Raw genomic sequence first — 56,898 nt, 5'->3', positions numbered from 1 at the left:
GGTCGTGGTGGACGAGGCGTACGGCGAGTTCAGCCACGCGCCCTCGCTGCTCCCGCTGATCGAGGACCGGCCCCACCTGGTCCTCTCCCGGACCATGTCCAAGGCGTTCGGCGCGGCCGGGCTGCGCCTCGGCTACCTCGCGGCCGACCCGGCTGTGGTCGACGCCGTCCAGCTCGTACGGCTGCCGTACCACCTGTCCTCCGTCACCCAGGCCACCGCGCTCGCCGCCCTGGAGCACACGGATACCCTGTTGCGGTACGTCGAGCAGCTGAAGGCCGAGCGCGACAGGCTCGTCGGCGAGCTGCGCTCCATCGGATACGACGTGACGGAGTCCGACGCCAACTTCATCCAGTTCGGCCGCTTCCAGGACGCCCCGGCCGCCTGGCGGGCGATCCTCGGCCACGGGGTCCTGGTCAGGGACAACGGGGTCCCCGGATGGCTGCGGGTCTCCGTGGGCACTCCGGCCGAGAACGACGCGTTCCTCGAAGCGGCACGCGCACTGCACAAGGAGATCACCGCATGACTCGCGTGGGCCGCATCGGACGGGTGGAACGCACCACCAAGGAGACCTCGGTCGTGGTCGAGATCGATCTCGACGGCACGGGCAAGGTCGATGTGTCGACAGGCGTCGGCTTCTACGACCACATGCTCGACCAGCTGGGCCGTCACGGCCTCTTCGACCTCACCGTCAAGACCGACGGCGACCTGCACATCGACTCGCACCACACCATCGAGGACACCGCCCTCGCGATCGGCGCCGCCTTCAAGCAGGCGCTCGGCGACAAGGTGGGCATCTACCGGTTCGGCAACTGCACGGTGCCGCTGGACGAATCGCTCGCCCAGGTCACCGTCGACCTCTCGGGCCGCCCCTACCTGGTGCACACCGAGCCGGAGAACATGGCGCCGATGATCGGCAGCTACGACACGACGATGACCCGGCACATCCTGGAGTCCTTCGTCGCGCAGGCGCAGATCGCGCTGCACGTCCACGTACCGTACGGGCGCAACGCCCACCACATCGTGGAGTGCCAGTTCAAGGCCCTGGCCCGCGCGCTGCGTTACGCGTCCGAGCACGACCCGCGCGCAGCGGGCATTCTTCCTTCGACCAAGGGCGCCCTGTAAGCATGACTGGCCTCAACACCATCCTCATCGTCGTCGGCCTCTTCCTGGCCGGCGGTGTCTACTCCTTCGTCAAGCAGAAGATGCCCGCGGGCCTCATCGTGCTGCTCTCCATCGGGGCCGTGATGTGCCTGGCGGCGGGTGTGATGCGCATCCAGGGGATCTGGACATGACCGCCCGGAAGAAGGCCGTGGTCTTCGACTACGGCTTCGGCAACGTCCGTTCCGCCGAGCGCGCCCTCGCGCACGCCGGCGCGGAGGTCGAGATCACCCGTGACTTCGACCGCGCCATGAACGCCGAAGGGCTGCTCGTCCCGGGCGTCGGCGCCTTCTCCGCCTGTATGAAGGGGCTGAAGGAGGCGCGCGGCGACTGGATCGTCGGCCGCCGCCTGGCCGGTGGCCGGCCCGTCATGGGGATCTGCGTCGGGATGCAGATCCTCTTCGAGCGCGGCATCGAGCACGGCGTGGAGACCGAGGGCCTCGACGAGTGGCCCGGCACGGTCGGCCCGCTCAAGGCCGACGTCGTCCCGCACATGGGGTGGAACACCGTGGAGGCCCCGGCGGACACCGAGCTCTTCGCCGGGCTCGACGCCGGAGCGCGCTTCTACTTCGTGCACTCCTACGCGGCGCACGACTGGTCGCTCGAAGTCACCAACGCCAACATCCGCGCCCCGCGCGTCACTTGGGCCACCCACGGCGAACGCTTCGTGGCGGCCGTCGAGAACGGCGCCCTGACGGCCACCCAGTTCCACCCCGAGAAGTCCGGCGACGCCGGCGCCCAGCTGCTGACCAACTGGATCGGAACCCTCTGATGTCCGCCTTGCAGAAGAAGCTCGAACTCCTCCCCGCCGTCGACGTCCGGGACGGCCAGGCGGTCCGCCTCGTCCACGGTGAGTCCGGCTCCGAGACCTCCTACGGCTCCCCGCTGGAAGCCGCACTCGCCTGGCAGCGGGCGGGTGCGGAATGGCTGCATCTGGTCGATCTCGACGCGGCCTTCGGCACCGGCGACAACCGGAAGCTGATCTCCGAGGTCACCTCGGCGATGGACATCAAGGTCGAACTCTCCGGCGGCATCCGCGACGACGCCTCACTGGCCGCCGCGCTCGCCACCGGCTGCACCCGGGTCAACCTCGGCACCGCGGCCCTGGAGACCCCCGAGTGGGTCGCGAAGATCATCGCCGAGCACGGCGACCAGATCGCGGTCGGCCTCGACGTACGCGGCACGACCCTGCGCGGCCGCGGCTGGACCCGGGACGGCGGCGACCTCTACGAGACGCTCGCCCGCCTCGACTCCGAGGGCTGCGCCCGCTACGTCGTCACCGACATCGCCAAGGACGGCACCCTCCAGGGCCCCAACCTGGAGCTCCTGAAGAACGTCTGCGCGGCCACCGACAAGCCGGTCGTCGCATCCGGCGGTGTCTCCTCGCTCGACGACCTGCGGGCCATCTCCTCGCTCGTCCCCTCGGGCGTGGAGGGCGCGATCGTCGGCAAGGCGCTCTACGCCAGGGCGTTCACCCTGGAAGAGGCGCTCGAAACGGTGGCGGCGGCATGAGCGACGGCGCCACGGGCGACGGCGTACGCCGTATCTCGTCCGGCGGGCCGTGGGAGGAGTCCATCGGCTACTCCCGCGCGGTGGAGCTGCCCAACGGCCTCGTCCTGGTCTCCGGCTGCACCTCGGTGACCGGCGGCCGGATCGCGGAGGGCGGCCCGTACGAACAGGCCGTCACCGCCTTCGGTGTCGCCGTCGACGCGCTCAAGGAGCTCGGGCTCGGCGCCGGGGACGTGGTCCGCACCCGGATGTACGTCACACACGCCCGCGACGTGGACGAGGTCGGCCGGGCCCACAAGGAACTGTTCGGCGCGGTGCGCCCCGCCGCGTCCATGATCATCGTCTCCGGTTTCATCGACCCCAGCCTGGTCGTCGAGGTCGAGGTGGAGGCATACCGGGGAGCGCGCGCATGACACTGGCCGTACGGGTCATTCCCTGCCTGGACGTGGACAACGGCCGCGTCGTCAAGGGCGTCAACTTCCAGAACCTCCGGGACGCGGGCGACCCCGTCGAGATGGCCAGGCTCTATGACGCCGAGGGCGCCGACGAGCTGACCTTCCTCGACATCACCGCGTCGTCCGGCAACCGCGAGACGACCTACGACGTGGTGCGCCGCACCGCCGAGCAGGTCTTCATCCCGCTCACGGTCGGCGGCGGCGTCCGCACCACCGAGGATGTCGACAAGCTGCTGCGCGCGGGCGCCGACAAGGTCGGGGTGAACACCGCGGCCATCGCCCGCCCCGAGCTGATCAGCGAGATCGCCGAGCGCTTCGGCCGTCAGGTGCTCGTCCTCTCGGTCGACGCGCGCCGGACCGCCGCCGGCACCTTCGAGGTCACCACGCACGGCGGGCGCCGGGGCACGGGTATCGACGCCGTCGAGTGGGCGCACCGGGCGGCCGGTCTCGGGGCGGGCGAGATCCTGCTCAACTCCATGGACGCCGACGGCACCAAGGACGGCTACGACACCGAGATGATCGCCGCGGTACGCGCCCGGGTCACCGTGCCGGTCATCGCGAGCGGCGGCGCGGGCGCCCTGGGACACTTCCCCCCGGCCGTCGGGGCGGGCGCCGACGCGGTGCTCGCCGCATCGGTCTTCCACTTCGGCGACCTGCGGATCTCCCAGGTCAAGGACGAGCTGCGACAGGCCGGACACCCGGTCAGGTAGAGCCGTACGGCCGCCCCTCCTCAAACGGGGGCGGCCGTCTCTCACATGCCGAGTCTGGCCTCGATCGCCCTGGCCGCCGCCTCCGCGTCCCCGTCGACCTCCACCCTCGCCGCGTCCTGGCGGCCGAAGGCGAACATCGTCAGCTCGTCCGGCTCCCCGGTGACGGTCACCACCGGCGTGCCCCGGTGCGCGACCACGGTCTGGCCGTCCGGGCGCCGCAGCACGAGCCCCACCGGCGCCCGGCGCCCCATCAGCCTGGCGCCCTTCTCCAGCCGCCGCCACAGCGCCTCGGCGAAGACCGGGTCCACCTCACGGGGCGACCAGTCGGGCTGGGCCCGCCGGACGTCCTCGGCGTGCACGAAGAACTCGACCGCGTTGGCACCCTCGTCCACCTGCTTGAGCGAGTACGGCGAGAACTTGGGCGGCCCCGTACGGATCAGCTGGATCAGCTCCTCGTACGGCTTCGCGGTGAATTCGCCCTGCACCCGGTCGAGGCGCCCCTTGAGCGCGCCGATCATGATGCCGCCCGCCGCGTCGAGCCGCCGTTCGCGTACCACCACATGGGCGGCGAGATCCTTTGTCCTCCAGCCCTCGCAGAGCGTCGGGGCGCCGGGACCCGCCGCCTCCAACAGGTCGGCGAGGAGAAGTCGTTCGCGCTTGGCATGGGTCGACATGACCGCCAGCGTACGACCGCACGCGCCGTTCCGCCCAGTGGACGGCGGCCCGCCCGGGGCCGCGGGGGCGGCACAATGGAGCCATGACCCGCACGCCCGGCACGCCGCAGTCCAGCAGTCTCGATCCCGCGATCGCCGCCCGCCTCAAGCGCTCGGCGGACGGGCTGGTGCCCGCCATCGCCCAGCAGTACGACACGGGCGAGGTACTGATGCTCGGCTGGATGGACGACGAGGCCCTGCACCGCACCCTCACCACAGGACGCTGCACCTACTGGTCGCGCAGCCGCCGGGAGTACTGGGTCAAGGGCGACACCTCCGGGCACGTACAGCACGTCAAGTCGGTCGCACTCGACTGCGACGCCGACACGCTGCTGGTGAAGGTGGACCAGGTCGGCGCCGCCTGCCACACAGGCGAGCGGACCTGCTTCGACGCCGACGTCCTGCTGGGCTGATCCGGCGGCCATCCGCCGCGTTCCCCGGCCGGTCTAAGCTTCCGCCATGGACCTGGAGACCTTCCGCAAGCTCGCCGCCGACCGCCGTGTCATCCCCGTGAGCCGCACCCTGCTCGCCGACGGAGACACCCCGGTGGGTCTCTACCGGAAGCTCGCCGCCGAGCGCACCGGCACCTTCCTCCTGGAGTCCGCCGAGAACGGGCGCACCTGGTCCCGCTACTCCTTCATCGGAGTACGGTCCGCCGCCACTCTCACCGAGCGCGACGGCGCCACCCACTGGGAGGGCGCCCCGCCGGTCGGCGTCCCGGTCGACGGCGACCCGCTGCAGGCATTGCGCGCCACGGTCGAGGCGCTGCACACCCCGCGCGACCTGGCGGGCGGCCTGCCGCCCTTCACCGGCGGCATGGTCGGCTACCTCGGCTACGACATCGTGCGCAGGCTGGAGAAGGTCGGACCCGGCGAGCGCGACGACCTGAAACTGCCCGAGCTGACCATGCTGCTCACCTCGGACCTCGCCGTGCTCGACCACTGGGCTGGCACCGTCATGCTGATCGCCAACGCGATCAACCACAACGACCTCGACACCGGCGTCGACGAGGCGTACGCGGACGCCATCGCCCGGCTCGACGCCATGGAGGCCGACCTCGCGCGCCCCGCCGGGACCGCCCCCGCCGTACTCCCCGCGTCCGAGCTGCCCGAGTACACCGCGCTCTGGGGCGGCACCGACTACCAGAACGTCGTCGAGGACATCAAGGAGCGCATCCGGGCCGGTGAGGCCTTCCAGGTGGTCCCCTCCCAGCGCTTCGAGACGGCCTGCACGGCGAGCGCCCTGGACGTCTACCGGGTGCTGCGCGCCACCAACCCCTCGCCGTACATGTACCTCTTCCGCTTCGACGGCTTCGACGTCGTCGGCTCCAGTCCCGAGGCCCTGGTCAAGGTCGAGGACGGCCGCGCCCTGGTGCACCCGATCGCCGGGACCCGGCACCGCGGCGCCACCCCGCGCGAGGACCAGGACCTCGCCGACGAGCTGCTCGCCGACCCGAAGGAGCGCGCGGAGCACCTGATGCTGGTCGACCTCGGCCGCAACGACCTCGGGCGGGTCTGCGAGCCGGGCTCCGTCGAGGTCGTCGACTTCATGTCGGTCGAGAAGTACTCGCACGTGATGCACATCGTCTCCACCGTGACCGGCCGGGTCGCCGAGGGACGCACCGCCTTCGACGTCCTCACCTCCTGCTTCCCCGCCGGCACCCTCTCCGGCGCCCCCAAGCCCCGTGCGCTGCAGATCATCGACGAGCTGGAGCCGACCCGCCGCGGGCTCTACGGCGGCTGCGTCGGCTATCTGGACTTCGCGGGCGACTCGGACACCGCCATCGCCATCCGTACGGCGCTGCTGCGCGACGGCACCGCCTATGTGCAGGCCGGGGCGGGCGTGGTCGCCGACTCCGACCCGGTCTCCGAGGACAACGAGTGCCGCAACAAGGCGGCGGCCGTGCTCCGCGCCGTCGGTTCGGCCAACCGCCTCACCGGCCCTTCGGGGCATAGGGGATAGTGGAGGCGTGAGTGCCGTACCCCCGCCCCGATCCGAAGCAGGACCGGCCGCACCCTCCCCGGGCAGCCGCCGCAGTCTTGCCACCGCCCTGATACTCGGCGCAGTCGGCGCTGCCGTCGTCCTCCTCGCCTCCGGGCAGACCTGGGCCCGGGGCAACGCACCGGTCGGCGGCGGCGCACTGCCGCTCACGGCCGACGGCGGCGATGTCACCGGGGTGCCCACGGCCCTCGCGATCGTCGGTCTGGCCGCCCTCGTCGCCGTGTTCGCGGTACGCAGCGCGGGCCGTCTCCTCGTCTCCGCGCTGCTCGCGCTCTGCGGGGCCGGCGCCGCCGTGGCGGCCTTCGCCGGGGCGAGCGACAGCTCAGCACTGGACGAGAAGGCCGCCACCACCGCAGGGAACACCGCCACCACCATCGAGGCGCTCTCCCACACCGCCTGGCCGTACGTGGCCGCCTTCGGCAGCCTGCTGATCCTCTGCGCGGGGCTGCTCGCACTCCGCTACGGCAGACAGTGGCCCGCGATGTCCAGCCGGTACGAGCGCGACGGCACCCCCCGTCCGCGCCGCCCGCGCCGGGCGCCGGACCCGGAGCGGCCCGAGGAGATCTGGAAGGCGCTCGACCGAGGCGAGGACCCCACCCGGGAAGCGTGACGGACAGCTCACCCCCCAGCTCAACCCCCGGAGCCGCGGTGCGCGACAATGGGTCTGAGCTTCCGGCGCCCGGCCCACCACGACTGGGCCGGGCGGCCGCGGAACACACGCCGGGTACAGGGCCTGGACACACAGCAACGAGGAGCAACTCATGGCGGGCAGCAGCCACGGACACACCCCGGCCGCCTGGACCGGCGTCATCATCGCCTTCATCGGGTTCTGCGTATCGGGCGCCTTCATGGTGATGGCCAGCCCGGTCGGGTTCGTCGCCGGACTCGTCGTCGTGGTCATCGGTGGCATCGTCGGGCTCGGTATGAAGGCCGCGGGGCTCGGCATGCCGAAGGAGTCCGAGGCCAGCATCCAGGCCCGCGCCCGCGCCGCCCAGGCGCAGGTGCACTGAGGCTCCGCTCCACGAGCACCGTCCTGTGGGGGCGCGGTCCGGTCGTCCGGGCCGCGCCCTTTCCCGTATGAGCTGCGCCTTCCCGCAGGAACAGGGAGAATCACCGCGTGGACCCCAACGCAGCCCCTGCCGCACTCCGCGCCCCGGCCCCGCCGCAGGCGTGGGGCCCGGCCGCCGGTCACCCCTCGCCCCTCGCCCCGGAGCCGCTGGTGCCACCGGCCCCCGAGCCGCTGCTGCGCCGGCTCCTCGTGCCGCTCGGCACACTGGCCGCGGTCGCCGCCGCCTTCACCTATGTCGGCGCCGTCGACCCCAACCACCCCGGCCACTACCCGGTCTGCCCGCTCTACGCGATCACCGGCGTCTACTGCCCCGGCTGCGGCGGTCTGCGCAGCGCCCACGCCGTCGCGCACGGCGACTTCGCGGCGGCCCTCGGTGACAACGCGCTCGCGGTCGCCGGGTACGGAGTCTTCGCCGTGGTGATGGCCGTATGGCTGGTTCGCGCCGTACAGGGACGGCCCGCGCGGGTCACACTCCGCCCGGCACTCTGGTGGGGAATCGGCGCGGTCGTGCTGGTCTTCAGCGTGCTGCGGAACCTTCCCTTCGGGGCGTTCCTGGCCCCGTGAGCGTCCGCGGAAGCGTCCACGGGGACGTCCACGCACTGGACTCCCGCGGGCCGGATGCGGGGCCCGGGGTCTTCTACGGATAACATCGGCATGGCTGATCCTGAACCATCCACACGTCCCGGAAGGGGGCCGCTCGCGTGAGTGTGCTCGACGAGATCATCGAAGGCGTACGCGCCGACCTCGCGGAGCGGCAGGCGAGCGTCAGCCTCGACGAGCTCAAGGACCGCGCCGCGAAGGCACCCCAGGCCAAGGACGGTGTCGCGGCCCTGCGCGGAGACAGCGTCAAGGTCATCTGCGAGGTCAAGCGCTCCAGCCCGTCGAAGGGCGCGCTGGCCGCCATCGCCGACCCCGCCGCGCTCGCCGCCGACTACGAGGCGGGCGGCGCCTCCGTCATCTCCGTCCTGACCGAGCAGCGCCGTTTCGGCGGCTCGCTGGCCGACCTGGAGGCTGTCCGCGCCAAGGTCGACATCCCGGTCCTGCGCAAGGACTTCATCGTCACCGCGTACCAGCTCTGGGAGGCACGGGCGTACGGAGCCGACCTGGTGCTCCTGATCGTCGCCGCGCTCGAACAGGAGGCGCTGGTCTCGCTGATCGAGCGCGCCGAGTCCATCGGGCTCACCCCGCTGGTCGAGGTGCACGACGAGGACGAGGCCGAGCGGGCGGCCGCCGCCGGCGCCCGGATCATCGGAGTCAACGCCCGTAACCTCAAGGACCTCAAGGTCGACCGCGGTACGTTCGAGCGCGTCGCACCCGAGATCCCCTCGCACATCGTCCGGGTCGCCGAGTCCGGTGTCCGCGGCCCGCACGACCTGATCGCCTACGCCAACGAGGGCGCCGACGCCGTGCTGGTCGGGGAGTCCCTGGTCACCGGCCGCGACCCGAAGGGTGCCGTCGCCGACCTGGTCGCCGCCGGAGCCCACCCGGCCCTGCGGCACGGACGGGACTGAGGCTCCCGTGGTCATAGCCGTTCTCGCGCGCGGGTGCCGCCCCCGCGGCTGCCGTGCGCCCGCACGGCGCGCGCGGGGACGGCGGGTGCGGTACCACATCGGTTCCGAACCCGGTCAGATCAACGGCATGCGATGGCGTCGCTGAGCAGCAGCTCAGCCATACGCTTCACTCCTGCGTACCACTACTCACGTGCTGTACTTACGTACCTGCGGAGATCACGCATGTCTTCAGAGTTCTTCATCCCGGATCCGGACGGCCGGATCCCCAGCGCCGAGGGTTACTTCGGTGACTTCGGCGGCAAGTTCATCCCCGAGGCGCTCGTCGCCGCGGTGGACGAGGTCGCCGTCGAGTACGACAAGGCGAAGGCCGATCCGGCCTTCGCGGCCGAGCTGAACGACCTCATGGTCGACTACACCGGCCGGCCGAGCGCCCTCACCGAGGTGCCGCGGTTCGCCCAGCACGCCGGTGGCGCACGGGTGTTCCTCAAGCGCGAGGACCTCAACCACACCGGATCGCACAAGATCAACAACGTGCTCGGCCAGGCGCTGCTCACCAAGCGCATGGGCAAGACCCGCGTCATCGCGGAGACCGGCGCCGGTCAGCACGGCGTCGCCACGGCGACCGCCTGCGCCCTGTTCGGCCTCGAATGCACCGTCTACATGGGCGAGATCGACACCGAGCGCCAGGCGCTCAACGTCGCCAGGATGCGGATGCTCGGCGCCGAGGTCGTCGCCGTGAAGTCCGGCAGCCGCACCCTCAAGGACGCCATCAATGAGGCGTTCCGCGACTGGGTCGCCAATGTGGACCGCACCCACTACCTCTTCGGCACGGTCGCCGGGCCGCACCCCTTCCCGGCGATGGTCCGCGACTTCCACCGGGTGATCGGCGTCGAGGCGCGGCGGCAGATCCTGGAGCGCGCCGGCCGGCTCCCGGACGCCGTCGCCGCGTGTGTCGGCGGCGGCTCGAACGCCATCGGGCTCTTCCACGCGTTCATCCCGGACACCTCGGTGCGTCTGGTCGGCTTCGAGCCCGCCGGGCACGGCATCGCGACCGGCGAGCACGCGGCCACGCTCTCCGCCGGTGAGCCGGGGATCCTGCACGGCTCCCGCTCGTACGTACTCCAGGACGAGGAGGGCCAGATCACCGAGCCCTACTCGATCTCCGCCGGGCTCGACTACCCCGGCATCGGCCCCGAGCACGCCTATCTGAAGGACGCCGGGCGGGGCGAGTACCGCGCGGTGACCGACGACGAGGCCATGCAGGCGCTGCGGCTGCTGTCGCGCACCGAGGGCATCATCCCGGCCATCGAGTCCGCGCACGCGCTGGCCGGTGCGCTGGATCTCGGCAAGGAGCTGGGCGAGGACGGGCTGATCGTGGTCAACCTGTCCGGCCGCGGCGACAAGGACATGGACACGGCTGCCCGTTACTTCGGGCTGTACAGCGCGGACGCGGAGGTGGCGGCCAAGTGAGCGGAACCAGCGGAACCAGCGCAAACGGCGGGCACGGCGGCAACACGGCCCTGCTGAGTTCGGTCCTGGCCGGGGCGAAGACGGAGGACCGGGCGGCGCTCATCGCCTACCTCCCGGCCGGATTCCCCACGGTGGACGGCGGGATCGCGGCGGTGAAGGCCGTGGTCGAAGGCGGCGCCGACATCGTCGAGGTGGGGCTGCCGCACAGCGACCCGGTCCTCGACGGACCGGTCATCCAGACCGCCGACGACATCGCGCTCAAGGGCGGCGTGAAGATCGCCGACGTACTGCGCACGGTGCGTGAGGGATACGAGGCCACGGGCGCGCCCATCCTCGTCATGACGTACTGGAACCCGATCGACCGGTACGGCGTCGAGCGGTTCACCGCCGAGCTGGCCGAGGCGGGCGGCGCCGGGTGCATCCTGCCCGACCTGCCGGTCCAGGAGTCCGCGCTCTGGCGTGAGCACGCGGAGAAGCACGGTCTGGCGACCGTCTTCGTCGTCGCGCCGAGCAGCAGGGACGAACGTCTTGCGACGATCACCGCCGCCGGATCGGGCTTTGTGTACGCGGCCTCGCTGATGGGGGTCACCGGCACCAGGAACTCCGTGGGCGAGCAGGCCCAGGAGCTGGTACGGCGCACCCGCGCCACCACCGAACTGCCGGTGTGCGTGGGGCTCGGGGTCTCCAACGCCGAACAGGCCGCCGAGGTCGCCGGGTTCGCCGATGGAGTGATCGTCGGATCCGCGTTCGTCAAGCGGATGCTCGACGCGGAGGACGCCGCCGCGGGCCTGGAAGGCGTCCGTGAACTGGCGGGCGATCTGGCCAAGGGCGTACGCCGAAGCTGACGCCGTCGCTCGTACGGGTGGAAGTGGGACCGGGGAGGCACGCTGGTGCCTCCCCGGTTCGTTGCTGCGGGTGTGAGCGAGAAGAACCGAGACGCGAAGAGGGCCGCCCGAGAGCGGCTCGTCGAAGAGCGCGAGAAGCAGAAGGCCCGTGACCGGCGCAAGCGGGGAATGATCGTCGGCGGCTCCGTGGTGGGGGTGCTGGCACTGGCCGCGGTGATCGGAGTCGTCGCGGCCAACGCGGGCAAGGACGGCGGTGGTTCCACGGCGAACAGCCCCCTCACCGTGCCGAGCGGAGCGATGGGGAAGGACAGCCTGGCGATCCCGGTGGGCGCGAGCGACGCACCGTCCACGCTCACTGTCTGGGAGGACTTCCGCTGCCCGGCCTGCGGCCAGTTCGAGAACGGCTTCCGCAGCACGGTCCATGAGCTGGAGAAGTCCGGGCAGCTCAAGGTCGAGTACCACCTCGCGACGCTCATCGACGCCAACATGGGCGGCACGGGCTCGCTGCGCGCGGCCAACGCGGCCGCCTGCGCACAGGACGAGCGGAAGTTCCCCGCCTACCACGACGTGCTCTACGAGAACCAGCCCGAGGAGACCCAGGACCCCTATGCGCAGAACAGCAAGCTGATCGAGCTGGCCGGGAAGGTCAAGGGGCTGAAGACGGCCGCCTTCACCTCCTGTGTGAACGGCGGGAAGCACGACAGCTGGGTGAAGCGGTCGAACGCGGCCTTCCAGAAGGGCGGCTTCAGCGGCACGCCGACCGTCGAGCTGAACGGCTCGTCGGTCTTCCCCAAGAAGGGGAACGAGCAGATCTCGCCCGCCAATCTGAAGAAGTGGGTGACCGAGGCCAACCAGGGCAAGAAGGCGGGCACGGTTTCCCCGGCGCCCGCGTCCTGATCCCGATCCTGATCCCGGTCCCGCCGGGAAGGGTCCTTGTTACGCATACGTTGCCGGGCGGGTGGTCCGAGGGCCCGCCCGGCGATGTAGCGTCGGCGGTGCCATGAACCTTGCCTTCATCCCCAGTCCGTCGACCGGCGTGATCCATCTCGGACCGATCCCGCTGCGCGGCTACGCGTTCTGCATCATCATCGGTGTCTTCGTCGCCGTCTGGTACGGCAACAAGCGCTGGGTCGCCAGGGGCGGCAGCGCGGGCACCGTGGCCGACATCGCGGTGTGGGCCGTGCCCTTCGGCCTGGTCGGCGGGCGGCTCTACCACGTCATCACCGACTACGAGCTGTACTTCAGCAGTGGCCGCGACTGGGTCGACGCCTTCAAGATCTGGCAGGGCGGCCTCGGTATCTGGGGCGCGGTCGCCCTCGGCGCGGTCGGCGCCTGGATCGGCTGCCGCCGCCGGGGGATCCCGCTCCCGGCGTGGGCCGACACGCTGGCGCCGGGCCTCGCCTTCGCCCAGGCCATCGGCCGGTGGGGCAACTGGTTCAACCAGGAGCTGTACGGCAGGCCGACTGATCTGCCCTGGGCGCTGAAGATCAGCGAGGGCCCCGACAGGATCGCCGGTACGTACCACCCGACCTTCCTCTACGAGTCGCTCTGGTGCGTCGGTGTCGGCCTCCTCGTCATCTGGGCCGACCGCCGCTTCAGGCTGGGCCACGGGCGTGCGTTCGCGCTGTACGTCGCCGCGTACTGCGTGGGCCGCGGCTGGATCGAGCACATGCGGGTCGACTACGCCCACCACATCCTGGGGCTGCGGCTCAACGACTGGACCGCGCTCATCATGTTCCTGCTGGCGGTGACGTACTTCGTCGTCTCGTCCAAGCTGCGGCCGGGCCGCGAGGAGCTCGTCGAGCCCGCGGCGGAGACGGCTGCCGCGCAGGAGGGCGAGGCCGCCGGAGACCAGTCCGAGGCGGGCACGGCCGGGGCAGGAGACGACCGGGCCGAGGCGGACAAGGTCCAGGATGCCGACGAAGCCGAGGTCGACAAGGCCGGAACCACCAAGGCCGAAACCACCAAGACCGAGCCCGTCAAGACCGAGCCCGTCAAGACCGAGCTTGCCAAGGCCAAGAGCCCCGGGACCAACAGCACCGGGACCAAGAGCACCGGGATCAAGAGCACCAACGAGCAGGACACCGACGCTTCTGCCGGTCCGGGTGCCGGTGCCGACGACAGCCCGGTCGCGGCCGAAACGACCGCCGGGGCAGGCGCGGAGCGGGACGGGGTCAAGGCGGAAGCGCAGGCCGACAAGGGCTGACCGCCCCGGCCGGTACCGGATCCGCTGACCGGCCTGCCCCCGTACCCGGGTCCGCCGACCGGCCCGGTCCCGGCCTCCGCCGCCGGCCCGCGCGGGGGTCGGCGGCTCCGGTGTCCGTACCCCCGAGCGGGCCCGTACGCTCAGAGCCGGCCGTAGGACCGGCCCGTCGCTCAGACCCGCTGCCGCCCCGCGAGATCCAGCGTGCGCCGGGCTCCCGCCACCACGGCCGCATCCACGAAGCGGCCGTCCGGCAGGGCCAGCGCCCCTTCGTCCGTGGACGCGGCCTGCACGATCTCCCGGGCCGCCAGGATCTCCGCCGCCGTGGGCAGATAGGCCGCCTCGATCACCGGCAGCTGCCTCGGATGGATCGCCGCGCGCCCCAGGAAACCGAGCGCCCTGCCCCGTGCGCAGGAGGCGGCGAGCCCGTCCAGATCGCGAACGTCCGCGTACACCGACTGGGCGGGCGGGGCCAGCCCCGCCGCTCGCGCCGCGACCACCGCACGGCTGCGCGGCCAGGCGAGACCCGCCTCGTCGGACACGCCCAGATCGGCACGGAGATCCGCCTCACCGAGAGCCAGCCCGCGCACCGAGGGGACGGCCGTGGCGATCTCGTAGGCACGTTCCACGCCGAGCGCCGACTCCAGGATCGGATAGAGCGCGATGTCCGCCCCGCCCGGGGTGTCGGCCGCCCAGCCGGCCACTCTGCGTACCTCCGCGGCGCCCCCGGCCTTGGGCAGCCGCAGCCCCGCCAGACCCGGCAGTCCCGCGACGGCCCGTACGTCCGCCTCGGCGAGCGGACCGTCCAGGGCGTTGATCCGGACATGGACCGGCGAGGGGCCGGGCGCCGGATCCGCCAGGAGTTCGGCGGTGGCGTCCCGTGCGTACGCCTTGCGGTCGGGTGCGACCGCGTCCTCCAGGTCGACCAGCACCACATCGGCGCCGGCCGCCAGCGCCCTCGCCACCACGGCGGGCCGGTCGCCCGGTACGTACAGCCAGGTCAGCACGGTCCGCACCGGGCTGCGCGCGGACAGTTCCCCGGACACGCTCACCGGACCGCGCCCGACTCCCGCAGGGCCGCGATATCGGCGGGCTCCAGTCCGATCGCGGACAGCACGTCGTCGGTGTCGGCGCCGTGCGGGCGCCCCGCCCAGCGGATGGCGCCCGGTGTCCCGGAGAGCCGGAAGAGGACGTTCTGCATCCTGATGGTGCCCAGCTCCTCGTCGGGGACCTCCGCGAACGTGCCCAGGGCCCGGTACTGCGGATCCTCCATCACATCGCCGATCTCGTAGACGGGCGCGATGGCCGCCTGCGCCTCCTCGAACGCGGCCACCACATCCGCCCGGTCGTGCCGGGCTATCCAGCCGCCGACCGCCGCGTCCAGCTCGTCCGCGTGGAGCGCGCGCTGCGCACCGGAGGCGAACCACGGCTGGTCGATGAACTCGGGCCGGCCCACCAGCCGCATCACCCGCTCCGCGATGGACTGCGCGGACGTCGAAACGGCCACCCAGTTGCCGTCGCGGGTGCGGTAGGTGTTGCGCGGCGCGTTGTTGCTCGACCGGTTGCCGGTGCGCGGCTGTACGTAGCCGAGCTGGTCGTACCAGATGGCCTGCGGGCCGAGCACCGCCAGCATCGGCTCGATGATCGCCATGTCCACCACCTGGCCGCACCCGGTGCGGTCGCGCCCGGCGAGGGCCGCCATCACGGCGTACGCGGTGGAGAGCGCGGCGACCGAGTCGGCCAGGCCGAAGGGGGGCAGCGTCGGCGGGCCCTCCGGCTCGCCGGTCGTGGCGGCGAAACCGCTCATGGCCTCGGCGAGCGTGCCGAACCCGGGGCGCCGCGCGTACGGACCGAACTGGCCGAACCCGGTCACCCGCGCCAGCACCAGGCGGGGGTTGGCAGCGGACAGCTCGTCCCAGCCCAGGCCCCACCTCTCCAGGGTGCCCGGCCGGAAGTTCTCGATGATCACGTCCGCGCCCGCGGCCAGCCGCAGCAGCACGGCGCGGCCGTCCGGCGACGCGAGGTCGAGCGTGATGTTCCGCTTGTTCCTGCCCAGCAGCTTCCACCACAGCCCCACGCCGTCCTTGCTGGGACCGTGCCCGCGCGACGGGTCGGGCTTACGGGGGTGCTCGACCTTGATGACCTCGGCGCCGAAGTCGCCGAGCAGGGTCGCGGCCAGCGGTCCGGCGAAGAGCGTCGCCAGATCGAGGACCCGCAGCCCTTCGAGGGAGGACGGCCGGTGGCCGTCCGGGGCGGCCCCGGTCCCCGTCGTGTGCGGGCTGTCGCTGCCCCTGCGCGTGTGCGGGGTGTCCCTGTCCATACGTCGTTCCTCCTCCGCCCCGGTCATACCGCCCGGTCCCTTCGCCGCACCTGGCGCAGCGTGCGTTCCGCGAGTGTGTCGAAGCCGATGCCGTCCAGACCGCCGACCGAGGTGGCCAGCCGGTTGTGCAGCGGCGCTGTCCAGCGGGACGGCAGCGCTTGCCGGGAGCCCGCGAGGAGCCCCGCGACGCTGCCGGCCGTCGCCCCGTTCGAGTCGGTGTCCCAGCCCCCGGAGACCGCACGGCAGACGGAACCGGTGAAGTCGCCGTCCGCGTGGGTCAGCGCCGCCGCGAGCAGCGCCGCGTTCGGCAGGACATGGACCCAGTGGTGGTCGCCGTACGCCGTGTGCAGCTCGTCCACGACCGACTCGAACGCGGCGGCGGTGCCCAGGGGTTCGGCGGCGGCCCGCGCGATACCGAAGCGCACGGCCGCCGCGTAACGGGAGCCGGGCGGCACGACCGAGAGGCCGGCCCGCAGACAACCGTGGACGTCATCGCCGCCGCCCGCGGCTGCCGCGATCACGGCGGCGGCGAACATCTCGCCGTACACCCCGTTCGCGGTATGGGTGAGCACCGCGTCCCGCCAGGCCGCTCCGGCCGCCGCGCCCGGGTCGCCCGGGTGGGTCCAGCCGAAGACATCGGCCCTGATCTGCGCACCGATCCACTCACGGAACGGATTGCGGTACACGGCGGTGTCCGGTGGCTCGATCCCGGCGAGGAGATTGCCGTACGCGACCCGCTCGGCGGTGAAGGTCCGGCCGGCCGGCAGCTCGTCCAGCCAGAGCCGCGCCACATCGGCGGTGCTGAAATCCGGCCCGTACCGTTCGAGCAACAGCAGGGCCAGCAGCGGGTAGTTGAGGTCGTCGTCCTCGGGGGCACCGTCGATGTTCTCGGCCAGCGACGTCGGGCGCGAGCGGCGGTTCCACGGGTGGGCGGCGGCCACTCCGGGGTCGAGTCCCACCTCGGTGAACCAGCCGTCCAGCGGCCAGTTGCCGGTCGAGCGGGCGAGGGCCCTGATGCCGTCGAGCGTCAGCTTCTCGACCGGCTTGCCGAGCACACACCCCGCGGCCCGGCCCAGCCAGGACGCCTCAAGCCGGGCGCGCAGCGCGTCCCGGTCGACGGGACCGGCTGGAGGGGCGGGCCAGTCGGGGCACAGCGCCCTGATCCCGGACAGCCCGGTCGGCTCGTCGGGGGCCAACGGCGAAGGGACAGCGGCCAGTTCATCGAGCAGCTCCACGGCGAGCGCACGCAGTTCCGGGGCGGCCGGTGCGGCGGAGGCGCCCGCGCGCGCCGGTGCCGGATGGCCGCCCGCCGCGGTCCACCGCTGCCGGGCCGCCGCCGGATCGCGGCCGTCCTCCTGCGCCTGGCGCAGCTCATGCCCCACCAGGTCCTCGGGCTGCACCCAGGTCAGCCGCAGCGCGGGGCCGGTCGCCGCCGGGGACACGGGGGCTGTCACCGGGCACCCGCGATCGCACCGAACAGCGCCTCGTGCTCACGGCGCCGCTCCAGATCGCGGGCGAACACCTCACGGGTGACGGCCGCGAGCCCGGCGGCCGGGGCGTGCAGATCGAGACGGCTCGCCGTGGCGACCTCCCCGGCCCACTCGGCGGGGACCGCGCCCTCGCCGTACAGTGCGCCGACGATCGCGCCGCTCATGGTGGCGATGGAGTCGCAGTCCCGGCCGTAGTTGACCGAGCCGAGCACCGTCTCGCGGAAGTCGCCGCGCCCCGCGAGCAGCATCCCCAGCGCCACCGGCAGCTCCTCGATGGAGTGCAGCCGCGAGGGGCGGCGGGCGCCGAGGGACGGCTTGCGGTACTCGGGGCCCACGGTGTCGAAGGGGGCGACCGCCTCGCGCAGCGGCTTCAGCGCCGACTCGTATCCGTCGTGCGCCGCTGCCGCCTCGCAGACCGCCTCGATCGCCGCGCGGGTGCCGTCCTTCGCCAGCGCGAGCACATCGCCGACCACCGATTCGGGGGTCGCGCCCGGTTTGCAGGCCGCGGCGACGGCCGCCGCGAAGACCGCGGCGGCCTCCCGGCCGTAACTGGACTGGTGGGCGCCCGCGATGTCGAGGGCCTCGGTGTACGCGTGCGCCGGGCTGCCCGCGTTGACCAGGCCGACCGGCGCCATGTACATCGCGGCGCCGCAGTTGACGATATTGCCGACCCCGGCCTCCCGCGGGTCGACGTGCCCGTAGTGCAGCCGGGCGACGATCCACTTCTCGGCGAGGAAGATCCGCTGCAACGGCAGTGCCTCCGCCTCCAGTTCGGGGATCCAGCGCGGGGTGCCCATCAGGTCGGGCACCAGATGGTCGGCGACCGCGTACGCGTCGAGGTGGTCGCGCACCGTCTCGTAGACGCGGATCAGCGCATGGGTCATCAGGGTGTCGTCGGTGACGTGCCCATCACCCTTGTGGTACGGGGCGATCGGCCGGGCCGTACGCCACTCCTCCTTGTAGAAGGGCTCGACGATGCCCTGGACACGGCCGCCGTGCCGCTCGCTGATGGCCTCCGGGGTCCAGCCCTCGACCGGGCCGCCGAGCGCGTCCCCGACGGCCGCGCCTATCAGGGCTCCGGTGGTGCGGTCCTCCAGGGATGGGGTGGGCACGGTCATGAGCGGGTTCCTTCCGGGAGGGCGTGCAGAGCGGAGGTGAGCCGTGCGGCGACCTCGACGAGATCGGTGCCGGCCAGCTGGGGCAGGGCGCAGCCGACGAGGGTGCGGCAGCTGTCCCGCCAGGTGTCGGGCAGGGCGGCGGCGCCGCCGATGGCGCCGGTGAGAGCACCCGCGAGGGCGGGCGCCGAGTCGGCGACCCGGGAGAGACAGGCGGCTGTGGGCACCGCCTCGGCGAGCGCGCCGCCTGCCGCGAGCGTCATCGCCAGGGCCACGGGTACGGTCTCGGCCGCGGCGATCCCGTAGCTGTAGACGTGGTCGACGATCTCGTGCTCCAGGACCGGGACCAGTGCGAAGGCGCTGCCGGGGCGGCCCGTTCCGGCGGCCGTCGCGGTCCTGGCGAGCGCCACCGCGTGCAGCGCGTTGCGGCGGATCTCGCTGCCTTCGGGGAGCTGCGCGAGCGCCTCGTCCACACAGGCCGCGGCGTCCGCGCCGCCCAGCGCGGCGGCGACAGCGGCGGCGATCGCGCGGGCGCCGTGCACCCCGTCGCCGTCCTGGGTGTAGCGCGCGTCGAACTCCGCGAGGCCGGCCGCGGCTGCCGGATCGCCCGGGTGCACCACGGCGAGCACGGCGGCGCGCACACAGGCGGCGTCGTCGAAGTGGTGCGGATTGTCGTGGCCGGTGGCGGGGGGCCGCAGCCCGGCCGCCAGATTGCCGAGCCCGGCCCGTACGGAGATTCGGGCGCGCAGCGGGATCAGCGCCGACTCGATCTCGTCGGCCTGCGCGGAGGCGGCGGCCACCTCGTCGGCGAGCGCGTTCCAGGCCAGCGCGAGCGCGGAGCGCACCCGCTGCTGCGGGGCGAGGTCGCTCTGCCCGGACGAGGCGGCCGAGAGGATGGCCCGCGCGGTGAACGCCGCCCACTCGGCGTCGTCGGAAGGCCCCAGCTGGAGCGGGGCCGGCGGCTGGTTCAGGGCGATGGGAACCGGGAGCGTGGTGGTGGCGTTCTGCTCGGCGAAGGTGTCCAGTTCGCGGGTGAGCCTGCGGGTCCAGTTGGGCAGCAGCGCGGCACGGTGCCGGCCGGCCGGCCAGCCCGCGGCGTCGCCCGCGGCGAGGCCCAGGAGCAGGCCCTCGACCCGGCGGTGCGGGTCGCGGCCGGAGAGCCCGGTGGTGGGATGGGTCAGCTGTGTGGTCACGAGGCGGCCTGCCTGTTGTGGGTCACTGCCGCGGGGTCGGTCGCGGGCGGCGGGTCGGTCGGGGTGGGCGGACCGGTCGTACGGCCGCTCCTGGTTGCCGTCGGCGGGCGGGTCGGGAGCCCCGCGCTGTCCGCCGTCGCCGGGCCGGCCGCGGTCGCCGCCGCTGTCGGAGACACGGCCGCCGTGTGCGGCGGGAGGAGGCCGTCGGCGACATCGAGGATGTGACGTCCTGCCATGGCGGGCAGACAGCTGCCGCGCACCGGTCCGATGGCGTCCGCCCAGTGGGCCGGGATGCCGCTCTCGCCTCCGAGCGCCCCGGCGAGCGAACCCGCCACGGCCGCCGTGGTGTCGGCGTCGCGGCCCATGTTCACGGCGGTCAGCACCGAGCCCCGGAAGTCACCGCGTGCGGCGATGAACGCCCCGAAGGCCAGACCCACCGCCTCGGGTGCCAGATCCGTCCAGGGATAGCCGCCGATCACCACGGCCGAGCGCACCGCGCGTTCGACCGGCAGCGGCGAGCCGTCCGGGCCCGGTACCGCCCGGCGGGCCGCGCTGACCGCACGGTGCAGCGAGCGCGCGGTCCAGGAGTCCTCGGGGATCACCGAGAGGGCGGCCTGCACCACCGCGTCGGGGCTGTCGCTCACCATCGCGGCGGCCACCCCCGCGGCGACGGCCTGTCCGCCGTAGATCCCCTCGCCGTCATGGCTGACCGTGCCGTCCACCGCGACCAGCCGGGCCGCCTCGGCGGGCCGCCCCGTCGCGTACACCCCGAACGGCGCGGCCCGCATGGCGAGTCCGTCGCTCCAGGCGTGCCGGTGCTGGGCGGAGATCGGGGCGGCGAGACCGCGCCGCAGGTTCTCCAGGGTGCCGCGCTCGCTGAACCCGGCGCCGCGGAACGGGCCTTCGTCGCGGTCGGCGATCCACAGGTGCCACGCCGCCTCGACATGCGCGACGGTCAGCGCCGAACCGTGCTCGGCGAGCAGCAGCCCCGAGAAGATCGCGTACTCGGTGTCGTCCGTACCGGCGGGCTCGTCCCGTACGAAGCCCTCGATACGGCCCCACCGCTCCCTGATCCGGGACGGTTTCATGTTCTCCGCCGGGGCCCCCAGGGCGTCGCCCACGGCGAGGCCGAGGAGGGCGCCCCGGGCGCGGTCGCGCAGCGTACGGGGGAGGGCCGGCCGCTCGGGCCGGAGCCGGGGCGGAGGGGGGCCGGTGGCCGTGCCGGTGGCCGGTTCTGGGCTGCCGCTCATGGGCTGATCGTGCTCATTTCTGGGGTTGTGCGGGCGCGGACGCGGGAGGCGTCAGCGCTGGTAGCGGTCGAGGACCCGCTGGCCGTCGCCGGCCAGTTTGGAGCGCAGCGAACTCAGACCGATCGAGCCGTTGTAGTACTCCTGGAAGGCCGGGGTGGCGATCTTGTCCTTCCACTCGGCGTAACCGCGCACGCCGAGTACGGGGGAGGGGACCAGATCGCCGGCCATCCCACTGCCCGTGCGCCAGCCGTTCTCCTGGGTGCGCAGCGCCGGGTCCTTGAGCGCCGAGCGGCTGTCGGGCAGCAGCCAGTCGCCGAGGGCGAGCCGGGCGGCGTTCCTGCCCTGGGTGAGGAAGGAGATGAAGTCGACGGCCGCCTGCTTGTGGTGCGAGTCCTGCGAGACCGAGAGGGTCTGCGGGACGACTCCCTGCGCGCTGCCGTGCGGTCCGCTTCCCGCGGGCATCGGCAGGACGGTCCAGCCGAAGCCCTTCGGCGCCTGCTGCTGGACCTGCTGCCGGAACGAGAAGTTGAGCGGCACCATGGCGTACTTCCCCGCGAAGAAGCCGGGCAGGGTGTCCGAACCGCCCATGCCCAGACTGCTCTTGGGAGCGGTGTGATCCTCGTTGATCTGCCGGTTGATGACCTGGGAGACCGCCGATTCGGCGGGCCCGAAGACCGCCTTGTTCTTGCCGCCGGACTTCCTGAAGATCTGCCCGCCGGTCGAGGCGGAGCTGTTCACGGACTGGCTGACCGGCTCCTTCATCGACCAGGCGACGCCGTACCGCCGGGTCGTGCCGCCCGGCCCCCGCGCCGTGAGCGCCTTGCTGACCTGCTCGAACTCCTGCCAGCTCCAGGGGTGGGCGACGGTCGGCACCCGTACCCCGGACGCCTTGAGCAGCTTGGTGCTGGCGACCATCACACGCGGCTCCTGGAGGAACGGCACACCGTAGATCCCCTTGCCGAAGGTGGCCGCCGACCACGCCCGCCCGGGGATGTCCTTCTTCAGCGAGGCGGGCAGCATCCCGCGGATGTCGGCGAGATAGCCGCCGTACGCGAAGTCCGTGAGGTCCGACGCGTCGTCATGGATGATGTCCGGCGCCTGGCCGCCCTCGAAGGAGGTCAGCAGCTGGTCGTGGATACCGTCCCAGCTGCCCTGCACATATTTCACCTGGACGTCGGGATGCTGTCTGTTCCACTGCGCGACCAGCGCCTTGTTGGCCGCCACCGACTCCTTCTGCCAGGCCAGGCTGAGGAATTGGAGCGTGACACGGCCGGACGGGTCAGGGGTGTCCCCCTGGCCGCAGCCCGCGAGGATGACGAGCCCGGCAGCGGCGGCCAGCGCCGTCGCCGCGGTACGGATCCTGGAAGGGGCGTGCGAACGGGACGGGGCGGGGAAACGGGTACGGACAGGGATACGCGTACGGATACGGGTGCGGATACGCATCAGCCCTTCACCGCCCCCGCGAGCATCCCGCCGACCAGCCTGCGCTGGAGCAGGGCGAAGAAGAGCAGGCTGGGGATGGTGGCGATGACGGAGGCCGCGGCGAGCGGCCCCAGGTCGGCGACGCCCTCGGCGCCGAGGAATCGGGTCAGGATCACGGACATCGTCTGGTTCTCCGGGGACTTGAGCAGGACGAGGGCGAAGAAGAACTCGTTCCAGGCGGTGACGAAGGTGAACATCGCCGTCGCGACAAGTCCCGGGGTGAGCAGCGGGAAGACCACACTGACCAGGGTCCGCAGCCGCCCGGCGCCGTCGACCGCTGCGGCCTCCTCAAGGGTGACCGGGACGGCCTTGACGTACCCCTGGAGCATCCAGAGCGAGAACGGCAGGTTCCACACCACGTACACCGCGATCAGCCCGGCCAGTGAGTTGATCAGGTGCAGGTTCTTCAGCACCAGGAACAGCGGGATGATGATCAGTACGAACGGGAACATCTGGCTGACCAGCACCCAGCCGTTGGCCACCGTCGACATGCGGCTGCGGAAGCGGACCAGCGCGTAGGCGGCCGGCACCGCGAGCGCCACCGAGAGCACCGTCGCGCTGCCCGCCACGATCAGGCTGTTGAGCGCGGAGTGCAGCAGCGGCTGCGCGTCGAAGGCGGCCCTGAAGTTGTCCAGGGTCGGATGCCTGGGGAGCCAGGTCGGGCTGATGGACCCCAGCTCCCGGGGGGACTTGAAAGCGGTGGACACCAGCCACACCAGCGGGAAGGCCAGGAAGACCAGGTAGCACAGGAGAGCCAGATACTGGCCGGTGCGGCCGGCCGTCCGCCTGGCGCGGAGCCGTGCGGGGACACTCATGCCGCCTCCTCCTTGAGCTTCTTGCGCAGGAACACGGTGAGAAGGACCGCGATGAGGGCGACCATCACCAGGCCCATCGCCGCCGCGTAGCCGAACTGGCCGTACTTGAAGGCCTCTTCGTACGAGAAGAGCATCGGCAGCCGGGTCTTGCCGCCCGGCCCGCCCTGCGTCAGCACATAGACCAGGCCGAACGAGTTGAAGTTCCAGATGAAGTTCAGCGCGGTCACGGCGACCACCACCGGCTTCAGGGCCGGCCAGGTGACGGAGGTGAAGCGCCGCCACAGACCGGCTCCGTCGAGCTGCGCCGCCTCCTTCAGCTCCACCGGCACGTTCTGCAGCCCGGCCAGCAGCACCACGGTGGTCTGCGGCATCCCGGCCCAGACCCCGACCACGATCACGGCCGGGAGCGCCACCGAGAGGCCGGTCAGCCAGTCGACATTGCCGCTGATCAGATGGGACTGCGTCAGGGTCTTGTTGAGGATGCCCGCGTCCGGGTGGTAGACGAGCCGCCACATGATTCCGACGACCACCTCGGGCATCGCCCACGGGACCAGCGCGAGGGTGCGGGCCAGCCAGCGGAAGCGCAGGTTCTCGTTGAGCAGCAGGGCGAGGCCCAGCGCCAGCACGAACTGCAGCACGGTGACGCTGACGGCCCAGACGATGCCGATCCGGAACGACTCCCAGAACAGCGAGTCGTGCAGCAGATCGGCGAAGTTGGCGAACCCGGTGAACCGCGTCGGCGTGGTGCGGCCGGCCTGCGAGTCGGTGAAGGCCAGCGAGAAGCCGTACAGCAGCGGCCCCACACTCAGCACCAGGATCGGGATCAGAGCGGGTGCCAGCAGGAACCAGGCCCCCCGGTCCAGGCCCAGCGCCTGTCGGCGCCGGCCGGGGGAGCGGGGCGGTGGGGTGCCGCGGTGGCCCGTGGCGTCCTTGCCCCGGGCTGCGGTGAGACTCATACGGACCTCGGGTTCTCCAGGTCGGTCGCCGGCGCGGTGGAGGCGCGTACGACGAGGCGGGGTACGGCGGTGCTGTGCTGCGGGGCTTCCGGGACCGTGCCCCGGCCGAGCCGGGCGAGCAGCAGCTCGGCCGCCCGGCTGCCGCGCTCGGCCGATCCCAGGTCGACGCTGGTCAGCGGCGGCCAGGCGGCCTGGGCCAGGCTGCTGTCGTCCATCCCCGCCACGGCGATGTCATCGGGGATGCGCACCCCGCGGGAGTGCAGGGTGCGGAGCGCGCCGACCGCCAGCTGGTCGTTGGCGCAGAACAGCGCGTCGGGTGATGCGGCCAGCAGCCGTTCGGCCGCCGCCGCGCCGGACTCGGTGGCGAAGCCGGTGCTCACCACGAGCGACTCGTCGTAGGGGAGGCCGAGAGCGTCGAGCGCCCTGCGGTAGCCGGTCGCGCGGTTGCGGCCGGGCACCGTGTCGAGCGGGCCGTTGATGAAGGCGATCCTGCGCCGCCCGGTCTCGTACAGATGGCGTACCGCGAGCCCGGCCCCGCGCACCGAGTCGGCGCGCACACTGTCGACCGGGACGTCCTCCGGCGGCGAACCGATGATCACGACCGGGGCCGCCGCGGCGCCGAGCACCTGCGCATAGGCGTCGGTGACCCGGATCGGGCAGAGGATCAGCCCGTCACTGGTGCGGTCGCCCAGACTGCGGACCGCGTCCAGCTCGTCCTCCACGACCGCCCCGGTGGAGTGCAGCAGCAGCCGGTATCCGGCGGCGCGGGTGACGGCCTGGATCCCGCGGACCATCGCCACGTACGCCGGGTTGCCGATGTCCGCCATCGCGAAGGTCAGCTGGCGGGTCCTGCCGCCCTTGAGGGAACGGGCCACCGCGTTCGGTACGTAACCGAGCTCCGCGACCGCGCGCTCGACCCGGGAGACGGTGTCGGGGCGCGCACCCACTCCGTTCAGCACCCGGGAGACGGACGCGATGGACACCCCCGCGCGCTCGGCGATCGACACGATGGTCGGTGTCCCGTTCTGCGGCATGCGTGCCTGCCCCCTGAGTTCAGCGGTCGTGGACGTGGTGGTGCTGTAAACGTTTCCAGCTACTGGAAACGTTTACAGATACTGCGGACCCGCCTCCTGGGCGTCAATGCGCCCGTCATGTGATCCATGTCTCCCCGGCGGTTCGGGGGGAATCGCATACGGGCTGGTCCCGGCCCTCCGCACCCCTGGTAAGTACGGCCTTCCTTGCTGGCGGGGGCCATTTTTCGTGCGTACTTTCGACGCTGTTCCCGGGTTCGCTGCGCGGAGCGGGGGCGCTGACGAGAAGAGAGGGCGGGGACCGATGTCCATCATGGAGAACGAGGCGACGCTGCATGAGGCGCACCGCGACAACCACACCCACCGGGACGTCAACGGCGGCTGGCTGCGCCCCGCCGTCTTCGGTGCGATGGACGGACTGGTCTCCAACCTCGCGCTGATGACCGGGGTCGCCGGCGGTGACGTCTCGCACCGCACTCTGGTGATCACCGGTCTTGCGGGCCTGGCGGCCGGAGCCTTCTCGATGGCCGCGGGCGAGTACACGTCGGTCGCCTCGCAGCGCGAGCTGGTCCAGGCCGAACTCGAAGTGGAGCGGCGGGAGTTGCGCAAGCACCCGCTGGACGAGATGAAGGAGCTCGCGGCGCTCTACGTATCACGCGGGGTGGAGCCCCGGCTGGCGGCCGCCGTCGCGGAGCAGCTCTCCAGGGACCCGGAGCAGGCGCTGGAGATCCATGCCAGGGAGGAGCTGGGCATCGACCCGGACGACCTCCCCTCGCCGCTGGTCGCCGCCGCGTCGTCCTTCGGGGCCTTCGCGCTGGGCGCGCTGCTCCCGCTGCTGCCGTATCTGCTCGGCGCCACCGTGCTCTGGCCGGCCCTGCTCCTCGCGCTGGTGGGGCTCTTCGGCTGCGGCGCCGTGGTGGCGCGGGTCACGGCCCGCTCCTGGTGGTACAGCGGGCTCCGGCAGCTGACACTGGGAGGGGCGGCGGCCGGAATCACCTACGCGCTGGGCGCGCTGTTCGGTACGGCGGTGGGCTGAGGCGTACGCGGGTGGCCCCCGGCGGGACCGGGCGAGGTGTTATGCGGCAGTCATCATAAGTATCGGTTACCCGGCGGTTTCGTGCCCCGGACCACCGGGCATAAGCCGGAAACACCGCAGACAGCCGCAGGCAACGTCGCCTGCTCCGTCAGTGGCTCACGGACGCCGACCCGGCCGTGTCGCTTCCCGCCTCCACCGCCTGCCGGTGTCCGCATGCTGGGATGAAACATCCGCTTTTCGAGAAGCATTCCATCATGTAACCTGCTCGAAATTTCGCAGAGGGCCAACGTCGTCCCTATGCACTTGCATATGCCACGACGACGACGGGAGAGCCGATGCGCATCCACGCCTGGTCGCCCATGGAGGGTCGCCCCGCCCCGCAGGGGATGTACGACCCCAGCAACGAACACGACGCCTGCGGTGTCGGGTTCGTGGCCACTCTTACCGGCGTGGCCAGCCACGAGCTGGTCGAGCAGGCGCTGACCGTACTGCGCAATCTCGAACACCGCGGCGCCACCGGATCAGAGCCGGACTCCGGCGACGGCGCCGGCATCCTGCTCCAGGTGCCGGACGCCTTCCTCCGTGAGGTCACCGGTTTCGAGCTCCCCGAAGCGGGCGCGTACGCCGTCGGGATCGGCTTCCTGCCGCTCGACGACAGCCCCGCCGCCGTCTCGCGGATCGAGACACTGGCCGCCGAGGAAGGGCTCACCGTCCTCGGCTGGCGCGAGGTCCCGGTCACCCCCGACCTCCTCGGCAGCGGCGCCCGCGCCACCATGCCCGAGTTCCGCCAGCTCTTCGTCGCCGACGCACCCGACGGGCAGGAAGCCCCCGCGACCGGTATCGCGCTCGACCGCAAGGCCTTCGTGCTGCGCAAGCGCGCCGAGCGCGAGGCCGGTGTCTACTTCCCGTCGCTCTCCGCCCGCACGGTCGTCTACAAGGGCATGCTCACGACAGGCCAGCTGGAGCCGTTCTTCCCGGACCTCTCCGACCGCCGCTTCGCCACCGCCGTCGCCCTGGTGCACTCGCGCTTCTCGACCAACACCTTCCCGAGCTGGCCGCTCGCCCACCCGTACCGCTTCGTCGCGCACAACGGCGAGATCAATACGGTCAAGGGCAACCGCAACTGGATGAAGGCCCGCGAGTCCCAGCTCGCGTCCGACCTCTTCGGACCGCAGAAGCTGGACCGGATCTTCCCCCTCTGCACCCCGGACGCCTCGGACTCCGCCTCCTTCGACGAGGTCCTGGAGCTGCTGCACCTCGGCGGCCGCTCGCTCCCGCACTCCGTGCTGATGATGGTCCCCGAGGCGTGGGAGAACCACGACTCGATGGACCCGGCCCGCCGGGCCTTCTACCAGTACCACTCGACGATGATGGAGCCCTGGGACGGCCCCGCCTGCGTCACCTTCACCGACGGCACCCAGGTCGGCGCGGTCCTCGACCGCAACGGCCTGCGCCCCGGCCGCTACTGGGTGACCGACGACGGCCTGGTCGTCCTCTCGTCCGAGGTCGGCGTCCTGGACATCGACCCCGCGAAGGTCGTCCGCAAGGGCCGGCTGCAGCCCGGCCGGATGTTCCTCGTGGACACCGCCGAGCACCGCATCATCGAGGACGACGAGATCAAGGCGGGCCTCGCCGCCGAGCAGCCGTACGAGGAGTGGCTGGAGAGCGGCGAGATCGAGCTGGAGGACCTCCCCGAGCGCGAGCACATCGTGCACACCCACGCCTCGGTCACCCGCCGCCAGCAGACCTTCGGCTACACCGAGGAGGAGCTGCGCATCATCCTCGCGCCGATGGCCCGCACCTCGGGCGAGCCGCTCGGCTCCATGGGCACCGACTCGCCGATCGCCGCGCTCTCCGCGCGCCCCCGGCTGCTCTTCGACTACTTCACCCAGCTCTTCGCACAGGTCACCAACCCGCCGCTGGACGCCATCCGTGAGGAGCTCGTCACCTCGCTGCGCTCCACGCTCGGCCCCGCGGGCAACATCCTGGAGCCCACCGCGGCCTCCTGCCGCAGCGTCACGCTGCCCTTCCCGGTGATCGACAACGACGAGCTGGCCAAGCTCATACACATCAACGCCGACGGCGACATGCCGGGGATGAAGGCCGCGACGCTCGCCGGTCTCTACCGGGTCGGCGGCGGCGGCGACGCGCTGGCCGCCCGGCTGAAGGACATCTGCGACGAGACCGACGCCGCCATCGAGGCCGGCGCCCGGCTGATCGTCCTCTCCGACCGGCACTCCGACGCCGAGCACGCCCCGATCCCCTCGCTGCTGCTCACATCGGCCGTCCACCACCACCTGATCCGCACCAAGCAGCGCACCCAGGTGGGGCTGCTCGTCGAGGCCGGCGACGTGCGCGAGGTGCACCATGTCGCGCTGCTCATCGGATACGGCGCCGCCGCCGTCAACCCGTACCTCGCCATGGAGTCCGTCGAGGACCTGGTCAGGGCCGGCACCTTCATCGAGGGCCTGGAGCCCGAGCAGGCCATCCGCAACCTGATCTACGCCCTCGGCAAGGGCGTCCTGAAGGTCATGTCCAAGATGGGCATCTCGACCGTGGCCTCCTACCGGGGCGCTCAGGTCTTCGAGGCCGTCGGACTCGACCAGTCCTTCGTCGACACCTACTTCAACGGCACCGCCACCAAGATCGGCGGCGCCGGACTCGACGTCGTCGCCACCGAGGTCGCCGCCCGGCACGCCAAGGCGTACCCCCCGTCCGGCATCTCCGCCACGCACCGCAAGCTGGAGATCGGCGGCGAGTACCAGTGGCGCCGCGAGGGCGAGCCGCACCTCTTCGACCCGGACACGGTCTTCCGTCTCCAGCACGCGGCACGCTCCGGCCGGTACGACATCTTCAAGAAGTACACGGACCGGGTGAACGAGCAGTCCGAGCGGCTGATGACGCTCCGCGGCCTCTTCGGCTTCGCGTCCGGCCGCACCCCGGTCCCGCTGGACGAGGTGGAGCCCGCGTCCGAGATCGTCAAGCGCTTCTCGACCGGCGCCATGTCGTACGGCTCCATCTCCCAGGAGGCGCACGAGACCCTCGCCATCGCCATGAACCAGCTGGGCGGCAAGTCCAACACCGGTGAGGGCGGCGAGGACGCCGAGCGTCTCTACGACCCGGCGCGCCGCTCGTCCATCAAGCAGGTCGCGTCCGGCCGCTTCGGTGTGACCAGCGAGTACCTGGTCAACGCGGACGACATCCAGATCAAGATGGCGCAGGGCGCCAAGCCCGGCGAGGGCGGCCAGCTGCCCGGCCACAAGGTCTACCCGTGGGTCGCGAAGACCCGGCACTCGACGCCGGGCGTCGGCCTCATCTCGCCGCCGCCGCACCACGACATCTACTCCATCGAGGACCTCGCCCAGCTGATCCACGACCTCAAGAACGCCAACCCGGCGGCCCGCATCCATGTGAAGCTGGTCTCCGAGGTCGGTGTCGGCACGGTCGCCGCGGGCGTCTCCAAGGCGCACGCGGACGTCGTCCTCATCTCCGGACACGACGGCGGCACCGGTGCCTCCCCGCTCACCTCGCTGAAGCACGCGGGCGGCCCCTGGGAGCTGGGCCTCGCCGAGACCCAGCAGACGCTGCTGCTCAACGGCTTGCGCGACCGCATCGTCGTCCAGACCGACGGCCAGCTGAAGACCGGCCGTGATGTCATCATCGCCGCGCTGCTCGGCGCCGAGGAGTTCGGTTTCGCGACCGCGCCGCTCGTCGTCTCCGGCTGCGTCATGATGCGCGTCTGCCACCTGGACACCTGCCCGGTCGGCATCGCCACCCAGAACCCGGTGCTGCGCGAGCGCTTCTCCGGCAAGGCCGAGTACATCGTGAACTTCTTCCGCTTCATCGCCGAAGAGGTCCGCGAACTCCTCGCCGAGCTGGGCTTCCGTACCCTCGAAGAGGCCGTCGGCCACGCCGAGCTGCTCGACACCGAGCGGGCGGTGAACCACTGGAAGGCCCAGGGGCTCGAACTCGCCCCGCTCTTCCACGTCCCCGACCTGCCCGACGGTGCGGTACGCCACCGGACGGCGGCGCAGGACCACGGGCTGGAGAAGGCGCTCGACAACCAGCTGATCAAGCTGGCGGCCGACGCGCTGGACGCCGACTCCGCCGAGTCCGCCCAGCCGGTGCGCGCGCAGGTCGCCATCCGGAACATCAACCGGACCGTCGGCACCATGCTCGGCCACGAGGTGACGAAGAAGTTCGGCGGCGCCGGCCTGCCCGACGACACCGTCGACATCACCTTCACCGGCTCCGCGGGCCAGTCCTTCGGCGCCTTCGTCCCGCGCGGTGTCACGCTCCGTCTTGAGGGCGACGCCAACGACTACGTCGGCAAGGGCCTCTCCGGCGGCCGGGTCGTCGTCCGCCCGGACCGCGGCGCCGAGCACCTCGCCGAGTACTCCACCATCGCGGGCAACACCATCGCCTACGGCGCGACCGGCGGCGAACTGTTCCTGCGCGGCCGCACCGGCGAGCGGTTCTGCGTCCGCAACTCCGGCGCGACGGTCGTATCGGAGGGTGTGGGCGACCACGGCTGCGAGTACATGACCGGCGGCCACGCGGTGGTCATCGGCGAGACCGGGCGGAACTTCGCCGCCGGTATGTCGGGCGGCATCGCGTACGTCATCGACCTGGACCCGGACAACGTCAACGCCGGCAACACCGGTGCGGTCGAGCCCGTCGACGCGACCGACAAGCAGTGGCTGCACGACGTCGTGCGCCGCCACCAGGAGGAGACCGGCTCCACCGTGGCCGAGAAGCTGCTGGCCGACTGGGACGCCGCGGCTGCCCGCTTCAGCAAGATCATCCCGACCACCTACAAGGCAGTGCTCGCCGCCAAGGACGCCGCTGAGCTGGCAGGTCTCTCCGAGAACGAGACCACCGAGAAGATGATGGAGGCGGCGACCAATGGCTGACCCCAAGGGCTTTCTGACCACGGACCGCGAGGTCGCGCAGACCCGCCCCGTCGATGAGCGGGTGAAGGACTGGAACGAGGTCTACGTCCCCGGATCCCTGCTGCCGATCATCAGCAAGCAGGCCGGGCGCTGCATGGACTGCGGCATCCCCTTCTGCCACAACGGCTGTCCGCTGGGGAACCTCATCCCCGAGTGGAACGACTACGCGTACCGCGAGGACTGGTCGGCGGCGTCCGAGCGGCTGCACGCCACCAACAACTTCCCGGAGTTCACCGGACGCCTCTGCCCGGCGCCCTGCGAGTCGGCGTGCGTCCTCGGCATCAACCAGCCGGCCGTCACCATCAAGAACGTCGAAGTCTCGATCATCGACAAGGCGTGGGACAGCGGCGACGTCACCCCGCAGCCGCCCGAGCGGCTCTCCGGCAAGACGGTCGCGGTCATCGGCTCGGGCCCGGCCGGCCTCGCCGCCGCCCAGCAGCTGACCCGGGCCGGGCACACGGTCGCCGTCTACGAGCGCGCGGACCGCATCGGGGGGCTGCTCCGGTACGGCATCCCCGCGTTCAAGATGGAGAAGTCCCACATCAACCGGCGTATCGAGCAGATGCGCGCGGAGGGCACCAAGTTCCGTACCGAGACGGAGATCGGCCGCGACATCGACGCGGCGAAGCTCCGCCGCCGCTACGACGCGGTGGTCATCGCTGCCGGTGCGACGGTCTCCCGCGACCTGCCCGTACCGGGCCGCGAGCTGAACGGCATCCACTTCGCGATGGAGTACCTGCCGCTCGCCAACAAGGTGCAGGAGGGTGACCTCACGGTGGCCCCGATCACCGCCGAGGGCAAGCATGTCGTGGTCATCGGCGGCGGCGACACCGGCGCCGACTGCGTGGGCACCGCCCACCGCCAGGGCGCCAAGTCGGTCACCCAGCTGGAGATCATGCCCAGGCCCGGCGACGAGCGGAACCCGGGCCAGCCCTGGCCGACCTTCCCGATGCTCTACAAGGTCACCTCGGCGCACGAGGAGGGCGGCGAGCGCATCTACGCCGTCTCGACCACCCACTTCGAGGGCTCGGCGCCCGAGGAGGGGGAGACGGTCGGGAACGTCAAGTACCTCCACCTCGTCGAGGTGGAGTTCAAGGACGGCAAGCTGGAGCAGCAGCCCGGCACCGAGCGCCGGATCCCCGCCGAGCTGGTCACCCTGGCCATGGGCTTCACCGGCACCGACCAGGCCAACGGCCTCGTCCAGCAGTTCGGCCTCGAACTCGACGCCCGCGGCAACATCGCCCGCGACGCCGACTTCGCGACCAATGTGCCCGGCGTGTACGTTGCTGGTGACGCGGGCCGCGGCCAGTCGCTGATCGTCTGGGCGATCGCCGAGGGCCGTTCGGCGGCGCGCGGCGTGGACCGCTTCCTCACGGGCGCCAGCGAGCTGCACGCCCCGATCAGGCCGACGGACCGGGCACTGACCGTCTGACGGCCCTACAGAACGTCCCGCACAATGGGGTGCGGAACTGAACGCGGCGCCTGCCTTGTCCCCGACCGGACACTGGGTGGGCGCCGTGGCGCGTCCGGCGGCCCCTGACGGCGGGCCCGGCCTGGGCGGACGAGAGAGCGGAGCAGCGGAGGATGCGGGCGTGACGGTACGGATACTGCGGGCAGCCGGCCGGGCAGCCACGCCCTGGAAGAACGGCGGCGGGGTCACCCGCGAGATCGCCGCGTGGCCCGAGGGCGCCGGGATGGACGGTTTCGCCTGGCGGGTGAGCCTGGCCGATGTCGGCGCCGACGGGCCCTTCTCCGTCTTCCCCGGAGTCACCAGGGTGCTGACGGTCGCCGACGGCGCGGGGATGGAGCTGACGGCCGGCGGGGTGGCGCTCCGGGCTGACGAGCGGTTCGTGCCGCACCGCTTCGCCGGTGATGTGCCGACCCACGGACGCCTGCTCGGCGGCCCTGTCGTGAACTTCAACGTGATGTACCGCGAGGCGCTCACCGACGCGCTCACCTCGGTCGTACGCGGCAGTCTCGCCGTCGCGGTCCCGCCGGAAGCCACCGTGCTGGTCGTCGCCCTGGACGGGGCCGCCGTCCTGGAGGACACGGGCGACGCCCTGGGCCCCTACGACGCCGCGGTCGTCACCGGGGAGTCACCAGGGGTGCTGCGGGCGGAGGGCCACACCGCGCTCGTCACCCTGCGCAGCCGCTGAATTCCCTTGCGCCACAGGGCGGTTGAGGCATGATGCGATCATGGCTTCCTTTGTACGTCATGTGACAGTCGACTGTGCCGACGCTTATGAGCTCGGCAGTTTCTGGGCCAGGGCCCTCGATATCCCGCTCGCCGACGACGACAGGCCGGGCGACCCCGAGGCGCTGATCCAGGCGACCGGATTCGGGCTGCTCTTCATCCAGGTGCCCGAGCCCAAACAGATCAAGAACCGTCTGCATCTGGACCTCCAGCCGACGGACCGTACCCGGGAGGAGGAGGTCGAGCGGCTGCTGGCGCTGGGCGCCACGCTCGTGGAGGACCACCGCAGGCCCGACGGGCGGGGGTGGGTCACGCTGGCGGACATCGAGGGCAACGAGTTCTGTGTCGAGCGGAGCACCGCCGAGCGCTCCGGGGACTGACCGGCCGCGGGAGAGTGCCGACGGGCGCGGTTCCCGGACCGTCCGGTCGTCAGGCCGCCCCGTCCGGACCGCCCCGCCCCGTGCGTACTGCCCCGTCCGCCCCGTCCGGGCGTGGGGTCAGTGGCGTACCAGGCAGAAGGGGTGCCCCGCGGGGTCCGCGTAGATACGCCAGCCAGGGGCGCTGTCGTCGAGCAGATGGGCGCCCGCGTCGAGCACCTCGACCTCCGCCCGGTCCAGGTCGGGCACACCGAAGTCCAGATGGAACTGCTGGGGCCTGGTCGGGTCCGGCCAGGCTGGTGCACGGTGGTTCTCGGCGCGCTGGAACGCCAGGACCAGACCGGAAGCGGTGTGCAGCGTGGACCAGTCGGAGTCGAGCGACCAGCGGGGGTCGGGCCGGTCGACGCTGCCGCCGAGGACCGCCCGGTAGAACGCGGCCAGGTCTGCGGGTTCGGGGCAGTCCAGCACTATGCACTGCAATTCGGCGATCATGCCCGGAATCCTAGGCCGGTGGCCGCCGCGCCCCGCAGGGGGAGGGGGCGTCCCGGACCTCACGGGCGGAGGTGAACGGCAATCGAACAGTGGCGGGATCTTTCATCCGCCGGGCTTGTTCTGCCGGCCGTCGGCGGCCGTCACGGGACGGCATGCCGGCGGCCCGGCGCACGGGGCAACTGTGCTTCCTTGTCAGGCGAGTTGATCCACCCCGCCTGTTCCGTACGGGCCGGAGGCGCCGGTCGGAGGGGTGCGGCGAGATCATCCGGGTCCCGTCGCCTCCGGACATCCCGGCGGCAGGCGTGCTAGGCTGACGACGTTGCAGTTTTGGTACCCATGAACTTTATGTGCGCCTGACGGGAATGCTCCGACAGGCGCATTATTGTTTTCCGGCTTTCTCCGGGTGGGGTTCAATGCGGCGACGCGGAATTCGTAAAGTGCGAATTTCCGGCACTGCACCTGTTGAGGAGAATGTTATGGCCACCGGTACCGTGAAGTGGTTCAACTCGGAAAAGGGCTTCGGCTTCATCGAGCAGGACGGCGGCGGCGCCGACGTCTTCGCCCACTACTCGAACATCGCCACCCAGGGCTTCCGTGAGCTCCAGGAGGGCCAGAAGGTCTCCTTCGACGTCACGCAGGGCCAGAAGGGCCCGCAGGCGGAGAACATCGTTCCGGCCTGATTGTCGGACGCGTACCTCGCTGACCGGGGCCCGCACCTCCAGGGTGCGGGTCCCGGTTTGTGCTGTCCTACATCCGGCAGGAAGGCTTGAACCGCATGACCCGCTCCGCTGAACGCCCGGCACGCCCCGCACGCACCAGTCCGCCGAGGGGCCGCGGCAAGGCCCCCGCAAAGTCTCCGGCCCGCAAGGCCGCTCCCAGGCCTGCCGAATTCACCCTGCCGGAGACCCTCACCCCCGCGCTGCCCGCCGTCGACGCCTTCGCCGAGCTGGACATGCCGGCCGCGCTCCTGAAGACCCTCGCCGCCCAGGGGGTCACCGACCCCTTCCCGATCCAGGCCGCGACCCTGCCGAACTCCCTCGCGGGCCGCGATCTGCTCGGCCGCGGGCGTACCGGCTCCGGAAAGACCCTCGCCTTCGGACTGGCGATGCTGGCCCGTGTCGCCGGCCGCCGCGCCGAGCCGAAGGCGCCGCTGGCTCTCGTGCTGGTGCCCACCCGTGAGCTGGCGCAGCAGGTCACCGACGCGCTGACGCCGTACGCCACCTCGGTCCAGCTGCGGCTGACCACGGTCGTCGGCGGGATGTCGATCTCCCGGCAGTCCGGCGCGCTGCGGCGCGGCGCCGAGATCCTGGTCGCCACTCCGGGGCGGCTCAAGGACCTCATCGAGCGCGGCGACTGCCGCCTCGACCAGGTTGGGATCACCGTGCTCGACGAGGCCGACCAGATGGCCGACATGGGCTTCATGCCGCAGGTCACCGCGCTGCTCAAGCAGGTCGAGCCCGGCGGCCAGCGGATGCTGTTCTCGGCGACCCTGGACAAGAACATCGACCGGCTGGTCAAGATGTTCCTGACCGACCCGGTCGTGCACTCCGTGGACCCGTCGGCCGGCGCGGTGACCACGATGGACCACCATGTGCTCTACGTCGCCGACGAGACCGACAAGAAGGCCGTCACCACCCGCATCGCGGCCCGCGACGGCCGGGTGATCCTCTTCCTGGACACCAAGCGTTCCGTGGACCGCCTGGTGAAGCGGCTGCTCGCCAGCGGGGTACGGGCGGGCGGCCTGCACGGCGGACGCTCCCAGCCGCAGCGCAACCGCACTCTCGACCAGTTCAAGAACGGCCAGGTCACCGCGCTCGTCGCGACCAATGTCGCGGCGCGCGGCATCCACATCGACGACCTCGACCTGGTCGTGAACGTGGACCCGCCCACCGACCACAAGGACTATGTCCACCGTGGCGGCCGCACCGCGCGGGCGGGCGAGTCGGGCAGCGTCGTCACGCTCGTGCTCCCGGAGCAGAAGCGTGACATGACCCGGCTGATGTCGGACGCCGGCATCTCGCCCAGGACCGCCAGGGTCAGGTCCAGCGACGAGGAGCTCACCCGGATCACCGGGGCGCAGGAGCCATCGGGCGTCGCGGTCGTCGTCGACGTACCGCAGCAGGCCACCGCACCGCAGCGGCGCTCCAGGCCCAGCAGGCCCGCGAACGGGGCCGCGGCTCCCTCCGGGCAGGGCCGCGGTGGCCGTGGCCGCCGCGGTGGTCAGGGCCAGGGCGGCGGCCAGAGCGGTCAGGGCCGTGGCGGCGCGGGCCGCGGTGCCGGCGGCGCTGGTCAGGGCCGTGGTGGCCAGGGGCGCGGCGGTCAGAGCCGTGGTGGCCAGGGCGGGCGCAGGGCCGCTGCCTGATCCGACCGTGCGGCCGGGCCCCTCCGCGGAGCGGGCCCGGCGTCAGCTCGGCGGATGCAGGTCGATACGGACCGTCAGCAGCTCTGTCCCCATCGCCCGCACGACCGCCGCGTTCAGCGCGCGCAGCGGATGCCGGCGGACGAGGGCGCGCTGCCGGGCGTACGGGTCGTCGCCGGGGAGCAGCTCGGCCGTCCCGGGCACCCAGACGAAGCGCCGCCCCGCACGCAGCCGGACCCGCACATCGGGGCAGGCCCGGATGTTGCGTACGTAGTCGGCGTGCGTGCCGTGCTCCGCGACGATCCAGAACACCCGGCCCTCCCTGCCCTCGCCGACCGGGGTGGTGCGGATCTGCCCGGTGACCCGCCCGCGTGTCTCCAGCAGCGCGTAGCCGGGGGCGGCGCCCAGCCGCAGCAGCAGCCGGACCGGAGGGTTGACCAGATACCGCTGGAGCGGCCGCACCAGTGCGTGCTTGGTCTCTACGCGCATGAGAATCACTCTCCAGGTCTCCAGGTCTCCAGGTCTCCGGTGGCCGTTACAGCCGTCAGGCGGCGCAGCCGGGCGGGCCGGTCGGGCGTCGCTCTCCGTTGTTGCTGACCGGTGTCGCTGGCCGGTGCCACTGTCCTGTGTCACCGTCAGGTGTCGCACTCCAGGACCGTGCGGCAGAGCCCGCAGCGCGCCCGGACCCGGCCCCGGACCGGCACCCTGATCCGCTGCTGGCAGGTGGGGCAGGCGAAACTGACGCGCAGTCCGTCCGCCGCCCGCTCGAAGGCGTACGGCAGTCCGGGGCCGGTGCGGCCCCCGTGCTCCAGCGCGTACCTCCGGTGCTTCGCATAGGCCCGGCGCCCCGCCCACCCCGCCGCGGTCAGCGGCGGCCGGCAGGCGTCCTGACCGGCCCTGGTCCGACCCTTCGTGTACGCCGTGTAGGCCTGCGGGCTGGTGAACCAGACCGACGGGTCCTCGTCGAAGAGCGCCGCCCGCTTGGCCAGGACGTACCCGAACTCCTCCGGGGTGAGATAGCCGAGCTTCTGGCTGGACACCGCGTCCTCGCGGAACGCGTCCAGCAGCAGCCAGCCCGCCCCGAGATAGGTCGCCGCGGTGTCCGTGAGGATCTCGTTGTCCCGGGTCCCCGCGAAGCCGAGACCGAGCCGGTGCAGCAGCACATGGGTGATCTCATGGGCCAGAGCCGCCCCGATATCGGCCCTGTGGGTGCGGAAACGGTCGTTGAGCTCGATGAAGTACTCCGGTCCCGCCGTCAGTTCGACCGCCGCCGCGTGCTCCATCCCGCGGAAGCCGACGACCATGCGCGCATCCGGCAGCCGCAGCTGGTGGACCAGCGCACGGGCCACCCGCTGGGCGCCCAGATGCAGATCGTCCAGGTCGGAGAAGGCCACATCGGCGGGGGCGACGCTCGGCGCGTAGCCGAGCACACCCTCGTACGAGAGACGTCTGTGGAGCGCCGTGATCGCCGCCCGCACGGTCTCCAGATGCGGAAATCCGTGTACGACCTCGCTGTCGTCCGTCACACACCCACTCTACGACCGGGCGGAAACCCCGGACAGCGGCCATTGTCGTGGGAACAGCCCATTCCGGGCGAGGGGTCCGCCCCCGGTCCGGAACGGGTTTGAGGATCCCTCAGCCCCCACGAGAGGAAGCCCGTTGAACCAGCCAGAGCGCACCATCGGACGATGCGCGGCCCTGGGCGCCGCCGTACTCGCAGCCCTCAGCCTCCAGCCCGCCCCGGCCTCGGCCGCCGCACCCGAGCCCGTCGTCGGAGGCACCCGGGTGGCGGAGGGCCAGTACCCCTTTATGGTGCATCTCTCCCAGGGATGCGGCGGCGCCCTCTACGCCAAGGACATCGTCCTCACCGCGGCCCACTGCGTCACCGGCTCAGGGGCCAACACCTCGATCACCGCGACGGCGGGCTCCGTCGACCTGCAGGGCCCGCACGCCGTCCACATCAAGTCCACCCAGGTCGTCCGGGCCCCCGGCTACGAGGGCAAGGGCAAGGACTGGGCGCTGATCAAACTGGCCGCGCCCTTCGACCTGCCGACCCTGCCCCTCGTCACCGGTACGGCCTACGACAACGGGAACTTCACCATCGCGGGCTGGGGCTCGACGAGCGAGGACGGCGGCCAGCAGCGCTATCTCCGGCAGGCGACGGTCCCGTACGTCTCGGACGAGAAGTGCGCGGAGGCGTACAAGACGCAGTTCCACGCGAGTGACGAGATCTGCGCCGGAGACGTCGACAAGGGCGGCGTCGACACCTGCCAGGGCGACTCCGGCGGACCGATGTTCCGCAAGGACGACAAGGGCGAGTGGGTCCAGGTCGGGATCGTGAGCTATGGCCAGGGCTGCGCCGAGCCGGGCTACCCGGGTGTGTACGCCCAGGTGTCCGCGCTCTCGGCGGACATCAGGTCGGCCGCGGACAAGCTGCACTGAGGACGGCGCCGGAGACCAGGACAGAGGGCCGGACATCGCGATAGTCCAAGACCTCTCCCTCCTTTGTCCATAGGCGCACACTCCCCGCCCCTCCATCGTGACGTGCACGGATGACCGTCGCGATGGAGGAGCAGGCGTGCACGAAGAAGACCGAGGGCCCAGCCGCAGGACCGTAGTGGCCGCCACCGCGCTGGCCGGTGTCGGAGCGGCGTTCGCCACCCCGTCCGCCTTCGCCGCGGACACGGCGGCCACGGGCTCCGGAACCGCCGGCGCGGCCGAGACCGTACTGCGCTCCGACGCGCTCGACGTACGCGTCGACCGCGGCTTCCCGCGCATCGTGTCGTACACCGACCGCCGGACGGGTGCGCTGCTGCACGGGCAGGAGGAGCCCGTCGCCTCGGTACTCGTCGACGGGACCGCGCACACCCCGAAGGTGACGTCCAGGCCGGGCCGGGACCGGATCGCGTACACCCTCGCCTTCGACGGCGGGACCGAGATCGGCGTCGAGATCAGGGTCTCCGGGTGGCGGACCGACTGGCGGGTCACCCGGATCGCGGACACCGCGGCGCTGCGCGTGGGGACCCTTGAGATCCCCGCGCTCGCCTTCCTCTCCGTACGCAGCGACCAGCCGGGCGCCACCCTGCTGGCCGCCAAGCTCGACCTCGACAAGGCCAAGAGCGGCGACACCCTGGTGAAGGTCGCGCCCGGCAGCGCGGCGGACCCGGCGCCGGTCGGCTGCGCGTACGCCGTGGTGGCGCACGACCGGCTCGGCGGCGCCGTCGAGACCAACACGGTCTACGACAAGCCGGCCGACACGCCCGGCGCCACCTGGGAGAACGGCCGGATGTGGCGGCAGACCGTCAAGAAGGACGGCTATGTCAAGGCGCAGCTGGCCTGCGGCCAGTGGACCCACCGCGCGGACACCTCGCCTGTGGACGCCACCGAGCCGCTGCCGTACGCGACCGTCGTCGTCACCCGGGACCGCAACGGCGACGGTGTCGTCGACTGGCAGGACGCGGCCATCGCCTTCCGCGACATCATGGTGACCCCGCTCGGCGCCGACGACACCCATCTGCGGGTCGTCCCGCACATCCCCTTCAACTTCGCCTCGCAGGCCACCAATCCGTTCCTCGCGACCCTCGACAACGTCAAGCGGATCTCGCTCGCCACGGACGGGCTGCGCCAGTACACGCTGCTCAAGGGGTACCAGTCGGAGGGCCACGACTCGGCGCACCCCGACTACGCGGGCAACTACAACGAGCGGGCCGGCGGGCTCGCCGACATGAACACCCTCGTCAAGGAGGGCAGCAAGTGGAACAGCGACTTCAGCGTGCACGTCAACGCCACCGAGTCGTACCCCGTCGCCCACGCCTTCTCCGAAAAGCTCGTCGACAAGACCGACAAGCAGTGGGACTGGCTCGACCAGTCCTACCGCATCGACTCCCGGCGTGACCTGGTATCGGGCGACATCATCAAGCGGCTGCGGGACCTGCGCAGGGACGCGCACCCGGCGCTCAACGCCATCTACTTCGACGTCTTCCGCGAGTCGGGCTGGAACGGCGACCGGCTCCAGCGGGCCCTGCGCGAGCAGGGCTGGACGGTCAGCAGCGAGTGGGGCCACGGCCTGGAGCGCTCGTCGGTCTGGTCGCACTGGGCGAACGAGACCGACTACGGCGGCGACACCTCACGCGGTATCAACTCCCAGCTGATCCGCTTCATCCGCAACCACCAGAAGGACGTCTTCTCCAACAAGTGGCCCACGCTGCTGGGCGCCGGACGGATGGGGAACTTCGAGGGCTGGGTCGGCAAGACCGACTGGAACGCCTTCTACGACATCATCTGGACCGAGGCGCTGCCCGCGAAGTACCTCCAGGCCTACCCGGTCAAGCGGTGGACCGAGCACGAGATCACCTTCTTCGGCCCCACCGGGACCGTCGTCGGCGACACCGACGGCAACCGCCGGATCACCACCGACGGACGGGTCGTCTACACCGGCGGCAGCTATCTGCTGCCCTGGGAGCCCCGCAGGGCCACCGACCCGGAGAAGCTCTACCACTACAACCCGAAGGGCGGCTCCACCACCTGGCAGCTGCCGCGCGGCTGGGCGCACTCCTCGCGCGTCGCGCTCTACCGGCTCACCGACCAGGGCCGGGTGCACACGGGTGACCTGGCGGTCCGCTCGGGCAAGGTCACCGTGGAGGCCACCGCGGGACAGCCGTATGTGCTGTACCGCTCCCGGGTGGCGGCGCCCGCCGAGCCCCGGTGGGGACAGGGCACCCCGGTGTACGACCCCGGCTTCAACTCCGGCTCCCTGAAGGGCTGGAAGACCACGGCCGGGGGGACGGCCTCCGTCGTGCGCAGCACCATCGGCGACTACGAGCTGGTGATCGGCGCCGGAGCGGCCACCGCGGTCAGCCAGCGCCTGGGACGGCTGCCCGCCGGGACCTACGCCGCGTCGGTGCAGGTCGAGGTCGGCAAGAAGGCGGGGGAGCGGCGCCGGGCCGCCCTGGAAATCCGTACTGCCGACGGGGTCACCGCCGCCAACTGGACCGACACCTCGTGCGCGGGCAACTACGTGGCGGCGGACCGCAAGTCCGGCACCCGCTTCCAGCGGATGTTCACCTACTTCAGCGTGCCGGAGAGCGGCGGCCGGGTCGACCTGACGCTGCGGGCGGCCGCGGGCGACGCTCAGGTGCGCTTCGACAATCTGCGGATCGCCGCCGCGAAGCCCACCCGCAGGGCGGGAACGCTGGCCTTCGAGGACTTCGAGAACGTCCCGCAGGGCTGGGGCGTCTTCGTCAAGGGCGACGCGGGCGACACGACCGACCCGCGGACCCATGTCGGGCAGCGGCACGCGCCGTTCACCCAGCGGGGCTGGAACGGCAAGGTCATCGACGACGTCATCGACGGCAGCCAGTCGCTCAAGTCCCGTGGTGAGAACGGCGGGCTCGTCTACCGGACCGTGCAGCACACCGTCCGCTTCGAGCCGTCCAAGCGGTACCGGGTCTCCTTCCGGTACGAGAACGACACGGCGGGCCAGTACGCCTGGATCACCGGCGTCGACGAGCCCGCCCCGCGCGAGCTGGACCGCAAGGCGCTGCCCGTGGCGACCGGACCGACGGTGCTGAGCTACGAGTTCACCGCCCCGGCGGACGGCGACGCCTGGGTGGGGCTGCGCAAGGTCGGCGACGACGGGGTCGCCGAGTTCGCGCTCGATGCCTTCGAGGTCCGGGAGGTGTAGCCGGGGGATGGCCGGCCCCCTGTGCCGGGGGCCGGCCCTGCGGCGTCCGGTGCGCGCCGGACGGACCGGCCCTGCCGTGCCCGTCCGGCGGCGGGCGGCGGGCGGCGGGCGGCCCTGCGTACCCGCCCGACGGCGGGCCGGCTCACCCGCAGCGTTGGCCCCGGCTCGGCCGCCTCAGGGCAGCATCGGCCCCGGCTTGCCCGCCTGAGCGCAGGACCGGCCCCGGCTTGCCCGCCTCAGCGCAGCGTCAGCCCAGGCTCGGCCCCCTCCGCCCCCGCGAGCTCCAGCACCCACACCTCGTTCTCGCCCTCGCGCAGCACCGGGCCCGGTATGAACAGCGAGTCCTGGGGCCCGGCCGACCAGTAGCGCCCCAGGCAGAAGCCGTTCACCCAGACGAAACCCCTTACCCAGCCGGTCAGTTCCAGCGTCGCGTCCCCGGCGCCGCGTACCTCGAACGTTCCCCGGTGCAGCCCCCGGCCCCCGCGGTCCGGCCCGGTCGGCGACGCCGCGCGGAACGGCAGCTTCGCGACCGCGGCCGGGTCGTCGAACGCGTCGAGCCGCAGCCCCTGGGCCCGTACCCCGTGCAGATACTGCCGCTCGTGCAGCACCCCGCCCGTCAGGCCCTTCGGCTCACCCAGCCGGGGCCCGTAGTTGACCCGGCCGAGCGACTCCACCCACAGCTCCACCGAAGCCGGCCCCGCCACCGGCGCGCCCAGCTCCGTGTGCACTCCGTCGACGTACAGCCGCACCACATCGCGCGCTCCGGGAGCGGTCAGCGGATACGGCTCACGCGGACCCGGCACCCGCACGCTGTAACGGACCAGACCCCGGTCGACATCCAGCTCCTCGAAGGTCGGCGGAAACCCGGTGAGCTGCTCCGGGCCGCCCAGCGCGTCCATCACCCCGCCCAGCGGCACCCACTCGGGCAGCGTGGCGCCCACGGGCTCAGCCAGCACGGCGGGCGGCGGCGGCAGCTCCGGCAGCGGCTCCCGCGCGTACGGCGCCAGCACCTCGCGGAAGAGCCAGAACTTCTCGGTCGGCCGCCCGTACTCGTCGACCGGCGCCCCGTAGTCGTACGAGGTCACGGTCGGCTGCAGGGCGCCGTCGTGCAGCTCACCCGAGCGGTTGGCGCCCGCCCAGCCGGCGAAATTCGTACCGCCGTGCGCCATGTACAGATTCACCGAAGCGCCGCACTCCAGGATCTCCCGCAGCGCCCGCGCCGCGTCCGCCGGATCCCGTACGACGGGCTCCGCGCCCCAGTGGCCGAACCAGCCGCACCAGAACTCCATGCACATCAGCGGGGACTTCGGCCGGTGCCGGCGCAGCACATCGAAGCCCTCGCGCGCGTTCGAGCCGAAGTTGGCCGTGGCCAGTACCCCGGGGACCGAACCGCCGGTCAGCATGTGGTCCTCGGGCCCGTCCGACGTGAAGAGCGGCACGCTCACGCCGAGCCTGCGCAACAGCCCCGCCATATGGCGCAGATAGGTCTGGTCGGATCCGTAACTGCCGTACTCGTTCTCGACCTGCACCATGATCACCGGGCCGCCCCGGTCGATCTGCCGGGGCACGATCTCGTGCATGAGGTGGTGGAACCAGCGGTCCACCTCCCGCAGATACGCAGCGTCACGCGTCCGCACCCGCGGGCCGAGCGGTCCGGTCAGCCAGTGCGGCAGCCCGCCGTTCTCCCACTCGGCGCAGATGTACGGTCCCGGGCGGACGACCGCCCAGAGCCCGGCCTCGTGCGCGGCGTCCAGGAACCGGCCGAGCGCCTGCACATCGTGGAACCGTCCCTGCTGGGGCTCGTGCAGATTCCATGGCACGTAGGTCTCCACGGAGTTGAGCCCCATGGCCCGGAGCATCGCCAGCCGGTGCCCCCACTGGTCCTCGTGCACCCGGAAGTAGTGCAGTGCCCCCGACAGCAGCCGGACCGGCCGCCCGTCGATCAGGAAATCCTCGTCACCCACAGTGAAATCAGCCACGCCGTCACTCTCACCCCTGGCGGCAGCCCGGTCCATGGACAAAGATCAACGTTCATTGGACACAAGAGCCGGACACCCGAGCCGGACAAAAGAGCCGGACACCGGAGCCGGACGCCGGAGCCGGACACCAGGACCGCAGTGAACAGCCGGCCCGTGAGGGAACACGACGCACCGCACCGGGAGGACGGAAAAGGGATGTACCACACCTGGATGCGCTATTTCACCCCGAGCCCCGTCCACCACAAGCTCGGTCTCGTCTGCCTCGGAGTCGGGCTCCAGCACGGCACCCTGCCCGCGGTCGGCCCGCGCACGCTCGACCACCATGTCGCCGTCGTCGTCGGCGCGGGCAGCGGCTGGTACCGCGGCGCCGACGGACGCCGTACGGCCGTCACCGCCCCCGCGCTGATCTGGATCACGCCCGGCGCCACCCATCACTACGGAGCCGATCCGGTCACCGGCTGGGACGAGTCCTTCGTCGACTTCACCGGGCCCGCCACCGCCACCTACACCGAACTCGGCTACATCGAACCCGACCGGCCCGTCGTCCCGCTCGCCGACGTCGCGGGCGCACGGGCGGCCGTGGGGCGCATCGTCCGCGCCGCGCGCCGCGGGAACCCGCTGCTCGAAGTGGAGAGCGGGGCCGCCGTGCACGAACTGCTCGTCGCGCTGCGCCGCGCCCGCGCCGACACCGACGCCGAGGGCGCCCCCGTGCTCCAGGCGCTCGCCCGCGACGCCTTCCAGCCGCTGACCGTCGCCGAACACGCGGCCCGGCACGGCATGACCCCTGCCGAACTGCGCACCGCCGTACGGCAGGGGGCGGGGTGCAGCCCCAAGGACTACCTCCTGGGCATCCGCCTCGGCCGCGCCAAGGAACTGCTCGCCGCCACCGATCTGCCGGTCGCGGCCGTCGCCCGCAGAGTGGGCTACGACGACCCGGCGTACTTCTCCCGGCTGTTCACCCGCCGGGTCGGGAAGGCCCCCGTCGTCTTCCGCCAGCAGCAGGGGAACACCGTCCCCGGCGGCTGGAGTGACCAGATACCGGACCCCGACAACCCGCCGACGATCACGACGTAAGCTCGACGACCATGACCGAGACAGCCCCGTCCGTACAGGCCGAACTGGACCGTCTGCGCGGCTCCATCGACAACATCGACGCCGCCGTCGTCCATATGCTCGCCGAGCGCTTCAAGGCCACCCAGCAGGTCGGCCTCCTCAAGGCACGCAACCACCTCCCGCCCGCCGACCCGGCCCGCGAGGCCCGCCAGATCGCCCGGCTGCGCAGCCTCGCCGAGAACGCCAGACTGGACCCGGCCTTCGCCGAGAAGCTGCTCAACTTCATCGTCGCGGAGGTGATCCGGCACCACGAACGGATCGCTGAGGGATCTGCGGAGGGATCGGCGGACGGCACCGTGGACGGTCCGGCTGAGGGCCCGGTGGACGGTCCGGCCGAAGGCAGCTGAACGGTGTCCGGCGACGGCCGGTGACCGGACCGCCACACCCCCGTACCACCCGGCCACCGCAACCGATTTCCCCGTGCGCGCTGTCGGTGGCGTACGGCACGATGGGGGCCATGTCCGTACTGACGCGCGATGAAGCGCAGCTCCGAGCCCAGCTCCTCGATGTCCAGCGGTACACGATCGACCTCGATCTGACCCAGGGCGACGACACCTTCGACTCCCGCACCGTCATCCGCTTCTCCGCGCGTGCGGCCGGAGACACCTTCGTCGAGGTCAAGCCCGCCGAGCTGCGCTCCGTGACCCTCGACGGACGGCCCATCGACCCCGAGACGCTCTCCGGGAACCGGCTCCCGCTCCCCGGTCTCACGGCGGGGGAGCACGAGCTGCGGGTCGACGCCTCGATGCGCTACTCGCGCACCGGTGAGGGCCTGCACCGGTTCACCGACCCCACCGACGGCGAGACCTACGCCTACACCCAGCTGTTCATGGAGGACGTCCAGCGGGTGTTCGCCGCGTTCGACCAGCCCGACCTGAAAGCCGTCTTCGAGCTCGGGGTCACCGCGCCCGACGGCTGGACCGTCCTCGCCAACGCCGTCACCCGCCGCACCGACGGCGGCCACTGGCAGGCCGCGCCCACCCCGCTGGTCTCCACCTATCTGATCGCCGTCGCCGCGGGCCCCTGGCACTCCGTGACCACCGAGCACGCCGGGCTCCCCTTCGGCCTGCACTGCCGCCGCTCCCTCGCGCCCTACCTCGACGCCGACGCCGAGGAGATCTTCGAGATCACCCGCGCCTGCTACGACCGCTACCACGAGAAGTTCGACGAGCCGTACCCGTTCGACTCCTACGACCAGGCATTCGTACCGGAGTTCAACGCCGGCGCCATGGAGAACCCGGGCCTGGTCACCTTCCGCGACGAGTTCATCTTCCGCTCGGCCGTCACCGACACCGAGCGGCAGACCCGCGGCATGGTCATCGCCCATGAGATGGCCCATATGTGGTTCGGCGACCTCGTCACCCTCCGGTGGTGGGACGACATCTGGCTGAACGAGTCCTTCGCCGAGTACATGGGCTACCAGACCCTCGCCGAAGCCACCCGCTTCACCGGCACCTGGGTGAACTTCGCGATCGCCCGCAAGACCTGGGGTTACGACGCGGACCAGCGCCCCTCCACCCACCCGGTCGCCCCCGACCCGGCCCTCGTCCCCGACACCGCGTCCGCGATGCTCAACTTCGACGGGATCTCCTACGCCAAGGGCGCGTCCGCGCTGCGCCAGCTCGTCGCCTGGCTGGGCGAGAAGGACTTCCTCGCCGGGATCAACGTTCACTTCGCCCGCCACCGCTTCGGGAACGCCACCCTCGCCGACTTCATCGACAACCTGGCGTCCGCCACCGACCGGGACGTCCACGGCTGGGCCGCGCACTGGCTGGGCACCACCGGGGTCGACACCCTCACCCCCACCGTCACCGAGACCGACACCAGCTGGTCGTTCGGCGTCGCCCACACCGGCAGCCGCCCGCACCGCATCGCCGTCGGCGCCTACGACCATGACCCCGTCGACCCCGCCCATCTCGTCCTGCGCGAACGCTTCGAGATCGATGTCCCCGCCCCCACCGCCACGGACGATGCCCCGAAGATCCGCCAGGGCCGCCGCCCCGACCTGCTCCTCCTCAACGACGGCGACCTCACCTACGCCAAGGTCCGCCTCGACGCCGGGTCCTGGGAGACCGCCGTACGCGCACTCTCCGGCCTCCCCGACCCGCTGACCCGCGCCGTCGTCTGGAACGCCGCACGCGACATGGTCCGCGACGGCGAACTCCCGCCCGCCGCCTATCTGGACGCCGCACTCGCCCACCTCCCGCACGAGTCGGACCTCGCCGTCGTCGAGGGCGTCCTCACCTTCGCCGCCACCCAGATCGCCGACCGCTATCTCCCCGCCGCCGACCGGCCCGCCGCGCTCGCCACGATCAGCACGGTCTGCCGTGCGCTGATCCGCCGCACCGAGGACGGCAACGACCCTGGGCTCCGCCTCGTCGCCGTCCGGCACTTCATCGACGCGGCCACCCAGCCCGACGGCATCCAGGCCTGGTTCACCGACGGCGGTGTACCCGGCGGACCCGAACTCGACCCGGAGCTGCGCTGGCGCATCCTCCAGCGCCTCGCCGCACTCGGCGCCGTCGAGGAGAGCACCATCGACGCCGAACTCGACCGGGACATCAGCGCCACCGGCCAGGAGGGCGCCGCCCGCTGCCGGGCGGCACTGCCCGCACCGGAGGCCAAGGCCACCGCCTGGCAGCAGATGTTCACCTCCGACGATCTCTCCAACTACCTGTTCATCGCCAACGCCCGCGGCTTCTGGCAGCCCGAACAGACCGCCCTCGTCGCCGGGTACACGGAGCGCTTCTACGAGGACGCCGTCGCCCTGGCCGGCCGCAGGGGACCGGCCATCGCGGAGGCAGCGGGGCGGTACGCCTTCCCCGCGTACGAGATCACCGCCGAGGCACTCGCCCGCGGCGAAGCCTGTCTGCGCGACACCGAGATGATTCCCGCCCTGCGCCGCAAGCTCGCCGACCAGCTCGACGACCTGCGGCGCGCCCTGGAGGTCCGCGGAGCCTGACAGCGGGGGAGCCGGGCGTCCGGCGGAAGCCCGACTCCGGGAGGAGCCCTGTACCGGGGGAGTCTGATACCGGGGCGAGCCCGGCGCCCGGGGGTGCGCCCGGGGGGCCTGCCGCCGGCCGGCCGCCCCCTTGTACCACCCCGGGGGCTCCAACTTCCCCCCGCACGCGGGCAATACCACTTTCGGGTTGACCTCGTTGTGCTCTTCGGGCGCGCCGCCTGTCCCCCGTACAGGCTGGGGCGACAGCCCCGAGCGCACCGAAGGACACCCGTATGAGCACGCCGCCACTCGCCGGAGGGGCCGCAGGGCCGAGCGCCCTGCGGCCCCTCGTCGGTACCGTCCTCGACGCGCTGCACGACGGGGCCGCCGAGCGGATCGGCCCCCTGCCGTCCGGCGGCCCGGAGACCGTCGCCGCCCGGGTGCGGGCCACCGCCCACCCGGTACTGCCCGAATCCGGGACAGGCGCCGAAGAAGCCCTGCGCACCCTGGTCCACGCCCTCACCGAAGGCGCGGCCGACCCCGCCGACCCCCGCTGCGCGGCCCATCTGCACTGCCCGCCGCTGGCCGTCGCCGCAGCCGCCGACCTCGCCGCATCCGCCCTCAACCCCTCGATGGACTCCTGGGACCAGGCCCCCGCCGCCTCCGAACTGGAAGCCCTCGTCACCCGCGCCATCGCCGCCGAGGTCTACCCGGAGAACAGCTGTCCCGAGGCCGGTGCGCTCATCACCACCGGGGGCAGCGAGTCCAACCAGCTCGCCCTGCTGCTCGCCCGTGAACGCCACGGCGCCGTACGGATCGTCTGCGGCGCCAACGCCCACCACTCCCTGCACCGCGCGGCCTGGCTCCTCGGCCTCCCCGAGCCGCTGACCGTCCCCTCGCCCTCCGGGGTCATTGACCTCGCGGCGCTGGACGAAGCGCTCACCGCGACACACGGGCCGGTCCTCGTCGCCGCCACCGCCGGCACCACCGACGCCGGACTCATCGACCCGCTCCCCGAGATCGCCGACCTCTGCGACCGCCACGGCGCCGAACTCCACATCGACGCGGCCTACGGCGGACCGCTGCTCTTCAGCGCACTCCACCGCCCCCTGCTCACCGGCATCGAACGCGCCCACTCGGTAACGCTCGACCTGCACAAACTCGGCTGGCAACCGGTCGCGGCCGGCATCCTCGCCGTCCCCGGGCCCGCCACCCTGGACGCACTCACCCACCAGGCCGACTACCTCAACGCCGACGACGACACCGAAGCGGGCCTCCCCGACCTCCTGGGCCGCTCCCTGCGCACCACCCGGCGCCCCGACGTCTTCAAGATCGCTGTCACCCTCCGCGCCCTCGGCAGGAGCGGCGTCGCCGCACTCGTCGACCGCACCTGCGCCATCGCCGCGGAACTCGCCGGGCTCGTCGAGGCCCACCCCGGCCTGGAGCTCTACGACCGGCCCACCATCTCCACCGTGCTCTTCCGCCCCACCGGAGCGGACGACGAGACCGTGGCCGCCATCCGCCGCACCCTCCTCACCGAGGGCCACGCCGTACTCGGCAGGGCCCGCGCCGACAACCGCCTCTGGCTGAAGGCCACCCTGCTCAACCCCCACGCCACCACCGGTGACCTGGAAGCTCTCCTCAAACTCCTGGAAGGCAGTACGCCCCGATGACCGACCAGCAGCCTCCCGTAGACCAGCCCCACGACCTGGTGGGGGTCGGCATCGGACCGTTCAACCTCTCCCTCTCCGCCCTCGCCCACCCCCTCACCGAGCTCTCCACCGCCTTCTACGAACAGCGCCCCGCCTTCCACTGGCACCCCGGCCTGCTCATCGAGGACGCCACCCTCCAAGTCCCCTTCCTCGCCGATCTGGTGACCCTCGCCGAACCGGCCAGCCCCTGGTCCTTCCTCAGCTACCTCAAGGAACGCGAGCGGCTCTACCCCTTCTACTTCGCCGAGCACTTCCACATCAGGCGCACCGAGTACGACGCCTACTGCCGCTGGGTCAGCGAGAACCTGCCGGGGCTCCACTTCGGCCACCAGGTCGACGCCATCCGCTGGAACGCCGAACACAACCTCTTCGAGGTCGACTTCACCCAGCTCGACGCCGACGGGGAGGCCGAGGCGCTCGGCCGCGCCCACGCCCGCAACCTGGCACTCGGCGTCGGCACCGAGCCGTACATCCCGGAGACCCTCAGGCCGCTCGCCGAAGCGCCATCCGTACCCGTCATCCACTCGTCCGACTACCTCGCCGGCCGTGAACGGCTCCTCGACGCCGGGCACATCACCGTCATCGGCGCGGGCCAGTCCGGCGCCGAGATCTTCCTCGACCTGCTCAGGGCCCGCCCCGCGGGCCAGGAGAAGATCACCTGGCTCGCCAGGACCGAGGCGTTCGCCCCCATGGAGTACTCCAAGCTCGGCCTGGAACACTTCACCCCCGACTACACCCGCTACTTCCACCAACTGCCCGAGTCCGCCCGCGACTCCCTGGCCCCGCAGCAGTGGCAGCTCCACAAGGGCATCGACGCCGAGACCATCGCGGCGATCCACAGCGAGCTCTACCGGCGCACCCAGCACGGCGGCTGGCCCGACGCCGTCCTCACCCCGGGCGTCACCGTCCGCACCGCGGGACGTGTCGCCACCAGCAGGGTCGAACTGCACCTCGAACACGCCCGGCAGGGCAGCCGCTCCCGCCTCGTCACCGACGCCGTGGTCCTCGCCACCGGCTACCGGGAGCGCCCGCTCGACGGCATGCTCGCCGGACTCGACCCCTATATGCGGCGGGACGCATCCGAGCGCCCCCGCATCGACGACCAGTACCGGCTGCTCCTCGACCCCGCCGTCACCGGCTCCGTGTACGTACAGAACGCCGAACGCCACACCCACGGCGTCGGCGCCCCCGACCTCGGCCTCGCCGCCTGGCGCAGCGCGACCATCCTCAACTCCCTGACCGGCAAGGACCCCTACCCGCTGCCCCGGCGCACCGCGTTCACCAGCTTCGGCCTCGACCGCGAGCACGCCCTGCCCCCGCAGCGCCGCTCCCGTCTCGTCCCGCTGGCCGAACACGGCTGAGCGCGGCGGCGGAAGGCCGGACCCGCGGACTGCGGCTCCGGCCGGAGCCGGAGCCCGCGGAGTACGGGATCAGAAGACCGGTGTACCGTCCCGCGTCAGCTTCCAGTCCACCGAGGCGAACTGCGACGCGTCCACCGTGCCCTTCGCCTGCACCCAGGCGATGATCGTGTTCCGGATCTCGTCCGAATTGGCCCACAGCTGCTTGGCGGTCGGCACATGCGGGAAGTTGCCGCCGCCGCTCGCCCGGTAGTTGTTCACCGCCAGCACGAACTGCGCCGCCGGGTCGATCGCCTTGCCGCCGAAGGACAGCTTCGCGATCCGTGAACCGGGCGCCTTGGCGATGTCGATCTCGTACGTCAGACCCGACACCGCGTCGTAGTTGTAGTCCGGGGTGTCGTCCGCGTTCGTCAGCTTCGCGGTGTCCACCGGGCCGCCCGCGGGCGTCTGCACGTAATAGCGCGCCGAGAACTCCAGATAGTCCTTGAGCTGCGCGCCCGTCATCAGCCGCGCCTCCAGCGTGTTCTCGAACGGGTAGAGCCCCGCCGCGTCCTTGATCGTCACGTTCCCGGCGGGGATCTGCGCCGTACGCGAGAAACACGACGCCTGCGAGAGCACCGGCAGCGCCGCGTACGCACCACCGGCCAGCGCCGCCTTCACCGTGTCGGTCTGGACGGCGTTGATCAGATCGATGATCGGCTCGTCCTTCCAGGGAGCGTCCGCCGTGGTCATCGCCGTGGACGAGGTTCCGATCACCTTGTTGACGTACGCCACGACCTTCTTGTGCTCGTCCGTCAGCAGCTTGACGAGCTTCGGGTCCTCCGCCGCCGTATTGGAGTTCAGCACCCGCGCACCGGCCTTCTCGACCGTCCAGCGCCCCTTCTCCCAGACCAGGTCGAAGTCGAAGACCGTGAGCCGCTCGCCCCACATCAGCGGTTCGGAGAGGACGACCTGCTTCCCCGTCTTCTTGTTCTCCACGAACTTCTCGGGGATCTCGACATGCGCGTGGCCCACCAGGATCGCGTCGATCCCCGGCACCTGCTCGGCCACCAGAGCGGCCGCGTTCTCCACATACGGGAGCTGGTCGCCGTACGAGGACGTGCCGCTGGCGCCCGAGTGCGCCGCCACGATCACCACGTCGGCGCCCATGGAGCGCAGCCGCGGCACATACTTCGCCGCCTGCTCCTCAAGCCCCGGAAACACCATCCTGCCCTGGACGTTCGCCTTGTCCCACAGCGCGATGCCCGGGTTCGTCAGCCCGAGTACCGCGACCTTCACATCCCGGCCGTGCGGGGTGCGGAGCGTCCTGAAGACGTACGGAGCGAACGCCGGCTTCATCGTCTTCGCATCCAGGGCGTTGGCCCCGAGCAGCGGGAAGCGGCACTGCTCCTCGAACTTCCGCAGCACCGGAATGCCGTAGTTGAACTCGTGGTTGCCCAGCGCCGCCGCGTCGTAGCCGATGTGGTTCATCGCCTGCGCCATCGGGTGCACCGGACCGTGCTTGGCCGTGATCGGGTCGATCTTCGCGTAGTAGTACGACAGCTGGGTGCCCTGGATGGTGTCGCCCGCGTCGATCATCAGCGTGTTGTGGCGGCCCTTCTCCTTGCGGATCCCGTTGACCAGCGTGGAGATCTTCGCCAGGCCCACATCGTTGTGCGCGGCGTCGTCGAACTCCTTGTCCGTGAAGTAGTCCCAGTTGAAGACATGGCCGTGCAGATCGGTCGTCCCCATCACGGTGAACGAGTACCGCCGCTGCGGGCGGTGGCCGTGGCCGTGCCCGTGGGCTTCGGCGGGCACCGCCGTGCCTCCGGCGATGGCCACACCGGCGCCGGCGGCGGCCGAAGTACCCAGGAAAGTCCTACGGTTGAGCGGCATTCAGTCTCCTCGTCACAAACCACAACGCGCGTAGATGCGGACAACAACCATGCACAACGCGCGTAGATTCTGACCCAGGAGCCACACACCGCAACACCCCCCGGAGGTTTCGATCTGATGACCGCCCACTGTCGTACCGGGGTGCGACAGTGGGAACCATGACCGATGCCACAACGGACGACGCTCCGGCCCCCGCAGCCCTCTACGGCACGCCCGACGCGCCCCGCGTCGCCGTCCGCGGCGAGGCGACCCTCGAAGTCGAGCCCGAGACCGCCACCCTCACCGTCACCGCGAGCGCACGCGGCAAGGGCCGGCGGACGGCCCTCCAGGACCTCACCCGGCGCAACAGCGCCCTGCTCGAACTCGCCAGGGGATACGGCGCAGCCGTCGAGAGACTGGAGAGCGGAGCGCTCTCCGTCAGCCCCGAACTGGTGCAGCACGGCAGGGGTGAGAAGATCCGCGCCTACTCGGGCCAGGTGCGGATCACCCTCGTCCTGAACGACTTCACCGCACTCGGCGAACTCACCTCCCGCCTCGCCGACCAGGAACTGACCCGCGTCGACGGACCCTGGTGGGCGCTGCGCCCGGGATCGCCCGCACACCGCGACGCCCGCAGGCAGGCCGTGGAGGACGCCGTCATCCGCGCCCGGGAGTACGCGGAAGCGCTCGGCGCCCGGCTGACCGCCCTCGTCGAGCTCTCCGACCCCGGCGCCGAGGGCGCGCGGCCGCCGGCCCCCGGCTTCGGGGGCAGCCGCATGTTCGGTTCACCGGGGGCGCCGGGCTCCGACGACGTACCCGCCATCGACCTCGAACCGCAGCGCCAGACCGTTCACGCACAGGTGAACGCCCGTTTCACCATGTCACCACCAGTGCTCTGAAGTCCCACGCGGGGGTCTTCGCATTCCGTTTTCGGGCCATCGGAATTGCTCATCAGAGCACCCCCGCGCACAATTCAACAGTTGTCAATAGCCTTCCGGGTAAAGGGTGTTGAGTTGTCCTGTGGGACTCCTCACTTACCCATCGGTAAGGCATACGCTCGAACCATGCGCCGAGCAAAGATCGTTTGTACCCTGGGCCCCGCGACCGACTCCTACGACCAGATCAAGGCACTGGTCGAGGCCGGAATGGACATGGCCCGATTCAATCTCAGCCACGGCAGCTACGCCGAGCACGAGGAGCGTTTCCACCGCGTCCGCAAAGCCGCGGAGGAGACCGGCCGCAGCGTCGGCATCCTCGCGGATCTTCAAGGTCCGAAGATTCGCCTCGGCCGCTTCGCCGAAGGCCCCGTACTCCTTGAACGCGGCGATGAGTTCACCATCACCGTCGCCCCCGGCGCCCGGGGCGACCGGAGCAGCTGCGGCACCACCTACGGCGGACTCGCCGGTGACGTCACCACCGGCGAGCGCATCCTGGTCGACGACGGCAAGGTCGCCCTGGAAGTGACCTCGGTCGAGGGCCCCCGGGTCCACACCACGGTCGTGGAGGGAGGCATGGTCTCCGACCACAAGGGGCTGAACCTGCCCGGTGTCGCGGTGTCGGTCCCCGCGATGTCGGAGAAGGACACCGAGGACCTCCGCTGGGCCCTGCGGGCCGGGGCCGACATCATCGCGCTCTCCTTCGTTCGCAGGGGCCGGGACGTCGAGGAGGTCCACCGGATCATGGCGGAGGAGGGCCGCACGCTCCCCGTCATCGCCAAGATCGAGAAGCCGCAGGCCGTGGAGAACATCGACGGCATCGTCGCGGCCTTCGACGGCATCATGGTCGCCCGCGGTGACCTCGGCGTCGAGATGCCCCTCGAACAGGTGCCGATCGTCCAGAAGCGCGCCGTCAAGCTGGCCAAGCGCAACGCCAAGCCCGTCATCGTCGCCACCCAGATGCTCGACTCGATGATCGACAACTCCCGGCCCACCCGCGCCGAGGCGTCCGACGTGGCCAACGCCGTCATCGACGGCACCGACGCCGTGATGCTCTCCGGTGAGACCAGCGTCGGCAAGTACCCGGTGGAGACGGTCCGCACCATGGGCCGCATCGTCGAGGCCGCCGAGGAGGACATCCTCGCCCGCGGACTGCCCCCGCTGAGCGACCGCAGCAAGCCCCGCACCCAGGGCGGGGCGGTCGCCCGCGCGGCCGCCGAGATGGGCGACTTCCTCGGCGCGAAGCTGCTCGTGGCCTTCACCCAGTCCGGCGACACCGCGAAGCGGCTCTCCCGCTACCGCTCACCGATCCCGCTGCTGGCCTTCACCCCCGACCCGGCGACCCGCGCCCAGCTCACCCTCACCTGGGGCGTCGAGACCTATCTCGGCCCGCACGTGGAATCCACGGACGAAATGGTCGCGCAGGTCGACGAACAACTGCTGAGGGCGGGCCGCTGCCGCAAGGGCGACATCGTGGTGATCACAGCGGGCTCCCCGCCCGGTGTCCCTGGCTCCACGAATCTGGTGCGCGTGCACCATGTGGGGGAGGACGACAGCCCGAAGTGACGGCGTGCCACTCTGGGTGACGGTGCCTGTCTGCGAGTAGCAAAGAAAAGAGCGGACATTCACGAGAATGTGAACATCCGCTTCTGGAATGGTGCCGGGTATGGGATTCGAACCCACATGTCCTTTCGGACAGAGGTGTTTGAGACCTCCGCGTCAGCCAATTGCGCCAACCCGGCCAGGTTGCCGGTGAGAAGTGTACCTGGTAACGGAAGCGCACAGCAGCTAGGTAGGCTGCATGGGCAGCTGCATCTGCCCCTGAACGAGGAGCCCCCGTGACCGCCCCCGAGTCGCCCCAGCCCGTCGCCGACGACGACAAGTCGCACGTCCCGCCGCTGACGACCCGTGTCGTCATCGCCGAGGACGAGGCCCTCATCCGCCTCGACCTCAAAGAGATGCTCGAAGAAGAGGGCTACGCGGTCGTCGGCGAAGCCGGTGACGGTCAGCGGGCCATCGAGCTGGCCCGGGAGCACCGGCCCGACCTGGTGATCCTCGATGTGAAGATGCCCGTGCTCGACGGGATCTCCGCAGCCGAGAAGATCACCGAGGAGTCCATCGCGCCGGTCCTCATGCTGACCGCGTTCTCGCAGCGCGACCTTGTGGAGCGGGCCAGGGACGCCGGAGCGATGGCGTATCTCGTGAAGCCGTTCTCCAAGAGCGACGTCGTGCCGGCCATCGAGATGGCCGTCTCCCGCTTCACCGAGCTGAAGGCCCTGGAGCAGGAGGTCGCGGACCTCTCGCAGCGGCTGGAGACGCGGAAGCTGGTGGACCGGGCGAAGTCGGTGCTGCAGACGCAGTACGGGCTCACCGAGCCCGCCGCCTTCCGGTGGATCCAGAAGACGTCGATGGACCGCCGCCTCTCGATGCAGCAGGTCGCCGAGGCGGTCATCGAGGACGGCGAGGAGAAGAAGGCGGCCAAGGAGCAGTAGGCCCCGCGTCGACGTTGGTCGGCCGGGAAAGGCGCGGCCCCCCGCGACACCCCGCGGGGGGGGGTGGGGGGGGGGGGCGCCGGGGGGGGGTGTGACACCCCCAGTAGCGCGACGCGCGCGACCGC

At 71.6% G+C, this 56,898-nt stretch carries 50 protein-coding genes, 1 tRNA gene and 1 pseudogene (1 of these 52 cut by a window edge); 35 read left to right on the top strand and 17 right to left on the bottom strand.

Annotated elements, in window-relative coordinates; genetic code table 11:
• The 7 genes in view from ACFXBC_RS14290 to hisF are tightly spaced (at most 5 nt apart) and all read left to right on the top strand, a layout consistent with a single transcriptional unit that may run on beyond the window.
• On the top strand, positions 1–523 hold the final stretch of the coding sequence (locus tag ACFXBC_RS14290) for a histidinol-phosphate transaminase (protein WP_385023267.1). Its footprint begins 584 nt before the window's first position; the window shows 523 of its 1,107 coding nt (coding positions 585–1,107); its start codon lies beyond the left edge, outside the window; it ends in the stop codon at positions 521–523.
• A gap of 5 nt (positions 524–528) precedes the next feature.
• The gene (gene hisB / locus ACFXBC_RS14285) at positions 529–1,122 is read left to right on the top strand and encodes an imidazoleglycerol-phosphate dehydratase HisB (protein ID WP_385023281.1); all 594 of its coding nucleotides are present in this window, start codon (positions 529–531) and stop codon (positions 1,120–1,122) included.
• A 2-nt stretch (positions 1,123–1,124) separates the two neighbouring features.
• A complete protein-coding gene (locus tag ACFXBC_RS14280) occupies positions 1,125–1,292 on the top strand; it encodes a hypothetical protein (protein WP_385023265.1) in 168 nt (55 codons plus the stop codon).
• Complete coding sequence (gene hisH, locus ACFXBC_RS14275; protein ID WP_385023263.1) at positions 1,289–1,930, top strand: imidazole glycerol phosphate synthase subunit HisH; 642 nt, start codon at positions 1,289–1,291, stop codon at positions 1,928–1,930. Before ACFXBC_RS14280 ends, hisH begins: the two co-directional genes overlap by 4 nt.
• Positions 1,930–2,670: a bifunctional 1-(5-phosphoribosyl)-5-((5-phosphoribosylamino)methylideneamino)imidazole-4-carboxamide isomerase/phosphoribosylanthranilate isomerase PriA gene (gene priA, locus ACFXBC_RS14270; protein ID WP_385023261.1), complete on the top strand. Its 741-nt coding sequence runs from the start codon at positions 1,930–1,932 to the stop codon at positions 2,668–2,670. The genes hisH and priA overlap by 1 nt, the downstream gene beginning before the upstream one ends.
• Positions 2,667–3,080 carry a RidA family protein gene (locus ACFXBC_RS14265; RefSeq protein ID WP_385023259.1) on the top strand — a complete coding sequence of 138 codons (414 nt, stop codon included), beginning with the start codon at positions 2,667–2,669 and terminating at the stop codon, positions 3,078–3,080. The genes priA and ACFXBC_RS14265 overlap by 4 nt, the downstream gene beginning before the upstream one ends.
• Positions 3,077–3,832 (top strand): imidazole glycerol phosphate synthase subunit HisF, encoded by a 756-nt coding sequence (gene hisF / locus ACFXBC_RS14260; protein ID WP_385023257.1) that lies wholly within the window; start codon positions 3,077–3,079, stop codon positions 3,830–3,832. The genes ACFXBC_RS14265 and hisF overlap by 4 nt, the downstream gene beginning before the upstream one ends.
• A 41-nt stretch (positions 3,833–3,873) precedes the next feature.
• Here the strand turns inward: hisF and ACFXBC_RS14255 are convergent, their stop codons facing one another.
• Positions 3,874–4,506, bottom strand: a complete 633-nt coding sequence (locus ACFXBC_RS14255) for a TIGR03085 family metal-binding protein (RefSeq protein ID WP_385023255.1) — start codon at positions 4,504–4,506, stop codon at positions 3,874–3,876.
• 83 nt (positions 4,507–4,589) lie between these two features.
• Between ACFXBC_RS14255 and hisI the strand changes: the two genes are divergently transcribed.
• The 11 genes and pseudogenes from hisI to lgt form a co-directional block, all read left to right on the top strand.
• Complete coding sequence (gene hisI / locus ACFXBC_RS14250; protein WP_385023253.1) at positions 4,590–4,958, top strand: phosphoribosyl-AMP cyclohydrolase; 369 nt, start codon at positions 4,590–4,592, stop codon at positions 4,956–4,958.
• Positions 4,959–5,004: 46 nt separating this feature from the next.
• Complete coding sequence (locus tag ACFXBC_RS14245; protein WP_385023251.1) at positions 5,005–6,507, top strand: anthranilate synthase component I; 1,503 nt, start codon at positions 5,005–5,007, stop codon at positions 6,505–6,507.
• Positions 6,508–6,514: 7 nt separating this feature from the next.
• Positions 6,515–7,156: a TIGR02234 family membrane protein gene (locus ACFXBC_RS14240; protein WP_385023249.1), complete on the top strand. Its 642-nt coding sequence runs from the start codon at positions 6,515–6,517 to the stop codon at positions 7,154–7,156.
• A gap of 151 nt (positions 7,157–7,307) precedes the next feature.
• A complete protein-coding gene (locus ACFXBC_RS14235; RefSeq protein WP_385023247.1) occupies positions 7,308–7,556 on the top strand; it encodes an HGxxPAAW family protein in 249 nt (82 codons plus the stop codon).
• Positions 7,557–7,663: 107 nt separating this feature from the next.
• On the top strand, positions 7,664–8,179 hold the full coding sequence (locus tag ACFXBC_RS14230; protein ID WP_385023246.1) for a DUF2752 domain-containing protein: 516 nt from the start codon (positions 7,664–7,666) through the stop codon (positions 8,177–8,179).
• Positions 8,180–8,316: 137 nt separating this feature from the next.
• Complete coding sequence (gene trpC / locus ACFXBC_RS14225) at positions 8,317–9,126, top strand: indole-3-glycerol phosphate synthase TrpC (RefSeq protein WP_385023244.1); 810 nt, start codon at positions 8,317–8,319, stop codon at positions 9,124–9,126.
• Positions 9,127–9,139: 13 nt separating this feature from the next.
• Entirely contained in the window at positions 9,140–9,271 is a 132-nt protein-coding gene (trpM, locus tag ACFXBC_RS14220) for a tryptophan biosynthesis modulator TrpM (RefSeq protein WP_385023279.1), read from the top strand.
• A gap of 77 nt (positions 9,272–9,348) precedes the next feature.
• Positions 9,349–10,596, top strand: coding sequence for a tryptophan synthase subunit beta (trpB, locus tag ACFXBC_RS14215; RefSeq protein ID WP_385023242.1), 1,248 nt, complete (start codon positions 9,349–9,351; stop codon positions 10,594–10,596).
• Entirely contained in the window at positions 10,593–11,441 is an 849-nt protein-coding gene (gene trpA, locus ACFXBC_RS14210) for a tryptophan synthase subunit alpha (protein WP_385023240.1), read from the top strand. Before trpB ends, trpA begins: the two co-directional genes overlap by 4 nt.
• Positions 11,442–11,513: 72 nt before the next feature.
• Positions 11,514–12,338: a DsbA family protein gene (locus ACFXBC_RS14205; RefSeq protein WP_385023238.1), complete on the top strand. Its 825-nt coding sequence runs from the start codon at positions 11,514–11,516 to the stop codon at positions 12,336–12,338.
• A gap of 103 nt (positions 12,339–12,441) precedes the next feature.
• Positions 12,442–13,398: pseudogene (gene lgt, locus ACFXBC_RS14200) on the top strand (prolipoprotein diacylglyceryl transferase); the annotation flags it as partial.
• A 419-nt stretch (positions 13,399–13,817) separates the two neighbouring features.
• Here the strand turns inward: lgt and ACFXBC_RS14195 are convergent.
• Genes ACFXBC_RS14195 through ACFXBC_RS14150 form a run of 10 tightly spaced genes read right to left on the bottom strand, consistent with a single transcriptional unit; the run spans position 13,818 to position 25,299 of the window.
• Entirely contained in the window at positions 13,818–14,696 is an 879-nt protein-coding gene (locus ACFXBC_RS14195) for an HpcH/HpaI aldolase/citrate lyase family protein (RefSeq protein WP_385023236.1), read from the bottom strand.
• Complete coding sequence (locus ACFXBC_RS14190) at positions 14,693–15,964, bottom strand: CaiB/BaiF CoA transferase family protein (protein ID WP_385023234.1); 1,272 nt, start codon at positions 15,962–15,964, stop codon at positions 14,693–14,695. Before ACFXBC_RS14190 ends, ACFXBC_RS14195 begins: the two co-directional genes overlap by 4 nt.
• Positions 15,965–15,987: 23 nt before the next feature.
• Positions 15,988–17,418: an ADP-ribosylglycohydrolase family protein gene (locus ACFXBC_RS14185; protein WP_385023232.1), complete on the bottom strand. Its 1,431-nt coding sequence runs from the start codon at positions 17,416–17,418 to the stop codon at positions 15,988–15,990.
• Entirely contained in the window at positions 17,415–18,572 is a 1,158-nt protein-coding gene (locus ACFXBC_RS14180) for an ADP-ribosylglycohydrolase family protein (RefSeq protein WP_385023230.1), read from the bottom strand. Before ACFXBC_RS14180 ends, ACFXBC_RS14185 begins: the two co-directional genes overlap by 4 nt.
• Complete coding sequence (locus ACFXBC_RS14175) at positions 18,569–19,762, bottom strand: ADP-ribosylglycohydrolase family protein (RefSeq protein WP_385023228.1); 1,194 nt, start codon at positions 19,760–19,762, stop codon at positions 18,569–18,571. Before ACFXBC_RS14175 ends, ACFXBC_RS14180 begins: the two co-directional genes overlap by 4 nt.
• Positions 19,759–21,012 carry an ADP-ribosylglycohydrolase family protein gene (locus ACFXBC_RS14170; protein WP_385023226.1) on the bottom strand — a complete coding sequence of 418 codons (1,254 nt, stop codon included), beginning with the start codon at positions 21,010–21,012 and terminating at the stop codon, positions 19,759–19,761. Before ACFXBC_RS14170 ends, ACFXBC_RS14175 begins: the two co-directional genes overlap by 4 nt.
• A 51-nt stretch (positions 21,013–21,063) precedes the next feature.
• The gene (locus ACFXBC_RS14165; protein WP_385023224.1) at positions 21,064–22,455 is read right to left on the bottom strand and encodes an ABC transporter substrate-binding protein; all 1,392 of its coding nucleotides are present in this window, start codon (positions 22,453–22,455) and stop codon (positions 21,064–21,066) included.
• Positions 22,455–23,309 (bottom strand): carbohydrate ABC transporter permease, encoded by an 855-nt coding sequence (locus tag ACFXBC_RS14160; protein WP_385023222.1) that lies wholly within the window; start codon positions 23,307–23,309, stop codon positions 22,455–22,457. The genes ACFXBC_RS14165 and ACFXBC_RS14160 overlap by 1 nt, the downstream gene beginning before the upstream one ends.
• Positions 23,306–24,265, bottom strand: a complete 960-nt coding sequence (locus ACFXBC_RS14155) for a carbohydrate ABC transporter permease (RefSeq protein WP_385023220.1) — start codon at positions 24,263–24,265, stop codon at positions 23,306–23,308. The genes ACFXBC_RS14160 and ACFXBC_RS14155 overlap by 4 nt, the downstream gene beginning before the upstream one ends.
• Positions 24,262–25,299, bottom strand: a complete 1,038-nt coding sequence (locus ACFXBC_RS14150) for a LacI family DNA-binding transcriptional regulator (RefSeq protein WP_385023218.1) — start codon at positions 25,297–25,299, stop codon at positions 24,262–24,264. Before ACFXBC_RS14150 ends, ACFXBC_RS14155 begins: the two co-directional genes overlap by 4 nt.
• A 301-nt stretch (positions 25,300–25,600) precedes the next feature.
• Between ACFXBC_RS14150 and ACFXBC_RS14145 the strand changes: the two genes are divergently transcribed.
• From ACFXBC_RS14145 to ACFXBC_RS14125, 5 genes are all read left to right on the top strand, one after another.
• Complete coding sequence (locus ACFXBC_RS14145) at positions 25,601–26,332, top strand: VIT1/CCC1 transporter family protein (protein WP_385023216.1); 732 nt, start codon at positions 25,601–25,603, stop codon at positions 26,330–26,332.
• 335 nt (positions 26,333–26,667) lie between these two features.
• A complete protein-coding gene (gene gltB / locus ACFXBC_RS14140) occupies positions 26,668–31,245 on the top strand; it encodes a glutamate synthase large subunit (RefSeq protein ID WP_385023214.1) in 4,578 nt (1,525 codons plus the stop codon).
• Positions 31,238–32,716 (top strand): glutamate synthase subunit beta, encoded by a 1,479-nt coding sequence (locus ACFXBC_RS14135; RefSeq protein WP_385023212.1) that lies wholly within the window; start codon positions 31,238–31,240, stop codon positions 32,714–32,716. Before gltB ends, ACFXBC_RS14135 begins: the two co-directional genes overlap by 8 nt.
• A 160-nt stretch (positions 32,717–32,876) precedes the next feature.
• Entirely contained in the window at positions 32,877–33,440 is a 564-nt protein-coding gene (locus ACFXBC_RS14130; RefSeq protein ID WP_385023210.1) for a HutD family protein, read from the top strand.
• A 40-nt stretch (positions 33,441–33,480) separates the two neighbouring features.
• Positions 33,481–33,858 (top strand): VOC family protein, encoded by a 378-nt coding sequence (locus ACFXBC_RS14125; RefSeq protein WP_385023208.1) that lies wholly within the window; start codon positions 33,481–33,483, stop codon positions 33,856–33,858.
• 117 nt (positions 33,859–33,975) lie between these two features.
• On the opposite strand, the gene ACFXBC_RS14120 is transcribed toward ACFXBC_RS14125, so the two are convergent.
• Positions 33,976–34,347, bottom strand: a complete 372-nt coding sequence (locus tag ACFXBC_RS14120) for a VOC family protein (protein WP_385023206.1) — start codon at positions 34,345–34,347, stop codon at positions 33,976–33,978.
• A 476-nt stretch (positions 34,348–34,823) separates the two neighbouring features.
• Here ACFXBC_RS14120 and ACFXBC_RS14115 point away from each other — a divergent pair, with 476 nt between their 5' ends.
• Both ACFXBC_RS14115 and ACFXBC_RS14110 read left to right on the top strand, forming a co-directional pair.
• Positions 34,824–35,027, top strand: coding sequence for a cold-shock protein (locus ACFXBC_RS14115; RefSeq protein ID WP_015607926.1), 204 nt, complete (start codon positions 34,824–34,826; stop codon positions 35,025–35,027).
• A gap of 95 nt (positions 35,028–35,122) precedes the next feature.
• Positions 35,123–36,709, top strand: coding sequence for a DEAD/DEAH box helicase (locus ACFXBC_RS14110; protein WP_385023204.1), 1,587 nt, complete (start codon positions 35,123–35,125; stop codon positions 36,707–36,709).
• A gap of 42 nt (positions 36,710–36,751) precedes the next feature.
• Here the strand turns inward: ACFXBC_RS14110 and ACFXBC_RS14105 are convergent, their stop codons facing one another.
• Together ACFXBC_RS14105 and ACFXBC_RS14100 are read right to left on the bottom strand one after the other, a co-directional pair.
• The gene (locus tag ACFXBC_RS14105) at positions 36,752–37,195 is read right to left on the bottom strand and encodes a nitroreductase/quinone reductase family protein (protein WP_385023202.1); all 444 of its coding nucleotides are present in this window, start codon (positions 37,193–37,195) and stop codon (positions 36,752–36,754) included.
• A gap of 146 nt (positions 37,196–37,341) precedes the next feature.
• Positions 37,342–38,232 carry a hypothetical protein gene (locus tag ACFXBC_RS14100; RefSeq protein WP_385023200.1) on the bottom strand — a complete coding sequence of 297 codons (891 nt, stop codon included), beginning with the start codon at positions 38,230–38,232 and terminating at the stop codon, positions 37,342–37,344.
• 133 nt (positions 38,233–38,365) lie between these two features.
• Between ACFXBC_RS14100 and ACFXBC_RS14095 the strand changes: the two genes are divergently transcribed.
• On the top strand, positions 38,366–39,148 hold the full coding sequence (locus tag ACFXBC_RS14095) for a S1 family peptidase (RefSeq protein ID WP_385023198.1): 783 nt from the start codon (positions 38,366–38,368) through the stop codon (positions 39,146–39,148).
• A gap of 136 nt (positions 39,149–39,284) precedes the next feature.
• Positions 39,285–42,389, top strand: coding sequence for an endo-alpha-N-acetylgalactosaminidase family protein (locus ACFXBC_RS14090; RefSeq protein WP_385023196.1), 3,105 nt, complete (start codon positions 39,285–39,287; stop codon positions 42,387–42,389).
• 236 nt (positions 42,390–42,625) lie between these two features.
• On the opposite strand, the gene ACFXBC_RS14085 is transcribed toward ACFXBC_RS14090, so the two are convergent.
• The gene (locus ACFXBC_RS14085; protein WP_385023194.1) at positions 42,626–44,368 is read right to left on the bottom strand and encodes a beta-galactosidase family protein; all 1,743 of its coding nucleotides are present in this window, start codon (positions 44,366–44,368) and stop codon (positions 42,626–42,628) included.
• Between the two features lie 195 nt (positions 44,369–44,563).
• Between ACFXBC_RS14085 and ACFXBC_RS14080 the strand changes: the two genes are divergently transcribed.
• The 5 genes from ACFXBC_RS14080 to ACFXBC_RS14060 all read left to right on the top strand — a co-directional run bounded on the left by ACFXBC_RS14080 (position 44,564) and on the right by ACFXBC_RS14060 (position 51,495).
• Positions 44,564–45,442, top strand: a complete 879-nt coding sequence (locus tag ACFXBC_RS14080) for a helix-turn-helix domain-containing protein (RefSeq protein WP_385023192.1) — start codon at positions 44,564–44,566, stop codon at positions 45,440–45,442.
• 11 nt (positions 45,443–45,453) lie between these two features.
• A complete protein-coding gene (locus ACFXBC_RS14075; protein ID WP_385023190.1) occupies positions 45,454–45,828 on the top strand; it encodes a chorismate mutase in 375 nt (124 codons plus the stop codon).
• A 110-nt stretch (positions 45,829–45,938) separates the two neighbouring features.
• On the top strand, positions 45,939–48,443 hold the full coding sequence (gene pepN, locus ACFXBC_RS14070; RefSeq protein WP_385023188.1) for an aminopeptidase N: 2,505 nt from the start codon (positions 45,939–45,941) through the stop codon (positions 48,441–48,443).
• A 272-nt stretch (positions 48,444–48,715) separates the two neighbouring features.
• Positions 48,716–50,095, top strand: a complete 1,380-nt coding sequence (locus tag ACFXBC_RS14065) for a pyridoxal phosphate-dependent decarboxylase family protein (RefSeq protein ID WP_385023186.1) — start codon at positions 48,716–48,718, stop codon at positions 50,093–50,095.
• Positions 50,092–51,495 carry a lysine N(6)-hydroxylase/L-ornithine N(5)-oxygenase family protein gene (locus ACFXBC_RS14060; RefSeq protein WP_385023184.1) on the top strand — a complete coding sequence of 468 codons (1,404 nt, stop codon included), beginning with the start codon at positions 50,092–50,094 and terminating at the stop codon, positions 51,493–51,495. Before ACFXBC_RS14065 ends, ACFXBC_RS14060 begins: the two co-directional genes overlap by 4 nt.
• Before the next feature lie 69 nt (positions 51,496–51,564).
• On the opposite strand, the gene ACFXBC_RS14055 is transcribed toward ACFXBC_RS14060, so the two are convergent.
• Complete coding sequence (locus tag ACFXBC_RS14055; RefSeq protein ID WP_385023182.1) at positions 51,565–53,367, bottom strand: bifunctional metallophosphatase/5'-nucleotidase; 1,803 nt, start codon at positions 53,365–53,367, stop codon at positions 51,565–51,567.
• Between the two features lie 158 nt (positions 53,368–53,525).
• On the opposite strand from ACFXBC_RS14055, the gene ACFXBC_RS14050 reads away from it, so the two are divergent.
• Together ACFXBC_RS14050 and pyk are read left to right on the top strand one after the other, a co-directional pair.
• Complete coding sequence (locus ACFXBC_RS14050; RefSeq protein ID WP_385023180.1) at positions 53,526–54,245, top strand: SIMPL domain-containing protein; 720 nt, start codon at positions 53,526–53,528, stop codon at positions 54,243–54,245.
• A gap of 165 nt (positions 54,246–54,410) precedes the next feature.
• Positions 54,411–55,847 (top strand): pyruvate kinase, encoded by a 1,437-nt coding sequence (gene pyk / locus ACFXBC_RS14045; protein WP_385023178.1) that lies wholly within the window; start codon positions 54,411–54,413, stop codon positions 55,845–55,847.
• Positions 55,848–55,936: 89 nt separating this feature from the next.
• Here pyk and ACFXBC_RS14040 read toward each other — a convergent pair.
• Positions 55,937–56,023 (bottom strand) — tRNA-Leu (locus ACFXBC_RS14040).
• A gap of 96 nt (positions 56,024–56,119) precedes the next feature.
• On the opposite strand from ACFXBC_RS14040, the gene ACFXBC_RS14035 reads away from it, so the two are divergent.
• On the top strand, positions 56,120–56,773 hold the full coding sequence (locus ACFXBC_RS14035) for an ANTAR domain-containing response regulator (RefSeq protein WP_385023176.1): 654 nt from the start codon (positions 56,120–56,122) through the stop codon (positions 56,771–56,773).
• The last annotated feature ends 125 nt before the right edge of the window (positions 56,774–56,898 follow it).

Source organism: Streptomyces sp. NPDC059398, assembly GCF_042751845.1.
GTDB lineage: Bacteria > Actinomycetota > Actinomycetes > Streptomycetales > Streptomycetaceae > Streptomyces.
The sequence above is the reverse complement of the archived record's forward strand: the minus strand, read 5'-3'. Positions and strand labels throughout refer to the sequence as shown.

What these genes read in the sequence shown, in the direction of transcription:
- ACFXBC_RS14115 (WP_015607926.1), top strand. Translation starts at nt 34,824, where the DNA reads ATGGCCACCGGTACCGTGAAGTGGTTCAACTCGGAAAAGGGCTTCGGC.
- hisI (WP_385023253.1), top strand. Translation starts at nt 4,590, where the DNA reads ATGACCCGCACGCCCGGCACGCCGCAGTCCAGCAGTCTCGATCCCGCG.
- ACFXBC_RS14245 (WP_385023251.1), top strand. Translation starts at nt 5,005, where the DNA reads ATGGACCTGGAGACCTTCCGCAAGCTCGCCGCCGACCGCCGTGTCATC.
- ACFXBC_RS14135 (WP_385023212.1), top strand. Translation starts at nt 31,238, where the DNA reads ATGGCTGACCCCAAGGGCTTTCTGACCACGGACCGCGAGGTCGCGCAG.
- ACFXBC_RS14150 (WP_385023218.1), bottom strand. Translation starts at nt 25,299, where the DNA reads ATGCCGCAGAACGGGACACCGACCATCGTGTCGATCGCCGAGCGCGCG.
- ACFXBC_RS14190 (WP_385023234.1), bottom strand. Translation starts at nt 15,964, where the DNA reads ATGGACAGGGACACCCCGCACACGCGCAGGGGCAGCGACAGCCCGCAC.
- gltB (WP_385023214.1), top strand. Translation starts at nt 26,668, where the DNA reads ATGCGCATCCACGCCTGGTCGCCCATGGAGGGTCGCCCCGCCCCGCAG.
- ACFXBC_RS14120 (WP_385023206.1), bottom strand. Translation starts at nt 34,347, where the DNA reads ATGATCGCCGAATTGCAGTGCATAGTGCTGGACTGCCCCGAACCCGCA.
- hisH (WP_385023263.1), top strand. Translation starts at nt 1,289, where the DNA reads ATGACCGCCCGGAAGAAGGCCGTGGTCTTCGACTACGGCTTCGGCAAC.
- ACFXBC_RS14155 (WP_385023220.1), bottom strand. Translation starts at nt 24,265, where the DNA reads ATGAGTCTCACCGCAGCCCGGGGCAAGGACGCCACGGGCCACCGCGGC.
- ACFXBC_RS14145 (WP_385023216.1), top strand. Translation starts at nt 25,601, where the DNA reads ATGTCCATCATGGAGAACGAGGCGACGCTGCATGAGGCGCACCGCGAC.
- ACFXBC_RS14055 (WP_385023182.1), bottom strand. Translation starts at nt 53,367, where the DNA reads ATGCCGCTCAACCGTAGGACTTTCCTGGGTACTTCGGCCGCCGCCGGC.
- ACFXBC_RS14110 (WP_385023204.1), top strand. Translation starts at nt 35,123, where the DNA reads ATGACCCGCTCCGCTGAACGCCCGGCACGCCCCGCACGCACCAGTCCG.
- ACFXBC_RS14125 (WP_385023208.1), top strand. Translation starts at nt 33,481, where the DNA reads ATGGCTTCCTTTGTACGTCATGTGACAGTCGACTGTGCCGACGCTTAT.
- ACFXBC_RS14160 (WP_385023222.1), bottom strand. Translation starts at nt 23,309, where the DNA reads ATGAGTGTCCCCGCACGGCTCCGCGCCAGGCGGACGGCCGGCCGCACC.
- ACFXBC_RS14080 (WP_385023192.1), top strand. Translation starts at nt 44,564, where the DNA reads ATGTACCACACCTGGATGCGCTATTTCACCCCGAGCCCCGTCCACCAC.
- ACFXBC_RS14050 (WP_385023180.1), top strand. Translation starts at nt 53,526, where the DNA reads ATGACCGATGCCACAACGGACGACGCTCCGGCCCCCGCAGCCCTCTAC.
- hisF (WP_385023257.1), top strand. Translation starts at nt 3,077, where the DNA reads ATGACACTGGCCGTACGGGTCATTCCCTGCCTGGACGTGGACAACGGC.
- ACFXBC_RS14235 (WP_385023247.1), top strand. Translation starts at nt 7,308, where the DNA reads ATGGCGGGCAGCAGCCACGGACACACCCCGGCCGCCTGGACCGGCGTC.
- ACFXBC_RS14060 (WP_385023184.1), top strand. Translation starts at nt 50,092, where the DNA reads ATGACCGACCAGCAGCCTCCCGTAGACCAGCCCCACGACCTGGTGGGG.
- pyk (WP_385023178.1), top strand. Translation starts at nt 54,411, where the DNA reads ATGCGCCGAGCAAAGATCGTTTGTACCCTGGGCCCCGCGACCGACTCC.
- ACFXBC_RS14180 (WP_385023230.1), bottom strand. Translation starts at nt 18,572, where the DNA reads ATGACCGTGCCCACCCCATCCCTGGAGGACCGCACCACCGGAGCCCTG.
- ACFXBC_RS14165 (WP_385023224.1), bottom strand. Translation starts at nt 22,455, where the DNA reads ATGCGTATCCGCACCCGTATCCGTACGCGTATCCCTGTCCGTACCCGT.
- priA (WP_385023261.1), top strand. Translation starts at nt 1,930, where the DNA reads ATGTCCGCCTTGCAGAAGAAGCTCGAACTCCTCCCCGCCGTCGACGTC.
- pepN (WP_385023188.1), top strand. Translation starts at nt 45,939, where the DNA reads ATGTCCGTACTGACGCGCGATGAAGCGCAGCTCCGAGCCCAGCTCCTC.
- ACFXBC_RS14265 (WP_385023259.1), top strand. Translation starts at nt 2,667, where the DNA reads ATGAGCGACGGCGCCACGGGCGACGGCGTACGCCGTATCTCGTCCGGC.
- trpB (WP_385023242.1), top strand. Translation starts at nt 9,349, where the DNA reads ATGTCTTCAGAGTTCTTCATCCCGGATCCGGACGGCCGGATCCCCAGC.
- ACFXBC_RS14065 (WP_385023186.1), top strand. Translation starts at nt 48,716, where the DNA reads ATGAGCACGCCGCCACTCGCCGGAGGGGCCGCAGGGCCGAGCGCCCTG.
- ACFXBC_RS14170 (WP_385023226.1), bottom strand. Translation starts at nt 21,012, where the DNA reads ATGAGCGGCAGCCCAGAACCGGCCACCGGCACGGCCACCGGCCCCCCT.
- ACFXBC_RS14075 (WP_385023190.1), top strand. Translation starts at nt 45,454, where the DNA reads ATGACCGAGACAGCCCCGTCCGTACAGGCCGAACTGGACCGTCTGCGC.
- ACFXBC_RS14105 (WP_385023202.1), bottom strand. Translation starts at nt 37,195, where the DNA reads ATGCGCGTAGAGACCAAGCACGCACTGGTGCGGCCGCTCCAGCGGTAT.
- ACFXBC_RS14255 (WP_385023255.1), bottom strand. Translation starts at nt 4,506, where the DNA reads ATGTCGACCCATGCCAAGCGCGAACGACTTCTCCTCGCCGACCTGTTG.
- ACFXBC_RS14280 (WP_385023265.1), top strand. Translation starts at nt 1,125, where the DNA reads ATGACTGGCCTCAACACCATCCTCATCGTCGTCGGCCTCTTCCTGGCC.